Origin of the sequence: Pseudalkalibacillus sp. R45, assembly GCF_052246725.1 — a bacterium.
Lineage (GTDB): Bacteria > Bacillota > Bacilli > Bacillales > Fictibacillaceae > Pseudalkalibacillus.
The window spans coordinates 115343-173013 of record NZ_JBQQCL010000006.1 but is presented as its reverse complement, the minus strand read 5'-3'; the positions used below and the strand labels follow the sequence as shown (position 1 = coordinate 173013).

Here is a 57671-nt window from a genome sequence, read left to right as displayed (position 1 = left end):
CCGATCATGTATACCGGATTCATCCTGTTCGGACTTGGCTATGGTATTTTAGCATTCTCGAACGACTTGATGACCCTCGCACTCGCTGTAGTTGTCCTCTCGATCGGGGAACTGATGTATGTACCGACACGGCAATCGGTTCTTGCTGATATCGTCGATGATTCGAAGCGTGGCGCTTATATGGCCTTCAATGGATTTGTTTTTCAAATCGGAAAAATGGCTGGGGCACTCGGGATCATTATCGGAGAAGCAATCGGCGGCGTCGGGATGGGTGTCCTCTACATCGTCTTTGCTCTGTTCGGCATCGTTTTTGCACGAATGGCAATCCAAATGCGTACAGTCAACGGTAAAATAAGAACGCAAAAAGCAATATAGACTAGTAAGGAAGGACGACGACCGTCGTCCTTTTCCTTTTTTGATTGTTTGTGGTGCCGGGAATCCGGCCAAATCTGAGGGTATTCCGGCCACTTTATATCATAATCCGGCGGGTATGGAGCTTAATCCGGCCACTTTATAGCACAATCCGGCGGGTTTGCTCCATAATCCGGCCAAACCGCTTGCAACCACTGCGCATTCCATCTAAAGAGAACTTGGCAAAATCAAGCCTTAGCGCAGGCTGAGTCTTCGTTGCCCTTATGTTGAAAAAAGTATTTATACTTTTTTTAAATACAAAAAAGGACGACTTCTCGTGTCGTCCTTCATGATCACCCTGGTTGGATACTGAGCATTGCTGGTTCGTCCATCAATTTGACGATTTCAGTTTTGGCGGAACTCTCTGCAGAAGCGAGATATTCATCCATCCGGCTGAAAATCTGCTTCCTGCGCCATTCATTTTCAAGTATTAGTGCAATTTCGTGTTCAGATTGCTGGTCTCCAAGCGGTATGATCAGTCGTTTTTCTTCCAGTCCTTTTAGATTATATTGCTCTTGTCCTGGTAAAGCGGAGTGGACAAATATGATCAACCGTTTTTTCAGAGCCTCGCTGATCGTGATGCCTCCTGGTTTTGTAATGATGGCATCTGCACGTTCGTAAAGCCTGTTCATCTCTTCGCGGCTATCGATATATCCCACCGGCTGGATATGTGCTAGATTCCAAGACTTCAATTCTCTGAAAAGCTTATCATTTTTACCGCATAGAACGGTATATTGGTAACGTGCGTTTCCTCGAACACTTTTCAACATAGGGAGGATGTTCCCGACACCGCTGCTTCCGCCTGCAACAAGGATGTGCTTTTTATCGGACGGGTGACGCTCAGAATAAGACACGATATCATCACTTGTCGGAATGCCAGTGATTGAAATCTGATCCTCCCTTACATCGTATTGTTCCATCAGAACCCTTTTCATCGATTCATCATTTACCAGATGGAGATCGATATCTTCTTTTCCCCAAATGCCATTTACGAAAAAATCTGTATAGACGTTCACAGTTGGGATTGAAGTCCGATGCTTTCGTTTTAAACGGCTCACAATCGCGGAAGGGAAACAATGCGTACAGACGATCAAATCAGGCTTCTCTTCCTTCAGTAATTCGAGCATCTTCTCTTCAAAACCGAGCATGTTCACATAATCGATCGACAAGGAAGTCTGCTGGTCTTTCGGCTCATACATGAACCGCTTGTATACCCAATGATAGGTTTTTGGGAGCGAGCTGATCCATTTTAAATACATATTTCCAATCGTCTTTTCCAATGGCTCATTCCAATAGCTAAGGAAATCAATTTTTTTGCAAATGATCTTTTCATCCGAGTTTTGGATCGAATCAATCAAAGCATCCGCTGCACGGTGATGGCCTGATGGCATTTGGAACAACGGTAAAAACAATATTTTCTTCATGCTCTGCTCCCTCCTTTCACGCTTCTTTTTTTAATCAATACAGTGCCGATGAAGAGCAATAATGCTGCCACACCGACCCACGGAAGATAGTTTAACGGGATCTGGTCGCCGATAAAGAAACCGACGATCATATAACTGAGTGCCCAAAGTGCACTGCCGATAATCGAGAAGACCATATATACCACAAATGGATAACGACTTGTGCCTGCAATATACGGTGCAAGCTGTCTCAAACCTGGAATGAACAGTCCGAATAAAATCGTTAAAGTCCCATAACGATGGAATTTGGCACTCATCCTCTCCCACCGAGCTGGAGTTACTTTTAAAAAACGTCCATATTTCGTCAGGAAAGGAAGGCCAAGAAACCGACCGATCAAATAAGCGGTCAACATACCTGAAAGACTGCCGCCAAAAGCGCTGAGCCCAGTCCAAAACATCTCCAGATGATGTTGTGCGGTAAGCATGCCAATCAAGACAAGAAACGTCTCTTCGGGTGCAGGAATTCCGACTACACCGCAAAAAAGCGTAACAAGTATGATCCAATATCCATAGGTTTCAAGGGCAAACATGATATGTTCCTGATTCATACCGACCACTTCTGTTCTTCTGTTGATTTTTTACCCAGGTGCTCCTCTAACGACACACAGCGGAATCCACGGCGTCGTACATGTGGAAGGAATCTTTTCAGTGCTTCGATCATGTGTGCCGGTGCATCTGAATCCGCTCCAGCATCCTCACCATCATCATGAAGCAGGTAGATCTGCCCTTCTGATATCTGGGCGATCAAACGCTGTTGTAATCCACTTGAATCAGGTCCTTTTCGCCAATCTTGAAAAATCGCAGACCAGAGCACAATTATATAACCTCTAGCAAAAATATTCGTGAACAAATTGAATCGTCCATATGGAGGACGATAATAAACCGGTTTTACGCCAGTCAGATTTTCGATGATTTCCGCACTTCTGCTAATTTCTCGTTTTGTAGACCATGGTGTCAGGAACCAGCTGTTTGTATGACGATAATGATGGACTCCAATCGTATGCCCCTCCTGTTTCATCCGTTTGATAAGATCCGGATGATCAAGAGCTTTTTCAGCAACGACAAAAAAGGTCGCTTTCACATCATATTTTTTCAATAAATCCAACACTTGTGGGGTATAGACCGGATTTGGGCCATCGTCAAACGTCAGAGCAAGTGTTTTATTAATTTCCCCTTTTTTCACCATGCCTATTGAAAGCATTCGTAACAGCACAGTCGGAAAGATTCCGTATGAAAGAAAAAGTATCGCCAAAATGCCGACGATCCACAAGACTACCTGCATATATATTTCACCTTCATCATCATTAATAAACTATTGGTTATCGCTAATTTCGCTAAAAATCTTCTTTAGATAAATACCTTCAACAGCATACCATATTGAGTGGTTTTTGTTTTGAGCCAAACCGACTTCCTAATTCTACCAGACGCATTGACTTTCGAGAAGGTTAATTTTTTATAGGTTTCGAAGTGTTTCGTGTGTTTTCGACAAATACGTACTTCCAATTTCTGTCTGATGAATTTGTGAGTCAAATATGGATACCCCGTCATGCACTCTTATAAACAGGTACATATTCCAACCATTTTCATATAGTGTTACAGGGAAACAAGAAAGTATGGCGCGCCTGAAGCTGATTCGTGCCATGAAGGAATAATGTGTAAAGGAAGATTGGATGAGCAGCAACAGAGACATTCCCAGCTATGAAATTCACATAGAGGATGATGTTTACAAACGTTTTAAAAAGGACGTCTGGTCTGAGGACCCGGTAAATGCTGAATTGGTGGTCGGCGATAACAAGTATGAGATCCAATTTCTTTATCGTGGAGCCCACATCCGCAAGGTCACGAAAAAATCCTATCAATTCATTTTTCCGAAGGTGACGTCAGGGGTTAAAGAACTTCACCTGAATGCGGAATACATTGACAAATCACTGATCCGGAATAAGCTTTCTCTGGATTTCTTCAAGTCGATCGGTGTTCTATCACCTAAATCAAATCATGTTCTGTTGACGATCAATGGTGAGTTTCAAGGGGTTTATTTACAGCTTGAATCTGTGGATCGCTATTTTTTAAAAAGCAGGAATCTGCCAAAAGGACCAATTTTTTATGCAGAAAATGACAATGCAAATTTCTCATTGATGAGTCCGATCCTAGAGGATATCAAACGCCGCTTCGAATCAGGCTACAGCCGAAAGGAAGGGGACGACGCAGATACCGCTGCACTAGGGGATTTCGTCTATCAGATCAACACGATTTCTCAGAAGGATTTTGAATCAGAAATCCATCGCTACCTGGATGTCGATAAATACTTACGGTGGCTTGCTGGTGTCGTCTGCACACAGAACTTTGACGGTTTCATCCACAACTATGCACTGTATCGTCGCAGTGACACCGGTTTATTCGAAATGATCCCATGGGACTATGACGCGACATTCGGGCGGGATATCCATGGTGACGAGATGGAGTACGACTACATTCCGATCGAGGGCTACAACACATTGACAGCACGGCTTCTCGATGTGCCAGCATTCCGGAACCAATACTACCTCATTATGAAAAAGATCCTTGAAAACCAGTTCACGACCAACTATCTAGGTAAGAACATCAGCCGAATGTACCGTCAGCTAGAGCCACACGTAAAAAAAGATCCTCATCTGAAGAGGACCTTGAAGTATTTCCACAGTGAACCTGAATTCATCTTGAGCTATATTAAAGAACGCAACCGTTATCTGAAGGACCACCTATCGGATTTGTTATGACCCCGGGGCTATTTTCTAACTTTAGTACCCTTTCCTAACTTTAGCGTTTCATTTCCAAACTTATGTCAAGCTGCCCCCACAGGCAGCTTTTTTTCATGCTATATGTAACTTTTCTACTTTAAATTGAATATTTACGTAGAAAAGTTTCTGGGCTTCCTCCTATGGAAATTGGACAGTTTTGATATGCTGTATGTTGACGTAGATCGTTTGATTCCGAGCGATGACGACTTCAAGCTGCCCATTTTCGATATTGACGAGCTTTCCAATTTTATTTGGGTGCATCCCAAGGTCAAACACAGTGACCTTGCCGATATGGCGCTTGCATTGCTCTTCAAACGTGCGTGATGATGGAACGTTGGCAGGTGTCAGAGGAAGCTCGGTGCTGTCTAATGAATAAGGTCTGTGTTGATGATTATACGGAATCAGCCACTTTAAATGCTGTAATGGAATATAGAGTGTCTTATGAACAGGTGAGAAAAACGTGAAGTAATCATTCATGACGTTCATGACATACCCATGGACCGATTGATTGCTCGTTACGAAAATCTCTGTGAAAATCCCTTTTGCATTGTTCAGGATTTTGCGAAGCGATATCGTGTCTTCCTCTTCATTCCACATCGGGACTTCTTTCGGTTCCGCTATTTCCTCTTCATCCTCACAGTTGAAGTGAAGATGGTGTACATGAACCAAAGGCACATAAAGGTAGTCTTTTCCGTCAAAAATGACGACGATGTTCGATCCGGTGTCAATCAGAATTCCTTTCAGTTTAATTTTTCCGCTTAAGGTCAGCTCGACAGTTTCGCCAACGTAATGTTGATATTTATTCATGATGTTCCTCCTCCTTTTAGTTAAATTTGATACCTCTGCCCATTTCTCAATTCAGAAAGCAGAGATATCATGATATTAAAATCGACTTAGCCGAATATCCAGTTCGTCCAGTAATACAAGCTTAATAAGCTGATGAAGAACCCTAAAGGAATGACAATGAATGCGATCTTCGTATATTGCTTCCAGCTGATGTGGATCTTATGTTCTCGTATAATGAACATCCAGAGCAAAGTAGCCAGTGTTCCTACTGGGGTTAGAAGCGCTCCGATATCACTGCCGAGGATATTGGCCAGATACGCAACTTGAAGCGTATGAATGTCCAGGTTCATCTCCGTCAACGTCAATGTACCGATCATCACTGCAGGAAGATTGTTGAAAGTGTTGGAAAGTACGGTCAACAGACCCCCCATTGCAAAAATGGCTGACAACCGATCCTGTTGCACGACTTCATAAAGGTGATGAACCAGGATATCGTTGAGTCCGATGTTTTTCAAACCGTAGACCAGGATATACATACTGAATGCAAATAACAGAATATGCCACGGCGTCTTTTTGACAACATCCCCTACGCCGATCTTTGATTTATACCAGCGGACCGCGATTAATGCGATCGCCCCTACAATGGCAATCAACTCCAACGAAATACCAAAGGGAGTCAGCAGGAAAAAGGCTGCGCGTGTAGCGATAATGATTACCATACAAATTTTGAACAATCCCCAATCAACTGGTGGTGAAGCGGACTGCAGAGATAGTGGATGCGGCAAAGAACGATTCGTGTCTTCATAGTTTTTGAAGTTCAATTTCAGATTGGGAAGTGTTTTCGGAATATCTTTTCTGAAATACAGATACAAGAGAAGGGCAATGGTCATAATTCCGATCATGGAAGGGACGAACATCAGTGTTACGTAGCTGTTTATATCAAGACCGACGATTTTCAATGCAATCAGGTTTGCGATGTTACTGACAGCAATAGGTGCACTTGCGGCTGTTGCGATCAAAGCCCCTGGCAAGAGGTATGCGATTTTCTGGTGATTTTTCAAATTAAGCATGTTCACAGTCTTGATGATGATCGGGGTTGTGATGAGGATACTGCCATCATTGTTGAAAAAGAGCGTCATCGCAAAACAGAGTACAGTTGTATAGATGAAAAGCTTGAGTCCAGATTGTTTTGCCCGGTTTACAAGATTGTACGCAACCCAATTGAAGAAGCCCAAACTCTCTAAAATGATGGACATGACGATTGAGGAAAGGATGGTGATCGCTGCTCCACTGACGATGTTGAAGATCGATAGCAGATCCGCTAATGGTACGACACCTATGAGTAAAAAAAGGATAGCCCCGATCGTTGTCGGAATGGTTTCATTGATTCTGCCAGGTTTCCACAGCATTACGAATATCGTTACAGCAAAAATGAATAAGGGTAGAAGGATGAATGGGTTACTCAAATTTCCTCGCCTCGTTATCGCCATTTTTCAAAGGTTTGGCATCAACCTCTATGATCTTTTTTCCATGATGTAAGGAGGCAACTTCAACTTGTCGGTGTGCATCATCTGCTGCAAATTCTTGTGGCAGGCTTTCTTCAGCCGGTTTCATCAACATATAAAGGATCCAACCGTTGAAAAGAATAAACAATGTAACTAGCATCCTTATCTCCTCCTTTCACTTTTTGGGGTTGAATGCTTTTCCTTATTTATGTGCAGGGAAACGAGCTAGCCAAGTTAGACCTTGGCTGAGCTTTTGTTACCCCCGGGGATTTAGAAAGCATGTACACTTTCTTAATCGTATAAATCGAAACAGTTTAGGTGGACTACAGTTTGATCCAGCCTTGCTTCTCCAAGCTTGTTAGACAAGACTTTCTAGAATGCTTCGACTTCCTGTCATGTGACCTTTTGCCTGATGAAGAAGATTTTCCAGATGATCCATATGGATCGTTCCACATATATTTGTCGTTTCCGTGTTTATGTGCTTTCTTGAACGCATCAGAAACGCGCTCGCATTTACCGGATGACTTTTTCCCAGAAGATTTCTTGCCAGAGGACTTTCCTGAGGATTTTTTACCTGAAGATTTTCCAGAAGACTTCTTACCAGAAGATTTTTTTCCTGAAGATTTCTTGCCGGATGACTTCTTGCCATCAGATTTTTTTCCAGAAGACTTCTTGCCGGAAGATTTCTTACCTGAAGATTTTTTTCCAGAAGACTTCTTATCTACCTTACTTATACTCTTGATGTGGTGGATTGTGACGAACAAGATCTTGTCACATACCGTAAGCTCGATGTGGTCTTTGTGGACTTCACTTAAAACACCTTCGATACTTTCAGGTCCTCCACGGTTGATTTTCACTTTGTGATGCTTCAATTCTTTTAAAAGCTCTACAAACGTGCAGTCATCGATGAAATGCGCACAACGTGATAGTTTGCCAAGTTTTGTAGTAGTGATCGAGACACTCTTGACATGACTCAATTGGTAATAAATAACGACATCCTTATGCAGAAGAGCTAAATACTCATCTGTTACACCTAATAGATGGCCTTCTTTGGATTCTGGTCCTCCAATGTTGACCTTTACCCAAAGTCCAATCAAAGAATTGACTTTTTTACGCGAAATTGTCATACTTCTTTTCCTCCTAATATTTTGGTTTTGACCTCGCTTGTCCTTGCATTATATGTAGTGGGGCAATATACGGTATGGTTGTCCGTCTAATTATCGAAAAATGGTTGTTTGCTAGAGAGGTTTTTGACTCATAAAAGGGGGAAAATGAACTGCGAAACCCTGATGAGCACAATGATTGAGGATACTAGTCTATCAATTCCGGTGATTTTGCTAGGCAGTTATTTAATATGAGTATCAACCTATAAATTGGAAAAAGTAGAATGAATGTGGTATGTGGCGGGATGGTCATGAGCGGGGGACATCATTGAATGCTTATTTTATTACCTTTTTGGGGGAATTACGTGTGTAGGGATAGGCACACTTTACTAAGTTGCACGATTTCACTTCGATGTTGATCGCTTCCGATTCGATGTTGCTCAACCAATTCCAATATGGAAAGAATTGCGTGCAATTCTTCCTTTTTAATGCAAAAAGGCCTACTGACGAATGCTGTCAGTAGACCAAACGCAAATTTGATGCTTATGCGTGCACTTTTTCTTCTTTTTTCAATAATTGATCTGGGTTCAATGGCTTTAATTCATCGAGTACGAACAATCCATCCTTTTGAATCAGTTGATCGTCGAAATAAAGCTCCCCACCGCCGAATTCCTTCCTTAGGATCAACACCATATCCCAGTGGACCATTGAGCGGTTACCGTTATCGGCTGAGTCATACGCAAGACCCGGTGTAAAGTGGATGCTGCCATTGATTTTTTCATCAAAAAGGATATTTCCTACAGGCGTATTGATCAATGGATTCATCCCGATCGCAAACTCCCCGATATAACGAGCCCCTTCATCCGAGTCCAGAATTTCGTTCAGCTTTTCTGTATTATCTGCCACCGCATCAACGATTTTGCCATCTTTCAAGGTCAAGGATACATTGTTATAGGTTACACCTCGATAAGGACACGGCGTATTGTAAGTGATAGTTCCATTCACACTGTCCTTGACCGGAGCGGTGAAAATTTCACCATCTGGAATATTCCGCTTACCATGGCTTGCAACCACCGGAATATCTTTGATTGAAAAAGTGAGATCCGTATTCGGTGCGACGATCCGGACTTTTTCTGTACGCTCCATCAGATTTTGGAGGGCTTTTTGTCTTTCAGCAAGCAATTCATAATCGATCCCACATACTTCAAATACATAATCTTCATAGCGCTCAGTACCCATTTTCGCTTTTTGTGCACCTGCAGAAGTCGGGTAATCGAGCAGCACCCAGTTCCGTTGATTCGTCAATACATCATGGACTGGTTTCATCACTTTGCCATGTAACTGCATTACCTCAGACGGCACTTCAGACATTTCAGCATCATTATTTATTGCCCGGATATGTATGAGCGCATCGACATCCTCGATTTTCTTTTCAAACCATCCTTTTAAGATCTCGATCGAGGCTTCGTTTGTGGACTTTGCGATCTCCACAGTCAATCCATCATCTTGCAGTTCCAGAAAAGGTTTTCCTCCAACCTTGTATACCTCACGGATGATTTCTTTCATCAGAGGCTTTGCCACGACACTACCGGTGATCAGCACCGACTGATCTTTTTGCAATTCAAGCGAGTGGTTCACCAACGTACTCGCTAATCGTACGAGTCTTTCATCTTTCATCTCATCAACTCCCTATTTTATTTTCCACATACTACATTCGTTGATTGGAAGTTAATTCCTTCTTTCATATCATCATTCCTTATCTTTTCGAAAAAGTCGTAAAAAATAAGCATGTGATAAACGCTGTTCCTGCAACAATAAGTCCAATCATCCATCCCATGGCTCTCATGAAGGAATCCTCACCTGGATAAGCGGGTTCAACATGCAGAAAGCCCCACAAGAAATAGAATGCCAATGCGCCATAAAAGCTGCTTCCTACCAAACTCATAATCAACCGATCGCCTCTCTTGCCTTCCAATGCTTGGCTGATTGCCATCCATGTCAAAATGCTGATGATGACAGCAGCAAGCATGATGATCAGATGTAAATAGGGTATCATCAAATTGAGAAGCAGAAACAGGATCAATCCAGTCAATCCGAAATAAACTGCATTGATAAAGAACAAAAAGAGCCCGCTCAGCCACGGGTTCTTGAACCATTGTTTTTTACTGACCGATTCAATAATTTTAAATTTATATGGTACAGCTTGATATAGTTTCGAGCGATTCATAATAACCAATGAAATAATGATCAAGCCGGTTAATAATAAAAATGTCATCTCGTCCCCCCACTAACTTTTGCAATCGATCATTTCACCTCGACAACTGTTTCGAACATACCCGCACTTACTTCTTTCGGCGTTTTTAAATGATAGAAATAAAGATTTTCATAATCGGCGTGGAATTTAATACTTTTGAAATACTCGCCAAGCGCCAGGGTCGTGACCGGTTCGCCATCGATCGTTGCCGTTTTTCCTTCAGGGATCTCAACCGTCCCAAAGGTCAGTTTGTTATTATAAAAATGGTCACTGCCCTTTTTGATGTGCTCATAAAGATTCATACCTGAATCGATGGAGGCGATATAACCTCCCCATAGGCTGCGTACATTCATCACCAGCATCTGATTTGGGTCATTGTAAATCGCTAGATAATAATCCGAGTCAGGCACCTCGACAAGTTCATAAGGATCCTTCGATCGATCATACCCAGTCTCTGCGATCTCTTTGGATACCGCTTTTTCGACGGACGGTTCAGTCATATGTAAAAAGGAATATACCCCTGTTCCTAAAATAATCATTACGATAACCAATAATTTAAGTTTCATCGTCTCCCCCTAATCCATTTCCTCACTCGCATTCAGTTGTGCGTCAAACTCTCTATGTCCGAGTGATCGTCACACTTCCTTCTTCGTTTCTTTCATGGTCCCAGGTGACATGTATTTCAAAAGTGCCCTTTTCAAAGAACAGTGGAAATCTCCGCTTGAAAGACTTCTGCATCGGAAGCTGTTCCGCCTCATCAATCGAAACCCAGTACAGATTCCCTTCAGGGGGATTCTCCAAGAGCTCCCCTTCAAACTCATCGGTCCAGTAGTTGAAAATCATATAGCGGGCTTTAGTAACCTGGTTCACATATTCACTGAGCCCTTTGAACATCAGATTCTTAACCACGAGACCCGTCTCCTCTTTCACTTCACGCATGGCGCCTTCAACGATGGATTCCGGAAAATCCACGCTTCCTCCTGGTGGGATAAAGCCTTTGAAATCATCCTTTTGCCGGTCGATCAAAAGAATCTTATCGCCATCCTGAATCATGCAGACGGTCCATATTTTATAGTTGACAGCCAACTTCCCTCACCTTCCATTCATATCAATTTCGCCATGTAATATTCATCCACATAGTTCCCGTTGATCCGCATCGCATCGCGTTTAACCCCTTCCACCTCAAACCCCATCTTTTTATACAGGGCGATACCTGCTTCATTTTGTGTCATGACAGTCAGTTCAAGGCGATGGATCTCCACTTCCTTCGCCCATCGGTCAAGCTCTGTGAACAATTTCGTTCCATATCCTTGCCCTGCTGCTTCCTGTAAGACCCCGACCACAAGATATGCTCTATGCTGAATACGCCTGGTTTATTCCCAAAGGCAGCAAGAAATCCGAAGAGCCTTCCTTCTTTTTCAAGAACCCAAACAGCAGATCGCGGGTCCTCATATAACGCCTGACACTCTCTTTCCGATAATCCAAATCCATGTCCCGCTCACCGGGCTCGAACATCATGAACTCAGTTTCGGTATCCAATTGTTGCTACAATTTTAAAAAAGCTTCCGCATCTGATTCTTCAATCAATCGTATATTCATCGTCCTACTCCTCTACTAGTTCTTTAAAGAAAACTTGGCAAAGCCAAGCCTTTTGGGCAGGCTGAGCTTTAGTTGTGCTTATATTGAAGAAAGTATTTTATACTCTCTTTAAATGTGAAAAAGACCCGTCCACAAAAACGGCACACCAAAAGTATCGGCGGGCTGCTGGATGTCCTTCATTTTCCGAAGTTCGATCAGTTCGAAGTCACCGAAAATCTCTTTCAGCCTTTCATCGGTATAGCCGAGTCCGCCTTTCATACTGCGTTGCCGATAGACTTCCCAGTCAGATATCTCTGCACCCATATCTCCTGCTGCAAAACAAGTGATGGCAAACTTGCCGCCAGGCTTCAACGCTTTTTGGATAAGCGACAGAAAGGTGATCCGTCGGTGCGGTGGGACATGATGAAAACAGCCGGAATCGTAAATGATGTCGTATGTACCTTCTTCAATTTCAAGGTCATAAAGACTGCCTTTGATAAAACGGATGTCAACCTGTTTTTCAGCCGCTCGTTCACTTGCCCACTGTAGTGCTGTTTCAGAAAGATCGATCGCATCCACCTTGCATCCATTTTCGGCGAAAAAAATTGCGTTACGACCTGGTCCGCAACCCAGTTCCAAAACGCGACCAGCTTTGACCAGCCCTTTTTCAAAATACGTCACAAGGTTTTCATCAGGAACGTTCACGAAAAACGGAATTCCCTTCTCTCTATCTTCATAAAAGGAATCCCAAAAAGCCGCTTCATCCCGCAGCATTGAATCGAGCATTTTCATAATGTCTTCATTTGATTGAATTGTTTCTTTCAGCATTTGCACTCTCCATTCTATTTTTCTTTTAACCAGTATTCCGAGCCATCGGAACGGATTCCCTTGATCGGGTAGTTATAACCATTGGGTTCTAGATAGAACCAGTACCTTGTCGAACCTTCTACAGAACGAAGCGTCACCGGATCATCACCGACAAATATCTTTTCCACTGAAGGCTCCGTGACGAGGCCGAAATACATCCATTGACCATTAGCAGAATCAATCTCCCATTTGTCATCTATAATGGAAGTGCTCGCTAACCCCCATTCTTCATTCGCATGCTGGAAAAAGCCAAGATACAGATGCTCGTTCAGTTCTTCGTCCTCTGCAAGATAAACAACCACACCGTAATCCTGATTCTTTTCTTTATGGATCACCCTAAGCCCTTCTCTGGATTTCAGGACATGCTCCACAACTTCCTCAAAATCACTTTTATCGACAAAACCTCCGCTTTGAACATACCAGTTTCCAATCGATAAAAAGGCAAGAGCAATGATTCCAATCAAAAAATCACGCATCAAAACATCCCCATTGTTATGTACTAAACCACCTGTACCATTTCTGTAAAAACATGACAAAATCCTGTCGAAAATTGATCGTTTTTTAGCTAAATTCGTCACTTATTCATCACTTCATATTTTCCCAAAGATGGTTTGTCATGATCTTTATCAGATTCGTGTTCTGAGGGCGTGATGAAGATAAAAACCTGGTTAACACGCACTCAGATTCGTGTTCTGAGTGCGTGATGAAGATAAAAGCCAGGTTAACACGCCCTCAGATTCGTGTTCTGAGTGCGTGATGAAGGTAAAAACCATGTTAACACGCCCTCAGATTCGTGTTCTGAGTGCGTGATGAAGATAAAAGCCAGGTTAACACGCCCTCAGATTCGTGTTCTGAGTGCGTGATAAAGGTAAAAACCATGTTAACACGCACTCAGACTATTGTTCTGAGGGTGTGATGAAGGTAAAAACCTGGTTAACACGCCCCCCAGATATGAGTACAACTCAACAATAGAGTGCATTCGCAACTAAAAACGAAGCATTCTTAATTTATAAATAATGAAATCAATGTCGGCTTTTTTCATACAATATTCTTGGGGTGATAAAAATGGGAAGAGTAAAATACACGAATACAGACGTCGACTTAATGGCAAGGATGATGAGAGCGGAAGCCGTAGGTGACGGAAAACTAGGCATGTTATTCGTCGGAAATGTAATTGTTAATCGAGCTAGAGCGGATTGCTTAGACTTTAGAGATGTAAGATCGATTCCTCAAGTCATTTATCAAGTTCAAGGCGGAAATTACTCTTTTGAAGCTGTTCAAAAGGGGAATCTCTTTTATAGCAGAGCGAGAACTTCTGAGAAAAAATTAGCCAAAAAGAATTTGGAGTTTTGGAGAGAACACCCAGCTAAATTTGCACTTTGGTATTTCAATCCCTATGCTCCATGTCCCCCAACCTGGTACGGTCAACCTTTTTCAGGTCAATTTAAGAATCATTGTTATTATGAACCAGCAGCCGGAAGTTGTGACAGTGTTTATATGGGTTAAGCTTATTAAATTGATAGATATCGCTTTATAAAAAGGGGACGTTCAAGCTTAAACTGTTCCCTTTTTATAGTCTCTTGGAAAACAAGTTTGCGAAACATTAGTGGAACTTTCCCCCTTAACTAATTTTAGTGTCGCCACTATAAGAAAGCTGACAATCACTAATAAGAGCCATGAACTCACCTTTCCTAGATGTACAAGACTCCATGCCTCTGTTTGATTTGGGTATTCCCAAGCGCCAAAGAATGTTGCGATATTTTCAGCTATCCATATAAAAAATCCGATAAGCACAAAAGACAGTGCGAGGGGCATCCGGTAACGCCTTCCATTAACCGCATATGTGACATAGGATTGCCAAAAGACAATAATTATGAGTCCAGATAACCACCAGCGAACATCTATCCAATAATGGTGAGTGAAAAAGTTCAAATAGATCGCAGCTGCAAGAGAGACAACGATCCAAAATGGCGGCCACTTAACCAATTGAACCTTCAACCTCCTCCACGCCTGGCAAAGATAACTCGCTACACTTGCGTACATGAATCCACTATACAAAGGCACCCCGAAAAATTTAGAATATCCTTCCTCCGGATAAGACCAGGAACCCATATGCACTTTGAAAAGTTCAAGAGCGAGCCCAATAAGGTGAAATAATGTGATCACCTTTAGTTCATCCCACGTTTCAAGTCCAGATCGCACCATCAAGCATTGCATCAGAAGGCAGATGATGAGCAGCCAGTCATACCTTGGCAGGAAGGGGAGCGGCGCGATTTGTGTAATTGCCAATGAAGCAAAAATGACAACAGGAAACAAGCAGGATAGGGCTTGCTCCCAACCAAAACCAACCAGTTGTTTAAGCGCTCTCATGATTGTGCCTCCATCAATCTTCTTTTTCACTTTTATATTCTAAAAGATCACCTGGCTGACACTCTAATGCTTCACAAATTGCCTCTAAGGTTGAAAACCGAACTGCTTTTGCCTTACCGTTTTTCAATATAGAAAGGTTCGCCATCGTTATTCCAACCCTCTCCGAAAGTTCTGTCACGCTCATTTTCCTTTTCGCCAGCATCACATCAATATTGATAATAATCGCCATGTTATTCACCTCAGACCGTTAAATCATTTTCTGATTTTATATCGATGGCTTCTTGTAAAAGCCTTTGGAGAACAGCAGCAAAGACAGCAACCACCATTGGCGCAAACGTGAGAACCATTCCGATTACGATGACTCCTGGGGCGTCGTCTTTCTCCCCTATGAGAAAGAAAAATGGCATGCTGACCAGATACAAGACACTGATTGTGATTGCACAGAATTTGATATTCCGTAAAGCTCTTACAGACAATTCCGAAAACGCTTTGTTCTTGTCAATATAGCTTAGTAATCGGAACGCCTGATACAATGCGATGAAAAACGGAATCGCCGATGCATACATACCGATCAGGACTGGATATACCAAATATGCATACTCCCAATTACTTTCTGATATATCATTCGCGACCCAAGGCAACAAATAGAAGCACAATCCGAGAATCGGAATTGCAAGCAGAAAAACAACCACCTTTAAGAAAGTTGTTGAACCTCGTTTCATAAAACCCACCTCATTTTATTTTTGTCATTTGATTATAAAACAATATTTATCGTTTTACAATAAATTATTATTCTTTATCAAAATATTATTATTGTTATCCCTTGTAATTTTAGACAAAAATAAAAAGCATTCCTCATAAAGAAATGCCTCTACAACTTTAAATTATTAATTTATTACATGTTCAATGAACTGGCCCGGTACAATTTCGAAAAGGAATTGTACCTATTTACATAAATGTTATTTTTAGGGGCCGATTCATCATCAACATTATGTTTGTTTTTTGATATGCAGCAAAAGAAATAACACGGCGTTTAACTGGTACCGGTAATCATATCTCCCTTTTTCGCTTTGCTTAAAACATCAAGACACTGCAGTAGGGCAGAATATTGCTCCTCCTTTTGGTTGGGCCGGCCAATTGGATTTCCCAATTTGCGTGAAAAATGTACGGATCTGGGGACTCCTAACGCCATTGTGGTTTCCGGCAATAAAGTGACCATTACCGTTGAAATCCCTGCCTTTTCTAACTCGCGTGCAACCAGTCCCACGGACCGGTGACAGTGATTTCAGGCTGGGGTAAGAATAGCGAGGTCAACCTGATCTTCCACCAAACTTCGCACTGCTTCAGGCGCGGTCTGTTCTACCAGCGGAGTCGGATCATGTATCCCCCCCTGAAAACTGATATGACGAGGCGCCACGCTGCCTATCTTTCCCTCTTGCTCCAAGCGGTGAAGAGTCTCCAAGGGAAACATAACTTCCAAATCCACTTTGACATCGCTATGATCATAAAATAAATGACTGATCACCGTTTCATCAGGGGATGCGTCGGAAGGGATGACACGATAGGAGCAATCCCCTTTAGGGTCACTCAAATCAAAGGGGGACTGGCTTTTTAAGATAATCCCCCCAGAAGTGACAAGTGCAACCCGACTTTCCTCAATAGGCTTTTTCAACGGAGTCCAGGGTATTTCCCCATGCCATTCCTTGCCCAATTTCACGCTGATACGATCGACTAGACCCGGATATTTTTCCGCGAGCCTATTGATTGATTTCGCTTGGGCAAGATTAAAGATGAGTCTTTTGCCAAGGCCAACTTTTGAAGAAGAATGTATTTTACCCATTCGTTCTGCCTCCTTTTTTCTTTTCACCCTTATAGACGAAAAAAGTGAGAGGATTGTGACAAAATAATTACCGAATCAATTGGAAAATCGACTGGCAAGTTATTTAGAACCAAATTGTCGTCATGTTTATGACTTTTCTTTGCCGCAGTTTCACAAAAAGCAAATTGGTTGTTTTTACCCCCCTTCGAAAAGGTGCATTTCAGAGTAAAACTCATACCCATCATCTAATGCATAAGAACGGTTCCTTATTCCGCAAAAGCCCCCTTTTCTGAAACAAATCCTCTATGATTTTTACGGTTCTTTTGTATTTGGTATACGGAGTAAATGTAAAAGATCTTTAAAGATATTTGGTGCTGAAAACAAGACATCATCACCATATAATTCTATCGGTATTCCATCGGGGACAGCATTTACATGACCTGTTAATGCCCCAGCCTCACGGGCAATAAGTCCTGAAGCAGCCACATCCCATGGAGCGAGGCTCTCAGTATGACCATGCAGTTTTCCAGATGCCACATAGCAAATATCTATCGTAGGAGCTGCAAATCGTCTAATATCTCGACAATGTGTACTTAGTATATTTACTCGCGATAGGGCAGACTTCAAATCTTTTTTGTTATGTGGGAATCCAGTGCCAATTATAGCATCAGCTATTGACTCAGAGCTGTTGTATACTTTCAGCAATTCACCGTTACAGTAAGCACCTTGGTTTCGTATTCCCACGTATGTACAGTTCAGATCCGGTGCATATACCGCTCCTGCCCAAACAATGCCATCAAATGCAATTGCTATGGAGATACCGAAATGAGGAATATTATTAGCATAGTTCACTGTTCCGTCTAAGGGATCAATGATCCAAAGAGGACCATCAAATGTAATATCCCCCCAACCATTTACTCGACTCTCTTCAGAGAGTATACGATGTTCAGGATAACACTGAGTAATCGATTCTCGTATTATTTTATCTGACTCTAAATCTGCTGATGTTACAAGTCACCAGCATTTTTAAACATTTTATCCACAATACCTTCTTCACGAATCTCTACAACACGTTTACCAGCATTTCTTACAACCTTTTCAGCAAAATTCGCCCATTCATTAGCTTTTTGATTCATCAATTATGCACATTCCTCTCATTAGTTTTGAATGTGTAATAATTTCCATCATTCAATTGAACATTACATTGTTAAAAAGGTGAGTAAATAACACTGTGAAAGCTCAACAACAAAATGCATTTCTCCTTCTTGAAGAATAGCCCCCTTTTCTGGAGTACCTCATATTACTTAATATCAAATTGAAAAGATTCGAACCTTTCTTCTCCAGTATCCATATTTTTTATCGTAATTCGATTATTTCTGACTTCATCTTCTCCAATTATGATAACATTTGGAATATTTTCTTTGTTTGCTTTTTCCAGTGCCTTACCTAATTTCTTATTCATCAGTTCATACTCAACTTTATAGCCTTGATTTCTTAAATCGCTTGCAACCAGCAAGGATTCTTTTTGTGTGTTTAACGGGATAACATAATAGTCCACATTCGAACGTTCTGTAATTGTTAATGAATTGCTTAGAGCCGTAAAAATGACATCTAATCCAAATGATATCCCTACTGTTGAAAACTTATCATTGGTTCCAATAAAACCACCGATTACATTATCATATCTTCCACCACTTCCAATAAAATAACTTCATCACATTTGTTTATTAAATCAATTTTTACATATTAAAACTTAACGACTGGTTCATATTTAGAGTATCCAGGCAATAAAACTCATTCCTTTCAATTGTTAAAGAAGTGCCTCCTTTAACGGAACAAAGGTGTAATCCAATAATGCCCCTCGAAATAGGCTTTCCCAAGGGGCGATAGAAGCTCTTCCAACCTTCGTACCGTTTTCGAAACGGTTGAATGGTCAACACCCCATGTCCGGCCGAGGCGGTTTTGTGACTGGCCATCCTGATCCCACTATTACATATCTAGAATTTCTTGGCCTTGCGCACAATCCTCTCTTACGAAGCATTTGTCCAGCCAATGCGTGGTGGGAACGTGCCAAAGAAAAAAATGGCAACACTAACCGGATACTGATCTGCCGCACTCAATTCCTTATTTTCTTTGTAATCTGATGCATTTCTTGTCTGTTCATAAGATACCCTTACCTTTTCTGTTGCTTAATAAAATCACACAACTATCGATTCATTATACATTAGCACCTTTTTCTTCTTAAACAAATGGATCCCATCCTGAATTTTTAACCCAGGTTGATAAATCAAGCAAATCGGGATGAACTTTACGTAGTGAAGGAATGTCAGCTTGATACCCATCAGTTTCTAACCATTCAAACATTTTATTTTTCTGAAATTGATCCCTGGCAGACTCCAAGACTTCACATGGCGTATCAAATACTTGACTAAACACTTTTGCCACTTCTGAAAGCGTCACTTCGTCCCCGGCAATTTCAATCGCCATTCCCTTGTATTTTTCCGGGTTGTTAAAGGCAATTGCAGCAAACGCCCCAATATCTTGCACCGCGATGATTTGTAATTTCGTATTCACATCCATAAATCCCTGTATCATCAATTTTTGTTCATGAACTTGACTAAATCCTATAAAGTTTTCCATGAAACCAGTTGGACGGAGAATCGTAAAAGGTAAACCAATAGCACGTACATATTTCTCAACTTGCCACTTTGTGTCAAAATGGGGAACCCCACTATCTCTTTCAGCGCCACCGGCCGAGCCATATATAAAATGTGAGACGCCGACCTGTTTGGCAACATCCGCTACTGTTTTCCCATGTTGGATCTCTTTTTCGGGATCCTTTGAATACAAAGGTTGTACACTATAAACACCGTAAACTCCCCGCATAGCTTCCAAGAGAGATTGCTGATCATCCATGTTCGCTTGAACGACTGTGGCGCCCTTTTTTTGCAGTTCTTGTGCAGCCGGTTGATTCGGGCGCCGCGAAACCGCGCGCACGGACCATCCATCAGCTAACAACTTCCTGGCAACTGCGCCTCCCTGTTTTCCCGTGGCACCCAACACTAAAATGGTTTTGTCTGAATTTGTCATATAGAAATCCTCCTTTTATTTTTTAATCCCAGCCTTATTGTTCCTTGAACTCTGAATAGACCATTTATGAAAATGATCTGTGGTCGAATTTTACCTCCCCCTAAAACTTAGGAGTTCAATGGCAAGTTTTGTTATTAATTTATTAATCCCTACTAAGAGATCTTCAATTTCAGAATAAGGAATGATTATCTGTACCCTTCCGATAGCTTTCTATATAATGAGGCTCTTGACACATTTGTAATTTCATAAATTTGATTTACAGTCATACCCCTCCTTCTTTATATAGCTTTACTGCATAATTCATTCCTGCGTGATTTTTTTGATATTTCTTTAATCTGCCCCTCTAGCAGGTTCTTTTACTTTCGATTGTTCTAACTTCTTAGCAGTAGGTTTCAGAACGGACAAGCTCATTACGAGCAGGCTGATGAGACCGGTATAGCCTAATATGCCAATGCCGTCGTTCAAAGGGTTTTTATCGAAGAACAGGATATCTTTGAACGCCTCTACGCTGAAACGGAATGGAATCCAATCATACAGCCAGCTCTTGGTGATGTCTGGCAACATTTCAGGCGGCAGGGTCAAGACCGGCATCGAGAAGAAGAACAAGAGTATGAAAATCGGTGCTGCTGCATATCCAATCCAGTTCAAGAACGCTCCATGAATGAAATAGAACATGAGACCGACGAAAAGCATTAGAATTAACATCCGGCCTTTGTAAGGGATCGCGACCTCCAGCACGTTGTTCGCCAACCAGAATACGAGACCCGTATTTCCGCTTACGAAAATGAATCCGCCAAGCAGTTGACTGACAAGAGACGTCAATCGTAAGCCGATCTTTTTAACCACTGTAAAAAGGATCATGGAACTGATGAATGTCGTCAGCCATATAATCTGGGTGAATACGGCTGGCGCGTTACCGTTTGCGGTATAACTTGGGACAGGATTCAGTTTCTCCGTTTTTACAGAGATGGGTTGTGCGAGCTGCTGGGCTTGCTCTACACTTAACGGCATCTGACGCTCCGACACTTGTGTATATAAATTGGTTTGGACTTGTTGGTTCAACTTTGCGATGATTCCATTAGCCACTTGCTCTCCGATTGTGGCAGCTGATTTGTTCAACCCCTCATTGATCAGAATCTCGACTTCAGCATTTTGCGGACTTGGACTTAATAGAGTAGGAATCTTTTGAGATAGATCGTTCGGAATGACAATAGAAGCATAGAAGTTCTTTTCATTCATCTCATTGATTGCTTTTTCCCGACTTTCCAGAATGGTCCATTCCACACTCTCATTGTCATTCTGCTTGATTTGCTCTTCTAACATTTCACCGAAGTTCAACTGCTCTCCTGTTGGGAGTGTCACACCTTCATCTTCCACGACGAGTGCTAACGGCATGTCTTTTGGTGTTGGATTGACGGTGGAACCCATGAATGAAAATGTAAAAATGGTGACAGCAATCAGGATTCCAGCGAACCCGCCCCAGAATAGCTTCTGCTTAAAGAAATTCATCCTATACACCCCCCTTAATAGACAAGTTTTTGATTAATTAACACTATGTTGTTTACAATGCCATTATAGAAGAATACAAGAAACATACAATAACCAATGTTTAACGATGTGTATGATAAACGACACCTGATTTAAATTTGTTGCGTATTTGATAAAAGAGGGATGATAAAATGGCTAAGAAAACAGACCTACGAGTAAAAAGGACGAGGAAACTCATTAACGAAGCATTCTTGAAGTTTATCCAAGAGAAGGGCTTTGACGCAATGACCATTCAAGACATCGCAGATGAAGCGTTAATCAACCGCGCAACTTTCTATCTTCACTATGATGACAAGTATGACCTTCTGGAAAAAATGAGTTCTGATGTCATCCAGGAATTGATCAGCGTCATCAATCCGCCTTTCGACCATGCAGATCAAGAAGTGAACATTGAGAGGTTAAAAGGCAGTGTCACCAATGTTTACCAATGTATACAAAAACATCAGATGTTCTATCAAGTCATGTTCGGTAAAAATGGAATCAATGGTTTCAGGAACAATTTAGAAGAAGTGATTCGTGATAAGTTCGACAGGCACATAAAAGAAATCGTGAAGGATCCGACCCAATTCCAAATCCCCAAAGATCTCCTTCTCCATTTCATCAGCGCTGCGTTCGTAGGTGTCATCCAATGGTGGTTAAACCAAGACGAGAAGCCTACACCTGAAGAGATGGCCAACCAGCTCTCCAAACTCATCACCCAAGGACCAATACAAACTGCCGGCTTCAAAATCGAATGATAGTATTTTTAAGAAAGACTCAGGTATCGTTTCAGAAGCATTGATAATCGTACAATCCTAAAAGGTGCCTAACACTTTCGCTGTTATGGTAAAATGAGGTAAAAGATGGGAAATGGGGTAAAATGATGGAGGTCTTCAAGGTGAAAGTGCTCGAAAATCGTGGTAGCTCTTATCAGATTCGAGCAGGGGAAGCAAATAGAAACAAAGAGGCTGCTTTGGATGATGGAAAGTATACAGAAACCAATCGGTGTTACCCGTTCACAATCTTGGTAGGTTATTCAAAATAATGGCCCCTTTTGTGGATTAAATATAGCAACCTCTTATTCCAGAAGCCTGCCCAATTACGGAATAAGCCAAAATACCACCCGTTAGTTGTCCATCCTTCACCTGACCTATTACCTATTCGACCTCGACCACAATATGATCGATGTAGTGATCTCCTAGAAATACGAGCAGTGCCCATTTTCCTGTCTCCGTCACTTCCATATTGGAGGGTAAATGTGCATCTGCACTATTGTTCGGTCCTGCCAATTCTGAAGTCGACCACATAAAGTAAGTATCTTCCCCATTACTTAAAACAGGTATAAAGGTATAAGGATCGTTTTCATTGATCGCTACAACAGACAATTTCCCTTCAAGTTGGCCACCCCAGAAATGCCACATGTATTTGTTCCCCTGGTTAGCAACAAATCCAGCATCAATGAAACCTACCTTATTTTCAATTCCCCTCATCCTATAAGTGCCGGCTTGAAACTCAGGAGAGACTTCCCAATTGATTTCTTCAATCATCTCTTCAGATACCTCTACCTCCAGCTCATCAATGATTTCGTGCTCATTCATGAATGCAGTACTAGGTTGAAGTGGGCTTCCGCTATAAAACGATAGGATACCTGTGACACCAAAAAATATGAAAATACCGAAAAATAACCAGACTAATTTCCTGCCCATAAACCCGCTCCTTATTTTAAAGTCTTGTACATCAGTTTATGTGGTCCGATCGGGGTATGTCGAATACGTAACCGATTGCTTTCAAGCCCATCTTTTCATAGTATTCACTCACCGTCGTACGAGCGTTGCACCACCAGACAACCGCACCGCGTCCGCGCAATTCTTTTTCAGCAGCCTCAATCAATGAACGCCCTGCACCTTGACCTCGGAACTTTTCCACTGTTGCCATCCCTCTCAACCTATATTGATTTTCTCCAGTGATCAGAGGATTGTTTTCGTGATAAAAGGACGCGACGCTAATCAACTCATCATTTGAAAAAGCCCCTAAATGAAAAGACTCTTCAGAAGCATCGCTAGCATAATTACATTCTTCTATCGTCTGTTGCGGCCGTAAAATCTTTTGTCTTAATTCATATGTAACTTCTGGCTTGATCAATCGTATTTTTAACATGACAGCATCACCTCAACCAAATATTAACATATTTATTCATATAAAAACCGTACAAGTTTCACCCTGCACGGCTATCTCCATCTATTCTTTTACAATGTCCTTGGTGGAACAGCTTTTCCTTTTATAATAGCGATACACGATAAACCCGCTGACAGCAAAACCGAGCGCAATGAACACATACATTTGAAATTCATCCAGAAAGCCTGTCACAGATTTCAGGTTGCCTGTACTTCCGAGCCACAGCATGGTTACGGTCCAGGGAAGGATACCAATGAGCGTGAGGATCGCAAACTTCCATCTATTCACCTTACTGACACCTGCCACATAGGAAATGTAATTCCCGAGACCGATCGGCCGTGTAAAAGCGATACTCCAAATCCCGCACTTTTGGAACCAGCGCTGCGCCCTCTCGATTTTACGAGCATTCGTCTTCTCTTTCAATTTATCCTCGAGCTTATATCCGATTCCATAAGGGATGAAACTGAACACAGTATAGACACCACTAGCAAGCATAGAATAAGAGAAAACCTCCGCAAGGGAAAGGTTGAGGAAGTATCCAAAGGTAAGAGTAACAAGCCCTCCTGGAAATGGAATGGATGATGCTTCTAACGCAAGGCTTGCAAGCAAACCCCAAACACCGAAATCTTTAATGAGTTGCACGACAAAATCAAACATAGAGTCTCCTTGTAAATCGGATATTTTAATCACGTAGTATACTAGTTCTTCCACATTTTTTGCCAATGAAACATTCTTTACTCATTTTGAAAAGGGAATTTCTTCTAGCTGTTGAAAATTATACTTAGATAAACATCAAAAAAGATGTATTTGGGGGTTTTTATGAAAAAGATATTTTGGGTGGTCGGTGTGTTGGCCCTGCTGTTAGGGGGAGGATTGTTTATTGCAGAAGATGGAACGGATCTCCTTTCTGTGTTCAGCTCCAAGCACGACCTTGACGATGTGAATACAACTTACGAGGTGGATGTTGAAGTCTTTCCTGATGAGAAAACGGCTAAAGCGACTATGAAAGTTTATACGAAGAACGATACCGGCAAGACTCTGGATAAAATCTATTTCCAGGTGCTCGGCAACAAGTTTCATGACCTCGACAAATTGACAAGTGACGCCTGGCGGGACTACTTAGGCCCAGCCCCTGAACCTGGCGGAATCGGTTTTACAAAAGTCACACTAGATGGTGCAGTCACTGATTATTCACTTGATGGTACAATGCTTGAAATCCCTCTTGAAAACTGGAAAGAGAACGAGACAATCGAACTTTCGATGGAATTCGATATCACCGTTCCGTTCAATGAAGGGATATTTTCCTACACCGAAAATAACATTTATTTTGCGAATTGGCTGCCTATCCGGGCGGTATATGAGGATGATGGATGGTATATGAACGAGTTTCACCCGATCGGCGACTCAGGTTACTATGAACCCGCGGATTATACTGTCAACGTCACCCTTCCGAAAGCGTACCAAATTGCAAGTACAGGTGTGGAGACATCTGAACCGACCGAATATGAAACGAAGAAAACCTATGAATTCGAAGCTAAAAAAGTCCGGGAATTTGCGATGTGTGTGATGGATCAGACGTATCAGGTAAAAAATGAGGAAGTCGATGGCATTACCATCCGAAGCTGGTATACACCTGATTCGGAGGAAGGCTTTGAAACCTATCACCGTGCTGCAGTGGAAGCTTTTCAGCATTTTGAAAAATCATTCGGTGACTATCCTTATGAAGAATTTGATGTGGTACCCGGACCTCGTACATTTTTGGGCATGGAATATCCAGGAATGACAGTCGTCAACAGTGATTATTATCAAACGGGAGAGGCGTTCTTCATCCCGACCATTGTGCATGAAATCGCTCACCAATGGTGGTATGCGGTTGTAGGGAATAACCCGATTGAAGCCCCCTGGCTTGATGAAAGTCTGACGAACTACTCAACGCTACAATTTTTAAAAGAGTATGAACCAGGTCTTGCGACTGAGCATGCGAAGCGATATGCAGACAAAACAGAACAATTGCCTGCACTCTCGAGGAAAGGCAACACCATTTCAAGTCCGACAACGGAATTTCAGGATAACGAGCTATACGCAGCACTTGTTTATGGAGTCGGTCCACAGATGTATTACAGCCTTGAAAAAGAGATTGGAATAGATAAAATAAACGAAGCACTCGCCCATTACTATAAACATAATCTATTCGAATTTGCTACAAAGGAAGACCTTCTTGCTTCCTTTAAAAAAGTAGTCGGACCTGAAACGGAAGATTACTTCAACCAATGGTTGGAGGGGAATCCGGTGGAGTGGGAAGAGTTTCAGTGAGGATTGTATGCACAGAAAGACGCGCCCTCAGCTTAATTAGAGGAAATCATTCTGGAGTATGATCACATCAGGAAATAGCATGTAAAACTCAGGGTTCATGGCTCTGAGTTTTCTTTTGTTTTAGTCTTTGTAGGGTTTCATTGTTGATTTCCACAATAATCTACTGGAAAAGCAATGGCCTTGATCCTCTACTGTCTGCTCAATCGTTCAATTTCTGATTCGACTCGATATACTCTTTTGTTTAATACTTCTGTTTTATTTTCTACATGATCTACAATCTTTTCTGTATAGGAACCCAAACTTTCAATAAGGTTCTTTTGTAATCTTGCTTGACCCACTTCTAATCTATGTTGCCCTTCTTTTAATTCATTCATATCTGTTTTCATTTCAACCATATCTGTTTTCATTTCAACCATATCTGTTTTCATTTCAGCCATATCTGTTTTCATCTCTTTTAGTTCATTCACATCTGTTTTCATCTCTTTTAGCTCATCCAATATTTGTTTTAAAACCTGTTCCATCATCTCACCTCCTTATCGAATATACCTTATTATAGCACCCATATTAGATAGGTTTCAGTATAAAGTTTATCTAAGCTGCATTTACTCCAGCAAAAAAAGGCGGCACGAATGCCACCCTTCTTCCACTACCTCTTATTTCACTTCTTGCGGTACTGCCAATTCGAGTCCTTTAGCGATTCTTTCACCGTATTCAGGATCGGCTTTATAGAAGTGCTGGATCTGACGGAGCTTGATGTCATCCGATTCAACACCTGACATCGCACCGACGATATTTTTCACAAGTCGTTCGCGCTCGCCTTCATCCATCAATCGGTAAAGATCACCGGCTTGAGTATAGTGATCATTATGATCGTAAGGAACACTTTCAGCTACACCTGAAACAGGAAATGCCGCTTGTTTATTTTCAGGAGATTCTCCTGGTCCGCCCTGGCTGTTCGGCTCGTAATAAACGGAACCTCCGCCATTGTCATCGAATCTCATTTGACCATCACGTTGATAGTTGTTCACTTCGTTCTTCGGCCGGTTGATCGGTAGTGCATTGTGGTTCGCACCTACACGGTAACGGTGTGCATCAGAATATGCAAACAGACGGCCTTGAAGCATTTTATCTGGAGAAACATCGATTCCTGGCACGAGTGTACCTGGTGAGAACGTTGCTTGTTCAACTTCTGCAAAATAGTTCTCCGGATTCTTATCCAACACCATTTTACCGACTTCGATCAACGGATAATCTTTTTGTGACCAGACCTTCGTGACATCGAATGGATCCAAGCGATACGTGTTTGCATCTTCCAACGGCATGATTTGCACGTAAAGCTTCCATTCAGGATAATCGCCATTCTCGATCGAATTGAAAAGATCCTCTGTATGGTAATCCGGGTTTTCCCCAGCAATCTTCGTCCCAACTTCTTCTGTCAGGTTCTTGATGCCTTGCTGTGTCTTGAAGTGATATTTCACCCAAACACCGTCTCCATCAGCATTGACCCATTTGAATGTATGGCTTCCGAAACCGTGCATGTGACGGTAGGTCGCGGGAATACCACGGTCCGACATCAAAATCGTCACCTGATGCAACGATTCAGGAGATAATGACCAGAAATCCCAAACCGCATTCGGGTTTTTCAAGTGCGTCTTCGGATGACGCTTTTGTGTATGGATAAAGTCCGGGAACTTGATTGCATCACGAATGAAAAAGACTGGCGTGTTGTTTCCAACCAGGTCGTAGTTCCCTTCTTCCGTATAAAATTTCACCGCAAAACCACGAGGATCACGAACGGAATCTGCAGAACCATTTTCCCCGGCAACAGTAGAGAAACGGACGAAAAGTGGTGTCTTCTTTCCTACTTCAGACAAGAAATCTGCTTTCGTGTGCTTACTTACATCATTGGTCACTTCGAAATAGCCATGAGCACCTGCGCCTTTTGCGTGGACAACACGTTCCGGAACACGTTCACGGTTGAAGTGTGCTAATTTTTCAAGGAGGTGTACATCCTGGATCAGCGTTGGACCACGCGAACCAGCAGTGATCGAGTTCTGGTTGTCCCCAACTGGCGCACCCCAGCTTGTCGTCAAATGATTCTTAATCTTACTCATTCTTTCATCACCTCATCTATAAATTGTGTACAAGACAAATGATACCACTTATCAAGAAAAAATCAATATCTTTTTATAATTATTATAATGTAATACCTGATACAAAGAAACTTTTGTGCTTGGGTCTTGTTGTTCCCTGTTGATAGAAATGAAAAAATGTACATATAACGGAAATCTGGAATATAAAGAAATGAGGCTGATAGTGATCAAGATGTATATGCAGTTATATCCAGAAGATTCCCGATCAGCTTTGCTTGTTTCTATTAACCGATTGATAAAGAGTACAACTCCTGTTAAAAAACGAAACACTGAACCGATCGTATTCATAGGTCCCTGTTGCTAGTTTCAAGATTGCACCTTCGTTTTCACTTTATCTTGGAGGATGAATCCAATGAAATCTGGAACACGTTTTTGGAAGGCGTTGTAGTTATGCCCCGCTCCACCTATTATTTTGAATGTTGTATTGGCCACCTTCTCTTCAAGCATCACATAAACGCGTCGATTCGACTCCAGGAACCCAGTATTGATATACTCATCATTCGTTTCCGTCGTGCCGCAGTCAAGATAAATCCCTTCGAGTTTGGAGAAATCCGCTTCTTTTATCAAAGATTCGATTTCTTCCTGGTTGCGCCAAAACCCTGAGGACAAACCTGCAATTTTTGTAAAAATGCTTGGGTAAGTGCAAACGGCATATGTAGAAATCAGCCCGCCCAAAGAAATTCCAGCCATCATAGTGCGATCCATGCTCGTTTTATACTTTTGATCGATGAGCGGTTTCAGTTCATTCACAATGAACGTGATGTATTCTTTCCCTTTACCGCCAAAATCACGATCATCACCAAAGTATGTTTTACAAAGCTCTCCGTTTGTCCAAGGACAATACTGATTGACCCTCTCTTCAAATGTTGACGGCTGATCAATTCCGATCACAATCAAATCAAAATTGTTCTCGTCTAAATAGTTTTCTAGTTCTAATGATTTACCACCAACCGCATCTTCATCCCGGAATACATTCTTCCCATCATGCATGTACAGGACTGGATAATGTTGGTCCGAACCGTCATAGGATTTCGGCAGGTAAACCCGTACCGTTCTTTCTTGATTGAATGGGGTCAGATTGATCAAAAAAGTTTCAAGCATCTAGAACTCACCTTCTATGTTTGTCATCACCAAAGAGGTTCTTCGGTGTTCGTCACTTCCAAATAAAACGGAGAAATGAAAATCATTGCAGCAAAAACACAAACATTCGATACATATAGTGCCATTGAAGGTACATCAATGAATAAAAAGTCTATCGCTGCCATTACACATAATAAAATGAATGGTACAAGGATTACATAACCAACCATATTTTTTCGTGTTTTTGCTGATATGTATTGGTCTTCTCCGCAATATGGACAACTCATCTTATTCGTGAACCGGAACTGTTTTGTAAAGGCTTGTCTCCATGTCCATTCATGATGGCAATTTTGACATGTCGGCATAAAACCACTCCTCTATGTATTAATTCTACGGCTATCTTCACACCTCCTTCCAATAACTGTTAAGAAGCGGTATTAAGTTCGTAAAACCAGGAACTGAAAAACCCATCCGAAATAAAAAAGAGTGCAACCCCCAGGCTTGAGGCTGCACCCTTCCTCCAAACTATTCGATTCTCATGTGTCTGCTCTTCCCTTTCCAAACCTGGAATACCCCGTATAAGAACAAACCTACAGCAACAACACCTAGCATGATTTGTCCGTATGGCTGCGAGGCGATTTTTCCTAACGCTCCGTCCAGTCCGATCATTTCATCTGGATTTGCTGTCCATGCCGTCACCACTAAAAAGAATCCGATGATGACGAAAGTAAACCCACGGGCCATCAACCCAAGTTTTCCAATCTTTTTTCCAACTCTCAATTCCTTTGAACTCATCTCATTTGTTTTGAACTTATGCGTGAACTTTTCTTTATGTCCTCTATGCATCTGTCTCAATCCAAAACCGACAATGATTACACCGATTATACCCACCAGCCATATTCCAAAGGGCTGGCTCATCAATTTTGCCGTATAGGTTTGCTGTGAACTTCCTGTATCGCCAGCATGCATCGCATACTTGAAGGCTTTGAGAGATAAACTGGCGTAGATCACTCCACTGATGAAATAACCGAGGCGGACTCCGATTCCTTTTGGACTTGTGCCTTTATTTTCTGGATCCATGAATGTTTGAATAATGCGCCAACAGACATAACCGATCAAACCTACCCCCACGATCCAGAGTAATACTTCTCCAAATGGTTTAATGGCAACAGATGCGAAGGTGCCGCTTGTATCAGATGTGCTGCCGCCGATTCCTGCGGCAGCCATCATTGAAAGGAGCCCGATAAGTATGTATACGGTCCCTTTTGCGAAATACCCAAATCGTGCAAATCCTTTGATCCAAGGTTTCACATCGTTACTTGCTTCTCTCCCTTTTTCGCTTGTTTTGATTTTTGCACGAATTGTGTCCATCATTCTAAAAAGCTCCCATCTTCTTCCATTGCCTTTAAATACCCCCGAACCACCAAAAGAAAACTTTAACCTAAAAATATTGAAAAAGGAGAATAGAATCGGAATAGGGAAATATTACAAATATAGAAAAGAGGGGATGGGAATGAAACGGATCAGCTTTTATTTCATTATGATGCTTTTTGTTCTTTTGAGCAGCGTTCCTACTTATGCAACCAGCTGGGTGGAATTATCACCTGAACAAGTTGAAAAAGATGCGGATATCATAGTCCTTGGTACATATGACTTTTCAGGTTTACCGATAAAGGGAAAAATGATTTTCGGTGGCTATGATTTCAATGTTCAAAAAGTATTCAAAGGTGATGCGGAGGAGATCATCACAGCTGGAATCGATGCTTTTGACAAAGGCTGGGTGGAAGAGTTCCAACAAGAAGGCGGGGGATTTTTGCTGTTTTTAGAGAAAAACGAAGGATTCCGCTTCCCGACACCAGTCGGCGGTCCAAATGGGATGATCCAAGTGAAGAATGGAAATGTCGTTAACGAAAAGGTCTATAAAAAGAATTTTTATGAACAACTCATGATGACTGGCTCCACAGCCCCCTCTCAAAATACAGATGGACCAGCTAAGTCATTTTTTCAAAGTGCTTGGCCGATCATCTCAGTAGTAGGTCTTGGCTTGTTGGTATTCCTTATTGTAAAAAATAGGCGAGGGAAAGCTTAATTCCTCACGAGAGCCAATTGCACTTTCCCGTAACGGACATCTTGAGCAATTTTGGAGGCATCTTGAGCAATTTCGAGGGCATCTTGTGCAATTTTGTAAAATAGACCCGACCCCTAACTTACTGACAGTTGGCTTTTGTGTTGATAAAAAGGAAGAATTGCTCGCAATTCTTTCCATATTTGAATGTGTTTAGATGTGTAATTCAAAGGACATCTTGAGCAATTGTAAGGTCAATAGGAGTTGCCTGATTTTCTATTTATTTACAAAAATAGCGGACGCCAGCACCGAAAATTAGCTGCTTTGTTCACAAAAAACGGCTCTGGTGTCCGTTAATTTTTCAGCCCAGCCCATCGTTATCAAAAAAACAGCCTAGTCATCACTAGACTGCTGAAAAAGCATCGGGATATTGCACTGTACCTTCGATTCCGTCCAATGTACCAGATACTGCTTCATAGACCATGAACGCTTCATCCGGTACTTCGAACGGAGGATGAATCCCTTTCGTACTGGCACGGACAAAACCGAATCTTGGATAAAATTTCGAATGGCCGAGAACGACCACGGAACCGAAACCTGCCTCGACGCACCGTTTAAGCCCCTCTCGTACCAATGCAGAACCGACACCGTTGTTTTGCCAGTCCGGTTTTACAGCCATAGGTGCAAGAGCTAGCGTTGGTTCCCTTCCGCCACCTGTTTTTATATAGATTCTGCTGAATAATATATGCCCGATCACATCACCACCATCTGTATCGGCAACCAGAGACAACACTGGAATAAACGCATCCGACCGCCGAATCCCCTCGATCAATCTGGCTTCATTTTCTTGCCCGAACGCAAGGTCATTCACTTCTTTTATCTTAGGAATATCAGTTTTCATGTTCAGCTCTGATCTTGTACAACCTCGTCTCCCCATTTCATAGCTTCCCTTATTGTTGAAGTGCTTTTATGTCTTGAATCACTGTTTTATCATCTTCGTCTGATCGATTCGTCCCACTATAACGGGTTACAACAGTGCCGTTTTGATCTACGAGGTAAAAAGAGGTCCCGTGGGACACCTGGTCGGAAGCAGATGTTTTCTGGACAGCCGCTTTAAAGCTTTCTTCGGTAAATGCTTCGATTTCTCCTTGTTCATAACCGGTTAAAAAATGCCAGTTGGAAAAATCAGCATGATGCTTTATTCCGAATTCTTTCAATTTTTTCGGTGTATCTACCTCAGGATCCACACTGAATGACACGATCTGTACGTCCTCCAGTCCTGCTTTTTCAATATTCTTCTGAAGATTGGCCATGCTGTTCGTCATCGGCGGGCACACCGTGTTGCAGCTTGTGAAGATGAAATCAACAACCCACACCTTTCCCTTCAAATCTTCCAAACTGACTGTCTCACCGTCCTGGTTTGTATAATTGAATGATTGGACTTCGAAGTTGAAATCATCTGGTTTTTCCAATTTCTCTTCTCCACAAGCTGCTAAAACCATCATCATACAGATGAAACCAAATATTTTTTTCATAAGAACACCTCTATTCGTTGCTGACAATTACTTTTTTCATTGGCATGGTATGCATGTCTCGTGCCGTTACATGGGTCTGGACAACATATTCGCCTTCTTGTTCAAAAGAGTGCTTAACTGAATAAACGCCGTTTCCTTCATTTTCAGCTTCAAGAATGATGCTGTTTTCCTTGGCACCTTCCATCCATATCTCAAACTCGACTTCTTCTGCATCTTCGACTTTTTCATCCCCTTGAATCACGACAGCCTCGAAGCGACCAGTTTCACTTTTAGTAAGTGTAGCAGGAACATCGAGATGGACTTCCAACATTTCAGGTGTAGCTTCTTTCTTTTCCTTATGCTCCGAATGTTGTTCACGATCACCGCAAGCTGTCAGCGCAACAACCACAATCAAAAACGGAATCCACCAGTTCATTTTTTTCATATGTCTATCCTTCCCTATTGATCATTTATAGTGTTAACGTCCTTGCTTCCATTCTAAACCCACTGACCTTAAGAAATGTGTGAAGATTTAGAGAAGATTTTTTACCAAAACCTTCATGGAGGAATCCTTTTTCACTAGTAACCTTTCATGATAGTATTTTAATTAGCAGAGTAAGGAGGTCCCCTTATGAAAACAGTTGGCAGGAACGATCTTTGCCCTTGTGGAAGCGGAAAAAAATACAAGAAATGTTGTCTCGAAAAAGAGGATAATGTCATCGATTTCCTTCACGAAAAGAACCAGCGTGAATTCATTGGACTTTATGATAGGTTGATGGAGTATACCGTTCTTGAAAACGAGTCATTGAAAACTATTTTGTTGGAAAGGATCGATATTCCTTCTTTCCAAAAAGACCATATCCAATATATCCTTGAAGCAGCTTATAGCTGGAGCGCATTTCATATACCTGTCTCTGGTGAAGAGACGCCAGCAGAGCTTTTTCTTAAAAATACTAGACTATCAAATGAGGAACGTGAGGTGGTTGAAGAATGGCTCCAATGTAAACCATCTCTCTATCGGGTAGAAAATCATACGAACAATCAATGTACGTTAGTCGATCCAATCCAACCTGAAGAAAAGCACGTCGCAGAATTAGAAAATATTCCAGATGGTCCGCCTTTGGATGATTATTATTTGATTGGTACATTACTCCCTTTCAAAGAAAAGCTTTTTATCAATGGACCGCCGATTTTGGTACCGTTTCATGTCATAGGAGAGCTTACAGAAAAAATATGCTCGATTGATCCACAATTGCCTCCGCAAATAAACCTTGTAGATTATTATCCTGAGATTATCCAGGAAGGGTTCAAACTGATGTATGGGCTGGAGCAATCGGATGAGTTCGATGAATATGATGCTGATCTCACTCCGTTGGAAGCAGAGGTTTGGGAATGTTTTGAACGGAACACACCAGGGATGTTTACAGAAGAAGGAATGAGTATCTTATACAAGCTTTGGGTTGATTATTGCACCTACATGTTTCCGCATATCACGAAGCCTGAGTCCTATGCGGCAGGATTGGAATATGTCGCACATACGTACTTTGAAGAACGTCGGGTCACCCAAAAGGAGCTCTCCAAGAAATATGGCGTTGCTGCCCCAACGATTTCAACACGAAGCCGTTCATTCATTGAGTTCATGGAAGAAATCAAACCTGAAATCGATAACAACCCTTCATTATTAGAAGACTTGGACGGGGAGTTCGATTTGGAAGAACAGGCAGGGTTCTTTTTTGATATCATGATCAAAGAACAAGAAAAGCTCGGTCTTGATTTCATCAATGAAAACAAAGGGCACTTGTGGATGGTTATGGAAGCACGACCGTATATGACTGCGAAGTTCAATTATGCTCAATGTGAATTGAATTTGAAAGAACGGGACTTTGCACTTGATTTACTGAGAGAACTCCTTGAGGAAAATCCGATGGATAATCAAGGTGTCCGCTACGTCCTCCTCCCTAATTTGATCGAAGATGGGCTGTATGAAGAGGCGCGGCAACTGATCAAAGAATATGAGGAAGTTACAGCAAACTTCGCATTCAACAAAGCACTTTTGGAATACAAAGAAACGAGGAACTTTGATAAGACATTGGAATTATTGAAAGAAGCCCATTCAACCAATCCGCATGTAAAGGAATTCATGCTTAAGCGCAAAAATCTCCCTCCAGAACCCCCTGCTTATATTGGGATCGGCGACGAAAACGAAGCAATCGACTATGTCATGAACCACTTAGAAATCTGGATGGATGAGGAACCACTGGTCGCGCTGCTCGCTCAAGTTGAATAATGTGCAAAGCTAATAAAACCAATAGTAACTGTATTATGATCAGCTCTATTGGTTTTTATTTCATCATGTGTTGAATAACTTCCTGCCATTTAGTGTGTCTTGCAATCTCGTAAAGGTGTGGGGTTCGCCGCAAAGGCGCTCAACTCGTTCTTGCCAGGTATACAACTGGTTTGGTTCAATGTATTTTTCAAGAAGTTCTTGAAACACATCAGCCTTTCCATAAAGACTCTTAATCTTGAATTTATTTCGAATCATATCGCGGATTGACAAGGCAAAGTTATAATCCTGGAAAAAAGCAGGATTCTCGACATAGAACATTTCACTTGCCGGATGGAACGTTTCCCCCTCATACCCGAATACATACTTATAACATTCCGCTGCAATCTCTTCGAACCTTCGCTCAGGTTTTTTATACATTTCATATTCGACCAGGCTGTAATAATAATTCATTTTCACCATATTCAAATTCAACAAATGATCCGCTTCCTCAATCTGAGCATACTCTTCTTCACGAAGATCGAAGTTTTTCTTCAGAAATGCTTGATCCGTGATGATCGTTTGGAATAATTCGGCTACACCTTCTGCTGCAATACTCGAATAAAAACGATAAAGCTCTGGATATTGGAAAGAGCTGTAATGGCCATCAATTGCATGACCCATCTCATGAATTCCCGATAGAAATACAGAATACGAATCCCTTTTGTTGAAGACCAGTTTGATTTCCTTCGGATTGATATTGATGCAGAAACCGCCGTAGGGAATCTCCAAGCCCTCAATTGATACAGGAATTTGATGCAAAAGTAAACCTACACTGTTTGCTGCATCACTTAATATCTCTTTCATTCGATTTGAATCAAAGGGAATTGTCTGAAGCTGGTGAAAGTTGAAGGTTGAATAATATTGGTCATACTGATGGATCGTTTTCCAACCGAATTTTTCTTTTATTCTCTTATCCCAGTAACGAGAGGAGTCTGCTGATTTTTCTAATAGAATGTCCATTTCCGTTATGTAAGCTTCAATGTCTAGTTCTTTAAGACTGCACCTGAAGGAATAATAGTTTGAATATCCATGACGCTTCGCAAGTTTATTCCGTTTCTGGATCAACGTTCTGAATAAACCCTCATTCTCTCTACCTATTCTTTTGGATTCTAGTAAAAGTTTCTTTCGAAGTCCGCGGTTCGGATTTTCCATAATTGTTGAATGAACCGTACCGAGATTATATTCATTTCCGCTTACACTAAACGTACTCTCCATAAGGTTCGATTGCAGTCTATTTTGTATGTCAACAAGTTCGGGATGACTGTCCAACGCTTCTTGTGTCATCTTGGTCAGAAAAACATGAAGGCGTCTTTGCCACACTGGATCATCTTTTAAAACTTCTTTCCAGTAGGATAAGTTAGCTTTCAAGAACTCGTTCGTCATCAATTCATGCTTGATCCTTTGGATGTCATCGATCCTTGGATCTTGCTCACCCTTAGCGTACATCTTGTAATAGATCCGCTCCTCTTCCTGGTAAAGCTGATCCAGTTTCTCGACCTCCTCGGTATATGCTTTCTTCCATTCATCTACAGGTTTACTATCAATTAAGCGTTCAAAATCAAGTTTCATGAAAATCATGATAGAAAGATAACAGTGTTTGATGCATTTCTCTCAACGTGATTAATATTAAAAATAACATCATGAAGCTTGCAATTTCTCCGGTAAAAAACGAGATAACAGCGATCACAACAACCCAGAAATAGAACATTGTCTTATCCATATGACCTTCCTCTCTATGAGATGATTCCTCCTGAACCAGTTCCTTTTTATGGAATTATATAGAATTTCCATATCCCCATTACAGAATCCTTCAACAAAGTAGAATCAGCAAGACAGGATATGCAGAAAAATAAGGGTAAAACAGTAAAAACGACCCCTTTTTAAAGAAAGAATGGGATCGTTTTTTCAATTATTGTTTGTTTAGGATGCAGTAATCAAGCGTTGTGGATCTAAGAATGCCATAACACTTCGTTGATTCACGTATTGAACAGCTTTCCTTCAATCGCATCTACATAGCGTCGTGCCGATCGCTGCACCGCTTCGTTCGCTTCAGTGCTCACGATTTTAAGGAAGGCACTGTAGATCCGGTCAAAAGCCAAACTATGCACTTTTTCTGCAATCTCTTTCACTTTCCTTGCTGGCAGCGGGATCTGGTTTGGATAACTGTACATGAAGCTGACCCAGTTCTGATCCGCAACCACCTGAATGATGTCCCCGGTCAATAAGATTCCTTTCCCACTGTTTCCATCGGGCCAATGCAGAACCGCACCTCCTTTAAAATGACCGCCGAGACGTTGGAGAGTTATCCCAGCTTCAAGCGGCAGCTCTTCGCCTCCCCAAAATTCAATCCGCTCACTCGGTTCCATCACCCATTGCCGATCGTCTTCATGGATATAAATTGGAGCGTCAAAGGTTTCAGCCCAATCTCCCTGCGTTGAATAATAATGGGGGTGTGACAAAGCAATCGCGTCAATTCCTCCAAGGTTTTCAATCGTATCGATCGTCTCTTGGTCCAAATACGTGATGCAGTCCCACAAAATGTTGTAGCCATTTTGACGAACTAGGTAAGCCGTCTGTCCGATTCCGAAACTCGGTGTGGTGGTGATGCTGTACAGGTTTTCCTCTTCCTGCTTGATTTCATTCCGATAAGCACCGCTCTCGACCATCGATTGGAGCGTCGTCCATTCCTGCCCAGTCGGATTAACGTACTGCCGCTCCTCCTGGCATATCGAACAATTTTCAGGTGCATGGTCACTTTCCGGATATTGCACTCCGCATGTCGTACAAATGTATTTCATCATGTTCTCTCCTTTTATCACACTTCTTACCTTTATCTTAATCAAGCAAACAAAACCAAGAAACGAACAAAAGATTGAAACTGACGTACAACTTTGGATGTATTCCTATCAGAAAAATGTTGATATAGTTTTAAAAACCATCCAATTCGGGAAAACCTACAATAAGTATCCAAAAATACCCTTTTCCCATCTGTCTTGATAGGCATTTGCGTGAAAAGGTTTTTCGTATATATATATCTTTCAATCGAGGTGATCCTGATGTTGAATGAACTTAAAGAGGCGAAAGTCATTCCCGTTTTGCGGAACATGCCGGATGATGATCTGACAGACATCGTGCAAGCCCTTGTAGATGGTGGTGCCAAAGCAGTTGAAATCACGTTGGACGAGCCGAACGGCGTAGCAAAAATCAAAAAACTCAAGAAGGAATTCCCTGATCTGTTGGTTGGTGCAGGTACCGTATTTTCCATTGACGATGCGGAAGATGCCATCAAGGTGAAAGCTGATTTTCTAATCTCGCCGATCATGGTAAAAGAAGTCCTTCATTTTGCGAATAACCGCCACACGTTGTTCATCCCTGGGGTTTTCACACCTACTGAAATGGTCCATGCAACCATCCAAGGAGCATCAATGGTCAACATCTTTCCAGCCTCCGCTCTTGGACCAGAATTCATTGCATCCGTATTGGAACCGTTTGAAGATATCCCGCTCATGTGTTCAAGTGATGAAAACGTTGCAGATTATATGAAAGCCGGAGCAGAAGTGATCCGAATCGACCGCAACCTGATTACTGATCAAAACCTCGAAAACAAAGAATGGAACCTGATCAAAGAACGTTTTCACGAATATGTGAGACAGGTCCACTAAGGAAAGCTCCGTGTTATAGCTGCACAAATGTCCGTGAATAGTGTTTAAAACAAAATCGAATGAGCCACTGGGCAGAAGGACTGTGGAAGTGTCCCCCCGCCATAGTCCTTTTCCACGTGCAAACAAACGCCTGCTTTCCCTACAAGATTCCAAGTATAAAAATCAAAAACAGTGTTCAAAAACCGCATCTGGTAAGATACGGTTTTTTATGAGCTTCTTATATCAAATCTTCGAAGGCTGTACTGTTTCTTCTAATTTACTGGCTGCAATCAATCCTGCAAGGAAAGGAATCAATGCAACTAGCCCCATCGCCCAGTTGACATTTAAGAAATCAGTTAAAACCCCAGCCATTATGGCGCCAAAAGCATACCCAGCATCCCGTAAAGATCGATAAATGCCAAGAGAGGAAGCTCGCCAATCAGGATGGGCAACATCACTTATCGAAGCAATGAGTGTCGGATACACCATAGCTGTTCCAACACCTAACAGAACTGCTCCAATCAACCATAATGTATAGCCTTCAACGAGCAGGATCCACCAGATAGACAGAGCCTGGAGCCACATGCCCAATGTAATCATCCATTTCCGGCCAAAACGGTCACTCATTGGACCTGTAAACAGTTGGAAGAACCCCCATGCTGCAGGATAAATCGCAACAATGATACCAATCTGGCTAACGGAAAGTCCGACGGAAGAGAAAAATAGAGGAAATAAGCCCCACGCCATACCATCTTTTAAATTCGTTGAAAGACCGGCGAAGCTACTACTGAATAAATTCTTATCTTTCCATAACGTCTTTTTAAATACGGCTTTGGTTGAAAGATGATGATCCTTTTTCCCTTTGTAGGATTTGGATTGCAATTTCAAATGTGCATCCGTATCTTTTACAATAAGCGATAGGAGAATCCCAACAAGTGCAATGGCTATACCTAAATAAAACGGTTCTGGCCGTAATGAAAATGTTGTGGCAAGATAGCCAGAAACCATTGCGGTCAACGCGACGCCAGAATAACCGGCAAATTCATTCAGTCCAACTGCCAATCCTCTCTCTTTATCTTTCACTAAATCTACCTTCATATTGACTGTCATCGACCAAGCCATTCCCTGATTAACTCCTAACAAAATGTTAGCTACGATAATGACCCACCATGCCTGAGCGAAAATGACCAAAACAGGAACAAAAAGCCCGATGATCCAGCCATATAATAACACTTTCTTTCTTCCGATCTTATCTGAAATCGTACCGGCAAAAAAGTTCATAATCGCTTTTGAAAAACCGAAGCTCACTATAAATGAAAGGGCTGCACTCGTTGAGACAAGTCCAAAAGTTTCTTCCCCAATAATCGGAAGAATTGTCCGTTCAAGACCGACCATCGATCCGACGAACAAATTTAATACAACGAGTAAGGAGAACTGCAGTATATTCTCTTTTAAACCAATAGCTAACGCTTTGTTGTTGTCCATACCTGTTCCTCCAAATAACAAGAGAACCTGAAAACAATCAGGTTCACCTTATCGTTATTATTAAGATCGTTCAGGGTCAAGTCCCATATTTCTTGCTCTTATCCGTTCAAAGTCTTCTGGTTGTTCAGGTAAATCATTCAGCATAAATTGTTCAAACTTACGCTTATCTTTTACTTGAAGAGCCTTATTGAACTTCCTTTCAAAACCTAAGGTGGAAAGAACCTTCCCACTTAATTGGCGTCCTCAAGGCGAGCCTGAATAAGCTCCTGGAAGAATTTCAATATAGTCATCAAGATGGAGCAGCCTATTGAAGAGACTGTCATGCAAATCCTTTACACTCTCTTCCGCTACAGAAACGAGATCCGGACGGCCTACATCTCCGATCATCAGTGTATGACCGGTCAGAACAAACCATGGTTCTGGCCCTCTTGATCTATCAGTTACTAATAAACAAATATGTTCAGGAGTGTGTCCGGGTGTATGCATCACTTCAATAATGACATTGCCCAGGGAAATCACATCCCCATCTCCAACTTTTGTAAAGTTGTATTGAGCCGGGGTTTCTTCATACATGACGAGTTCCGCACCCGTTGCTTCTGCCAATTTTCTCGCACCTGAAATGTGATCAGCATGCACATGGGTATCGATTACATGCGTAATACCCAAACCTTCTTCTTTAGCCGTTTCAATATAAAAATCAATCTGATCGAGTGGATCCACCACTACACCTAATGATTGCCCGCCTCAACCAAACAAATAAGAAATAGCAACAGGTTCTTTGTGTAAGAATTGCCGAAGAATCATTTTCACCGCCTCCTTAATATCATCATAAGACAGAATGATGTATAATAAAAATGCATATTCATCATTGATTCTATACGATTTTATTATGGATCGGAGGCGAGTCACTTTGGATTTTCATCAGCTCAAAACGTTTTATACTGTTGCAAAACACAAGAACTTTACCCGTGCTTCAAAAGAGTTAGCAATTAGCCAACCTGCTGTTTCACGTCAAATTGAAAGCTTAGAGAAATATTTTGACCTCACACTTTTCCATAGGGTAGGTCGTCATATTGAATTGACAGATGCAGGGAAAACGTTGTATACAATGGGGGAACAAATTCTAGCGCTGGTGCAAAAAACAAGCGCTGTTTTGGATGGGATGAAAAATTTAGAATCTGGTTCTTTACAGGTGGGGGCAAGCACAACAATCGGGAACTATTTCATGGTCCCCGTTGTCATGAAGTTCATGGAAAGGTACCCGGGTATTCAATTAAATCTAGACATCAAATCAACAACAGAAATTCAACAACAAATCGAAAGGAACCTACTGGATATTGCAATTGTTCCAGAAATCCCTTCTTCGCAATCCTTAGTGAAAGAATCTTTTTTAAACGACGATATTGTATTGATCGCTCCAAAAAGTCATTCCTTGACGATGAAAAAGGATGTCACTTTGAAAGATGTATCAAATGAAAAACTGATCGTTCGCGGTGTAGGATCAAATACAAGAAAAACCATAGAAGAACATTTTAAGAAACATAACGTGGAACTCAATCCAGCTGTTGAATTGGGATCTACAGAAGCGATAAAGCAAGCTGTCATAGCAGGTGGAGGAATCAGTTTCCTGCCAAAAATAACAATCGAATCAGAATTGAAACTGAATGCAGTTGAAATTGTGGAAGGCAGAAACTTAATACTTTCACGAAAGTTCTTTATCGTACACCATAAGGACTCTTATCCTTCTCCTGCAGTAAAGGCATTTATCGATTTTCTTATAAAGAAAAATGATTTGGTTTAATTACGACGGTGCTTTTTAAAGTTCTGTTAAAGGCCTTTATGGGTTCTAAATCGAATTTGCGACACTCCACCTTATTATGGTGTATAATAGAGTGAATTCCATTTATTAGGAGGGGGTTGCATGTGGTTAAGTTCATGAGGTTTCTTTCCATTTTCATGCTTATAGGTTTTTCGATATCGTACTTTATTGAAAGATTTCCAGATTCATTTGCAGTTGCGTCCCCGATAATTGTTTATGCTGGAATCGTCTTTTTGATCCTTGCTGTCGGGTACCTGATCCTCCATTACTGCAAAAGAATCGTGAGACTTTGGAACAGTATGGATTAATTCCCAGATGCCATGTATATAGGAACATGTTTATCATTTCTGAAAGCCTTTATATTTTCATAGTCCTTATCTAAATCCACTTTAAATAACAACTGGTGATCTAGTGATTGATCGGAATAATCCTCGATACTTTTTTCTTCATAATAAATGTTCAGGGTATCTCCATCACCTTCCGCATGTCTCAAAATAGGAAGCTTTTTCACCCTGGACCACATTGCTGCCATTCAAAAACATATAGACAGCTTTCTTTTTATCAAAGTATACGTAAAGGCCATTTTGATCCTCTACGTGATCAATAAAACCCTGGACGCCTTTATGTACATTAACATCCTTCATTTCAGAATATGATAGTTCCTTATTGCATCCCGCCAACAAAAGCACAAGCGCAATTATTGAGATTGCCCTCTTCAAAATACCACCCCGGACCCTTTTACCATATTTTAGCACAATAAAATAAAAACCCATACTTGAATTTGGTACAGGTTCCGGTGGCCTCAACACTTCTTCAAGGACCAAGCTTAAAGTTCAAGAGTCCATATGGACCTCTACTAGCTGGCGCCAAAATTCAGGATCCAAATCCAGAATAAGATCATAAATTCCTTCCATCACTTCAATCAGTTGTGACACTTCCTCTTTCGTCAAGACATCTCGGTCGAGGTACAGTTTCAAACCTTCATAGGTGATACCGTAGCTTTCTTTATCGAAAAGGACAAGATCGATTTGTAGTCAAATTGCATGACAGAAGGTCATCCCAGCTAAAATAGACCATTCTTTGTATTGCTATGTGTTTTTTCTTCGTTTCTTCCATCTAAATCCCAAGTTTGTCTAGCAATTGAAACCTCCTCTAAAATTATTAATTATCTCTACAACCTGAGGCCAAAACGTTACAACTTTTGAATTTTCTCTACAACTTCTTGGAATTTATCTCTACAACTCAAGAATTATCTCTAAAACTTTTAAAATGACAAACTACTTGCTTGGTCCATGATTTCTTTGATGATCTCTTCTGCCGTCTGACCGTCTTTGATGAGTCGGTTCCCTTGTCCTGACCAGAGGGACATGTACTCAGGTTTGCCGTGTTGCTTGGCTGCCGCCCGGATTTCTTTCGTGAGAAGGTTCTGGATTGGATAGTTGAGGGGTTGGATTTTGTTGCTTTGTAAAAAGTCCATAAACTGGTTGCGGATGGCGCGAGCCGGTCTGCCGGAAAAAGCAGCCGTCAGTTCTGTACTTTCTTCGTCGGATTCGAGCAATGCTTTTTTATAAGCAGGATCGGTTCCGCTCTCGACCGCATTCAAGAATCGGGTTCCAAGCTGAATCCCTTCAGCTCCTAAAGCTCGTGCTGCCACAAGCCCTCTGCCATCCATGATACCTCCTGCTGCGATGACCGGGATCGAGACATGATCGACGACCTGGGGGATGAGCGCAAACGTTCCGATCGCAGCACCTTCCCCATTTTTCACATCAAACGTACCGCGGTGGCCGCCAGCTTCCCCACCTTGAGCCACAACCACATCAACCCCCGCCTTCTCTGACTGCATCGCTTCGTTCACAGTCGTCACCATCGTCACCATCTTCAACTCATGTTCATGCGCAAGCTGGATCTGTTCTTCCGTCGGTACTTCAAACGTAGTCGAAATGACGGGCACCTTCTCTTCTATTAAAATAGCAAACTGTTTTTCATAATAATCGGTGACCGCGTGCTTCTGTGTAGATGGGATGATGTCCAGGTCTTCATAGATGGGTAGAAGCTGCTGTTGGACAGAAGCTGTGCGATCGTCTTCTTGCTGCATTTCTACCTTGAAGAGGTTCACGGCAAAAGGACGATCCGTACGTGCTCGGATTTCCTTGATCGCATTCCGGGTTGCTTCCGGTGTCAAATAACCTGCGCCGAGCGTTCCTAGACCGCCAGCCTCCGAAACCGCAGCTACAAGCTCAGGCGTTGTGATGCCACCAGCCATACCAGCCTGGACTATCGGAAATTCGATTTCGAAAAGTGAACAAATTTCAGTTTTCAAATTCATTTGAATCCCTCCACTCAAATTTTTATGTTCAAATCAAGCCGGTTTCATGCAATAGGACCATATACGTAAGCAAAAGACCAAGAGATAATGCCCCATATCCAAGATTCCATTTTAACGAAATATTGACGACCTTCTCTTTCATTTCATGAGCTAAAAGATGGCTGACACCCGTCATAGGTGAGATTGATGTGGCGATTCCCCATGCACCAAGCAACAGTACGGCAAAATACATTGTTGAGAGATGGATCGCTGATGGCTCGAGACTCGTAACGTAGACAGTGATGAGCATGATTGGATGGAACCCGATCAGACTTGCGAAAATGACCGTCAGTATGATGAACAGCGAAATACTTACATAGCCGCCGTACATATGATTCAGCACACCAGCAATCCAATCACCGAAACCAGTTTGAGCAACAGCCCCGCTGAAAAAGCCTGCCACTAGGAATAAAAGGACTTCTTTTTTCAAAAGCGGTACAGTGACGGTAGCATAGCGAATTGCTTCCAGGACGAACCGTCTGAATCGTTTTTTTACTGTAAGCCAAAACATCGGAAAGAGAAACGATAGAAAAATGACGAGCGTGACCATCGACAGGCTGGTTACTTTCTCCAGTACAAGCAACGACACAATGATCAATACCAGGAAGCTAGCTAGTTCGATGAGTTTGCGTTTTTGAAGAGGTGCGGTTCCTTTTACCTCCTCTGCATTTTCGTTTCCTGTTGCAACTTCCTCTTTATCGGCAGTCTTGACATTCAATCGCCACTCGAGAAGGCTGCTTGCCAGGAAGGATAGAATGACGAATCCTAATAAAAATGGCACGCTGTTCGCCCACTCGATATGGAGATAGGTCGTTACGAGTGCCATCGCTGCAAAAAACGGCGACCAGATCAAAGCTGTCGCAAACCCCCGCATCAACGGTGTGGAAAGTCTGCGTGGAGATTTAACATAAGGGTTCGCTCCTCCTAATTGATAAAAGATCGATACCGATCCAACATTGAGAATGATCGCCATGAAATGGGTAAAAGACTGGGTCAAGAAAAAGAAAACATTAGGATTCTGCATATACCGTATGTAAACCTGTTTGAGAGCTTCCAGGTATTCCTTCGACTTGACCGGAACGCCTAGAAACGGAACGCTGATAAACAAAGCCACTAACGTATGGTTGATCGACACACTTTCAATCCATACATCAAATGTCGCTCCTTCATTCAATAAGAAAATCACACTCAAAACAATCAGGGCGAGGGTCAAATATTTGAAAACCCCTTTCGCTGATGGAAGCAAAAGGGTGATGACACATAAGAGATATATTCCTGTAAAAAGTTCGAGCCAGTCGTTGGCCATGAATTGGCTGGCAATGAACAGACCGATGATCGGCAAGATGAGCACGCCCACCAGAAATGTGCTCTCTCGAGATGCTGTCTCAGTATTACTTCCGTCAGACATGATTATTCCCCTCGATTCAACACTTGTTGTTGTACAAATGATATCATCTGAGGGAGGATATTTCATTCATCCTGATTTCTACTAACTTCATTCCAGCCAATCAGCCTTTCCACCCCTCCATAAAACAACAAAAAAGACCCACTAGGCTAAACTGCAGCAGGTCAGAGTCTTTACCAATTCTTTTTCATTCGAGACAGCTCGGAACATTCTCTTGAGACAAGATCCAAATCGCTTTATCTAAATCAGATACCTCTAGGTAGAGATTATCATTTTCACCGATGTAAATCGCATCAACATCTACTCGACAATATAAAGCCCCATAAATCGTATTGACTTGCCCGGGGATGCCAGAGGCTATATTGAGCACTTGAAGGATTCGTTTGATTTGGAATCGGACGCCAAAATGCCGGAGTGTGCTTTTGGTAACCAATAGATCACGAGTGCTTTCTCCATCTGAACGTCCGACCACTAACTTCACTAAATTACATTGATGTTCCGCAAATTGTTCATATCCGTTGATGTTAATGCCTTCTGTTGCTAGTTGATTTAAAATCTCACTTAACGTCCGTTGATCTGTCAGGAATGTAAATTGTGTTCTCACATTATAAGAAAATGCAGAATCACGTATTGTCAGCACGCCCTTTCTCAAATGAACAGTTCATACTATAGTAAATGCTGAATCAATAGGCATCGACAATGGACATACACCTATATTTTATAAATGTTTATCTACCATACGAAAATTTTACAGCTGTGTACCTGGATTTCACGCAATGAATCTTCCCAATGTACAGAAAAGAACTTTCCAAAAAGAAAAGTATCTGACGCCTCCAAAACAACATTTTTTATCAAGACCACGATTTTTCTCAAAATGTTGTTACGTTCGGAGAGACTCAGACACTTTAGGACAGCCCTTTCTAGCACCGTGGCAGAGGGGGTTTTGAAAGGATCCGGATTGCCTTATCAACATCAGAAACATCCACATACAACGTATTGTCCTCTCCAAGATATATTGCCTTCACTGTCACTTTGCACCATAACGCTCCATAAATGGCATTGTATTGACCAGCAACTCCGGGAATGATACTCAGCACCTGGATGACCTCATCAGTTTCAAAGTTTACCCCAAGTGACCGCAAGATACTTTTAACAATGCGAATATCCCAGCTGCTCTGTTCTTGAGTAATTCCGACAACCAACTTGACAAGGTTACAATGATTCTCCGCAAATTGAGCTTGTCCATTGATGTTGATCCCTTCTGAAGCAATTTCATTAAGAATTTGGCTTAACAGACAATCATCAGCCAAAAAAGTGAATTGTGTTTTTACAATATAAACAAAACCAGTTTGATTCATATTCACCACCAATTTTCTAGTAAATAGATTCTATTATAGTAGATGCTGAAATAGTAGATTTGGTGCAGGTATGGTTGTATTTCATCAAATTTCGGGTGCTATGAAAAAGTTGACTCTCTTCCATCATGCACATGAAAAAGAGGCTTATCCTATTTGGGATTTGCCTCCCGCAAATATGGAATATGTGAATTTGTATAATCGAACATTCCTGAAAACACCTCCTGAATCCATTAATTACGAGGTCCCCACAGCATTACGGAAACGCCGACGATACAAATGAATGCTCCTATCCAATCATAATAATCCGGGGTTTTTTTATCGATTCCCCATCCCCATAATACGGACAATACAATAAAAACGCCTCCATAAGCAGCATAAACCCTACCGAATGAGGGGAACGTTTGAAATGTGGCAATGACACCGTATAAAGCTAGGACAATTCCTCCTATTAAACCCCAATACCATGAATAACTTTCTCTTAAGGAGAGCCAAATAAGATATCCACCGCCAATCTCAGCAATTCCTGCTAATAAAAAAAGTAAAATGGCTACAGTCAACCTATACAACTCCTTTCTAATCGATTAATTCCATCTGGACTAATTTTGGCATAACATTCAGACCAGTTCAGCCAATCACATTTTAATCCTTTATCTAAAAAGTTGAGTATTGCTTCGATTTGATACTTTTATTCTTTTAATTCAACACGTTTTGTATTCGCCACCTGTTTCCACCTATCAAATGGCGCAGCTTGTTGATCAAAACCTTCCAAAAGAACAAGAATCTCTCGGTTACTAAAACCTGCTTCACGAATAACATCTTTGTCCGTTCACCCTCATTGGCTTAGGTAAAAACCAATGGATTCATAATACCGAATCGCCTCTTGAGTTAAAGCTTAATTTAAGTATTATACTTTTACAAATAACAGTAGGAATGTCGAGAAACAAATATTAGCAGGTTTAGGTGTATTAGATTCTGTGAAAAGGTTCTAGTAGCTTGCTCTAAATTGACTTTGAACAACTTTCATCTCGGTTTTTTCGCTGGAATGGTCGTATGAACCCCTCATACGGACATTTCTTCTGTTTTTTTACCTTGGAGTTGTCCTATGAACCAATTTGGTGTTATTCTTCGCGTTTTTTTTGCAAACAAAAAGAGCACTGAATCTATTCATCCAGCACTCTGTGGTTTAATTATAGGGATCCGATGTAGTCTAGGTGATCGATTTCTTTGGAGTCGGCGGATCCGTCTAAAATCTTCTGGACGTCAGCAAGGGTATCCTTCAAACTGACGTACTCGCCTTTCTTCCCGGTGAATGGTTCTGCTACATAAAACGGCTGTGTCAAATACGCCTCGAGGCGCTCTCCTCTTCTATATGTCAGCTTTTCAGCCTCAGGTACACTTTCGATGCCTCTTACATTGACGACAGCCCGAAGTTCACGATAGCGACGCAGTAATTTTTGTGCACGCTGCTGGATGTTCAAGTGGTTCTGATCCAGATGTGCCCCTTCAAGAACTGAAGATGTCGAGTAGATCGGGTTGATTGCCGGAAATTTATGACGAGTAGCGAGATCGATATCGAATTGCCACAGCGTTTCAAGCGGACCGTATGGCAGATCCTCATCCACCGCTTCGCCTTTCAAATCTAAAAGGAACGTGGTTACCTTCTGGACCCCAACATCCTGCAAACGCTCCTGCAGGTCATGGATTTCTCCCGTCAACACATGCGAACGGTCTGCCGTGAACATGATTTCCTTCTGGTTTCCGAAGCCAGCCATTTTTTCATACGCTTCATCCACAGTTTCTGCGACGACATCGAAATATTCAAGAATGTCATTCAGTTCTTTGTGGTCACCCTCTGGTTTTAAAAGAACGGTTGCATAGTCATTCTCCTTCAATCGATGCGTGAGTTCTGCTAGAATGACGAGCTGCCCCATCCCATGACGCGCGACGAGACCGATCGTCCCTCCTTTAGCAAGCGGTGCGAACAAATCCAATGTTTTGATACCTGTTTCGATCATATCGATCTTCTCCCCTCTGATAATCAATTCATCAAGGCTACATTCAGCCAGTGTTGCAAGAGCGACCAATGTGCGAACCTCTGAACGCCCTACCGGGATCTTCCCTGTACAAAGATTGGAAACTGTGGCAGGACGTAACCCGACGGATTTGGCTGCACTGGTCAAATTCGGAACTCTTTTGCGAAGTAACGCGACATTCAAGCGAATATTTTCTTGTGTTTCCAAATTTTACACCTCCTGTTACTTTTTATAGTATTCTATTTTACGCTCAAAAGCAACAATGAATTACGTTAAAACGTAATTATTTTTCTCCACACAAAAAAGACCCCGGAAAAGGGTCTTTTCTTCTATCCACTTATGTTACAGTTCTAATCTTCCCGTCCTGGAGGTGTATAGTATGGTGGAACTTTGACCCAGCCTCTTTTACGCATTAACATTTTCAGCTTGGATCCATAGAGCATTTTCTCACTTTGCAGCTCAATCCAAATCTTTTCTAAGTCCACACGAATGCACTGGGTCATATTTGTCGCACACATCACCACATTGGTTGCGACTTTAACACCTAATAAATTGGCAATTTCATTATCTGAAGATTTTGCCCCAAGGGGAATGGCATTAGGGTCTGATTCAGGTTTATGTGCATCGCCTCTCGATAAAGGAACCCCTTCCTCAAGCATGAATTTTTCGAGTCTTTTCATTTGAGATTCTCCGAGATCTTTCCCTTCTTTTACTATAAGACTCAATTCATCATCCGTCGTCGTGTTCAAACAAATTTCCAATGCAGGAATTTCTTCTGCTAACGCAGTGTAATATAACCAACATCCCATTGCTTCTCCTATATGTAGCGGCGTTTTGGGTTCATCATCCTTTGTTTGTTTCATGTAATCCACTATCGCTTCAAATATATTTGCCATACAGATACCTCCTTACCGTTAATATCTCTATTTTGAAAGGAGGTATGCATAAATTTATCCTCGTTTTTGGAATACGGAAATGACATCCTGTATGAACCTGGGGTAATCCATCTCCATAGCAATATTCATGAAATCATTTTTTCCAGGATCGATATTCGGGCGATCCCTTAAATCTGCCACGGTAATTCCTTTACCTAGGGCTGAATCGTTTATAACCTGTACATTTCGCTGGATATACCTGTACATCTGAGGGTTGACGATGGCCTGTATGGCGACCAGATCATGAAGCGGGGCTCCTCTCAACCTCGGCCGCTGCCTTTTATAAAATGTGTAGTAATAATTGAATGTGCTCTTCATGAAATCTCCGACTGGGTCATCTGGGTGAGCGAAGGAGTTGATGATGTCAGGTGTGAAAATTGCTTGATGGGTCACATTCAACGGAAAAAGCTTGATCGACAAGGGACTAGCATTGTTGAAGACAATACTGACAGACGAAGGATCAGCGAAAAAATTCGCTTCTGCATAAGGGGTCACATTACCTGGTACCAAGAATGCCCCGCCCATGATATAAAAATTCTGGACCAAGCTCAAAATTTCCGGATGAAGCAGGAATGCAACAGCTAAAGACGTCATTCTGCCGATATTCACAATCGTCACTGGCTCTTTCGATTTTGTCAACAAAATAAAGATATTGTTGAAGTTATACAATACCTCAGGCTGTTCTTCAGGCAAGACGGTACCGAAACCTTCGACCCCATGGACATATGGATAGAAAACCGGTTCATCCCCTAAAATCGGTCTGCTTGAGCCACTGATGATCGGGATATCCTCTTTCTCAAGTAACTTAAGTACGAATTGGGTATTACGTATCGTCCTGTCCCGAGCAACATTCCCATATCCCGCCACCACTCCAATCACGTTGATGTCCGGATGGCGTAACGCATATATCAAGGCGAATGTATCATCAATCCCTGAATCGGTGAAAAAGAGCACATTCATGGTGTCACTCCTTCATGCCAGGTTATTATTAAGGAGTTTATAAAAGAAGCATCCAGATTATGTCTTTTTCATAGTAAAAAGAGCGATCCATCAAATCGATGGATCACCCTATCACTGCCATTTAGTTTTCTTCCATCAACGCGAGCATGATCGCTTTTTGCGCATGTAGTCGGTTTTCCGCTTCATCAAATACAACGGAGTGCGGACCATCAAGGATTTCAGCTGTCACTTCTTCACCGCGATGTGCGGGCAAGCAGTGCATGAACATGAAATCGTCCTTCGCTTTTTCACAGAGCTTGCTGTTCACCTGATACGGTTTGAAAGCTTCGACGCGCGCTTCGAATTCATCCTCTTCCCCCATGCTTGCCCAAACATCTGTTACGACGACATCCGCGTCCTGGATTGCTTCATCCGCAGAGTTCGTAATGATAACGGAACTGCCATTCTGTTTTGCCACGAGCTTTGCATGATCGCGAATCATCTGATTGGGTTCGTATCCGAATGGACTTGCGACCGCGATGTCCATCCCTACTTTCGCTGCCCCTTCCAAAAGGGAATGCGTCATATTATTATTGCCATCACCGACATAGCACAGCTTCAACCCTTTCAGCCTTCCCTTATGCTCTAAAATCGTCATCAGATCCGCCATCACCTGTGTCGGATGATGCAAGTCCGTCAGCCCATTGATCACTGGGATATCGGCGTGCGCTGCAAATTCTTCAATTGTATTATGTGCAAAAGTCCGGATCATGACAGCATCGACATATCGGGATAAAACCTTCGCCGTATCGGCTACGCTCTCTCCACGTCCGAGCTGAGTGTCTTTTGTGTTCAAGTAAATGGGGTTCCCTCCAAGCTGGACGATTCCAACCTCAAACGAAACCCGCGTACGTGTCGACGCCTTATCGAAAATCATCCCCAGAACTTTTCCGTTCAAATGCTTATGTGTAACACCGAGCTTCTGTTCCTTCTTCAGCTTTATAGCCTGTTTCAGTAAGTACATGATTTCTGTGGAATGAAAATCGGATATCGTTAGAAAATCCTGACCTGTGAAATTTGAAGCAGTCAATCCTTTAGTGTGTAGTAGTTCAACGGCTTTAGCCAATTTGCATCTCTCCTCGACTCTTTTTCTCTTTCGAATTATTATACATACTTAATAATATTTATTCAATAGATATTATAAAAATACTTCAATTACCTTATTTTAGTGTATTAATTATGTATAATGATGTATATTTTTATGTTACAAAAAACAAAACTGACCGAAAACATCAACGTTCATCAATGTTTAGGTCAGCCTGTTTGGTTTCCATGATTTTTCTGATATCGTAACGGACATAAGAGACGTTATTTGTGAACAAAATACGGTGTTTCAGGATTTACCGGACACCAGAGACGTTATCTTCTAATAAAAGGGCTAAATTACTATGATTTTAACGAATTAAGGGCCCTGGTGTCCGCTATTTATTATCAATAGACGATTTTTTGTGAAAAAAGCTCTGTGGTATCCGTTAATGTTTTCACGAACTGTTCAAACAAATCCACCGCGATTTACTCATGGTATCAGATTGGTGCTTTGGCACGAGCGATCTTTTCCAAATTTGAGCCTACACCAACAGCTCCACTCAATAGAAAAAGCAGAACCCCATCGGTCTGCTTTCATCTCATCTTATTTAACCAAGGTTTTACTCATATCGGCGATTTTCAGTACGGAGTTCCAGTTGCGTGTTGTCGCATGTACTCCCAACTTTTTCTCGATAAGGGCATTGGAGAAGAGCGTTTTGTGGTATCCCTTTCGACAAAGGATGTAGACCGTATCCCGGACGATGCGGATCTCATCCACATCACTTTTACACGTCATGAGCTCTTCCACCACTTCGGGCGCAGGCTCTTTTACCAAAAAGGTTACGTATAGCTTTTCATTTTCGTTCAACGTCTCAACATCATATGGATTTTGTTCAATCGCCATCGCCCAATCTTCCTGTGCTTTGATTAGAACTGGCACCTCGAATCCTAATTCTTCTTTTAACCTCCGTTCAATCTGCACAGTATGCCCTTCTGACTCATCTGCTTCAAAAATGACATTCCCGCTTTGGATATAGGTTTTCACATTCCGGAAGCCGAGTGACGCAAAGATTTCCTTCAACTGATCCATCTTTACTTTTTTCTTTCCGCCAACATTTATTCCGCGCAACAGGGCAATATAAACTAGCATTCTCTTCCTCCTTTCAACGCACCAACCGCTCATAAAAGGTGATCAGATTGTTGTCTGGATCCACTACGGCAAATTCCCGGACTCCCCAAGGGCGATCTCCGAGCGGTGCATTCGGATGTAAAATCTCATGTTCTGCCAGGCGTTCGTGAAGTTCATCAACACCATCCATACCGATTCGGCAGCTCGCTGTCCCAGCAATGAACGACTCAGCGCCAGAAATGACCGGAGCCGGCCTGTCTACCATCCGCCACCGTTCATCATTCGCGAGCCAGAGGTGGATCTCGACCTCATCCCAGGTTAGCACTGCAAAACCATCCTCTTCATGAACAAGCGCAAACCCTAATGTGTCTCGATAAAACGCAATACTGCTCTTAAGATCCTTTACAGGCAAAGCAGGAATGGCTTCGAGCATCTTCATTTCGTAAACTCCTCCTAGTTCTTTATAATTAAACAATTCTGGTTGAAATGGATATGTCCTTTTAAAAAATGAAGAAATGTTCATCGGAGTCTTGAAGGTAAGAGGAAAGCTCGACCATACACAGACAAGCTGAAATCTATCAAATATTTCTATTAATCTAGCAAACGCACAAACACATTCTATCAATCTGCGTAAGATAGAGTATGAAAAGGGATCCTCCCCCTTTTCAAACGACTTTTTTGCGTCGAATAAAAGCAAAGCCTCCTCTCCTTTACCAGGGTTGATGCTGACCGCCATTGCATCAACCATAAAAAAACTCGGCAAAGCCAAGCCTTAGGCGTAGGCTGAACCATTAGTTGCACTTATACTGAAGAAAGTATTTTTATACTTTCTTCAAGTGTAAAATAGAAGCACCCCGAACGCCATGAGCACTCGGGGTGTTTTTATTTTTATTCACGATGAGTTACGGACATTAAACCTAGATATTCCTGCTAGACTGGTCATATGGAGCTTTAATACGGACAAACGAACCCTTCTTTACCCCTGGATTTGTCGTATGAGGATTCCATATAAAGAAAACTTGGCAAAGCTCAGCCTTTGGCGCAGGCTGAGCCTTAGTTGCGCTTATACTGAAGAAAGTATTTTTATACTTTCTTTAAGTATGATTAAACTCATTGAACAATGCGTTTCTCCTTATTGATTATTCAAGCTTCAGCAAAGACTTCTTTCATCACCTCGACGAAGGCATCGATTTCTTCCTTCGATGTGGTGAGTGGTGGCAGGATCCTCACTACATTCGGTCCCGCTACTAAAATCAGCACGCCTTTCGCTCGCGCTTTTTCCACAACAGAGATCGCCTTGCCGTTGATCTCGATCCCGAGCAGCAATCCTTTTCCACGCACTTCTTTTATATCCGCAAACGCACCCTTCATCTGCTCTAGCTGATTTTTCAAATAGTGACCAAGGATGAACGTTTCATTGATGACATCGCTCGAAACGAGATGGTTGACTGTCGCAAAGGCAGCCGATGATGCCAACGGATTCCCTCCGAATGTGCTGCCGTGCGTACCCGGTCCGAAGGCTTCCCCGACTTTTCCTTTCGCAATCACCGCACCGATCGGAAAACCAGAACCGAGTCCTTTTGCAACCGTAATCACATCTGGATCGATGCCGTACTGCTCATAAGCAAACAGCGTCCCGGTCCTACCCATTCCCGTCTGAATCTCATCAACCATCAACAGGATGCCGTTCGCCTTACAGATATCCTCAAGCTGCTGCATCCAGTCCGCGTCCGCCGGAATCACGCCGCCTTCACCCTGGACAAGCTCGACCAGCACCGCACACGTTTGATCGGATGGAAGCTGTGGCAGTGCATCGACATCGTTAAAAGGAAGATGCCGGAACCCCTGAAGCAACGGGCCGAAACCATCCTGGATCTTCGCCTGGCCGGTGGCAGAAAGCGTGGCCATCGTCCGCCCGTGGAACGATTGGTTAAAGGTCACAATCTCGCACGCTTCCTCTTCACCCTTCATCTCACGCGCATACTTCCTTGCCAGTTTGATCGCCGCCTCATTCGCCTCAGCACCGCTGTTACAGAAGAAAACCTGATCACCGCAGCTATGTTTCACCAACAGCTCAGCAACCGCCTCCTGCTCCGGAATATGATACAGGTTCGAACAGTGCCAGAGCTTCTCCAATTGAGCATCCACCCTTTCCTTGACAACATCGGGAACGTGACCCAAGTTGCATGTCGCAATGCCTGACGTGAAATCGAGATACTTGTTCCCTTCCTGGTCCCAAACGTGGCTTCCCTTCCCTTTTTCAAGCGTAATCGGAAACCGGTTGTATGTTTTCATGAGTGGCGAAATTTCTGTGAGTAGTTCAGTGGACATGTGCGACCTCCTCAGCTAGTGTGATTTTCGTTCCGATCTCTTTCCCAGTACAAAAATCGATCAGTGCATCTACGGCCATCCCGTTGATGATCGACACCTCAGGTACTCCGTGCTCAAGCGCATCGACCGCCGACTTCACTTTCGGGATCATTCCACCAGTGATCACCTCGGACTCCATCAGTTGTAAAATATCATCCTTCGTCACGGAATGGAGCACCTGCTTTTCGTCCGCTTCCTCTACATATATTCCTGGTATATCGCTGATCAGACAAAGCTTCGCACCAAGCGCTTTCGCCACTTCCGCAGCAGCGATGTCGCCATTGATGTTGTACCGCTGTCCCCTTTCATCAATCCCGAGCGGTGAGATGACAGGGATATACCCGTGGTCACCGAGCTGCGAAATCAGCTTCGTTTCAACATGAAAGATTTTACCGACGTATCCCAGGTCCACAACGCTTTCCAGCTTTTTCGCTTTCAAAAGGCCACCATCGATCCCGCTCAAACCATAAGCGGCACCACCGGCTTCAACCAGGTGCCGGACAATCTGTTTATTCACCGAACCGCTCAGCACCATTTCGACGACATCGAGCACTTCTTCGGTCGTCACACGCAGTCCGTTGACAAAGGTCGTTTCCGTGCCCATCTTTTTCAAAAGCGATGAAATGAGCGGGCCGCCGCCATGGACGATGACCGGCTTCACATCAAGCTCCTTCTGCAGATGGACGATATTTTTATAAAACGATTCGGGTAACGCTTCCAAAACACTTCCGCCACACTTGATGACAAGATAGTTCATCAGCTTCCTCCTTATGTTCGATACGATGCATTGATTTTCACGTAATCATAGGACAGATCACAGCCCCAGGCCGTCGCTTCATGCTCACCTTGATTCAACTCCACATAAATATGCACATTTTCCTGTTTCAAATAGTTCGATGCTTCCTCTTCGCTGAAAGGACATGGCAGACCGTTGATGACGACTGGAATCTCCCCCAGGGAAACACTGACTTTTTCCGGTTCGACCTTTTCACCGCTATAACCGATCGCACAGACGATTCTTCCCCAGTTCGGGTCCGTCCCGTAAATCGCTGTCTTCACGAGGTTGGAGGAAATGACCGCCTTCCCTACAGCACGGGCGGCAGTTCCGCTTGTCGCTCCTTTTACGTGGACCTCGATCAGTTTCGTTGCCCCTTCACCATCACGGGCAATCTTTTTCGCAAGGGACGCACAGACTGTTTTTAACCCTTGTAAAAACACATCCCAATCAGGGTGGTTCTCGTTGAGCGGTTCATTGTCTGCCTTTCCGTTTGCCAGCGTAAGCACCATGTCGTTCGTGCTCGTATCACCATCGACCGTAATCATATTGAACGTCTCGTCCGTCACCTTTCGCAAAGCTGCCTGCAGGTTGTCATGCGCGATATTGGCATCGGTCGTGATAAAACCAAGCATCGTTGCCATGTTCGGGTGGATCATCCCAGACCCTTTCGCAGCACCACCGATACTGATCAGCTTCCCATCGATCTCAAACTGTACCGCATGGTGTTTGACCGTCGTATCGGTCGTGAGGATCGCCTCCTCGAAGTTCACAGCCCCTTCATGTTTTTCCGCCAGAATATTTTTCACACCGGACTTGATCTTCTCCATCGGTAAATGGACACCAATCAAGCCAGTTGAGGTAACCGCGACATGATGGTTTGCGACACCGAGTTCCTCCGCAAACACCTGCTGCATCTCATACGCATCCGCTAAGCCTTGCGTTCCAGTACACGCATTCGCGACCGCCGAGTTCACAAGCACCGCCTGGATTTTCTTCTCAACCGCGATGCTTTCCTGCGTCACTTTTAACGGAGGAGCTTGAAATTGGTTCGTCGTATAAACACCCGCGGTCACAGCTGGAACGTCTGATAAAACGTACCCGAGATCAAGACGTGTCTTCCGAAGTCCGCAATGGATCCCGCCAGCTTTG

General features: G+C 42.4%; 65 protein-coding genes and 2 pseudogenes (2 of these 67 running past the window's edge). 11 read left to right on the top strand and 56 right to left on the bottom strand.

Features of this window, described 5'->3' with window-relative positions; all coding sequences use genetic code 11:
* Positions 1–375 carry the end of an MDR family MFS transporter gene (locus ACTWQL_RS12875; RefSeq protein ID WP_443142843.1) on the top strand. The gene continues 885 nt to the left of window position 1, outside the view, so 375 of the gene's 1260 nt are visible here — the last part of the coding sequence; the start codon falls outside the window, past its left edge; the stop codon is at positions 373–375.
* Between the two features lie 329 nt (positions 376–704).
* Here ACTWQL_RS12875 and ACTWQL_RS12870 read toward each other — a convergent pair whose 3' ends face one another.
* The 3 genes from ACTWQL_RS12870 to ACTWQL_RS12860 are packed head-to-tail and all read right to left on the bottom strand — an operon-like array spanning position 705 to position 3156.
* Positions 705–1835, bottom strand: coding sequence for an MGDG synthase family glycosyltransferase (locus tag ACTWQL_RS12870; protein WP_443142842.1), 1131 nt, complete (start codon positions 1833–1835; stop codon positions 705–707).
* On the bottom strand, positions 1832–2422 hold the full coding sequence (locus ACTWQL_RS12865; protein WP_443142841.1) for a DedA family protein: 591 nt from the start codon (positions 2420–2422) through the stop codon (positions 1832–1834). The genes ACTWQL_RS12870 and ACTWQL_RS12865 overlap by 4 nt, the downstream gene beginning before the upstream one ends.
* Positions 2419–3156 carry a polysaccharide deacetylase family protein gene (locus ACTWQL_RS12860; protein ID WP_443142840.1) on the bottom strand — a complete coding sequence of 246 codons (738 nt, stop codon included), beginning with the start codon at positions 3154–3156 and terminating at the stop codon, positions 2419–2421. The genes ACTWQL_RS12865 and ACTWQL_RS12860 overlap by 4 nt, the downstream gene beginning before the upstream one ends.
* A 388-nt stretch (positions 3157–3544) precedes the next feature.
* On the opposite strand from ACTWQL_RS12860, the gene ACTWQL_RS12855 reads away from it, so the two are divergent.
* Positions 3545–4630, top strand: coding sequence for a CotH kinase family protein (locus ACTWQL_RS12855; protein ID WP_443142839.1), 1086 nt, complete (start codon positions 3545–3547; stop codon positions 4628–4630).
* Between the two features lie 159 nt (positions 4631–4789).
* Here ACTWQL_RS12855 and ACTWQL_RS12850 read toward each other — a convergent pair whose 3' ends face one another.
* From ACTWQL_RS12850 to ACTWQL_RS12800, 11 genes are all read right to left on the bottom strand, one after another.
* Positions 4790–5458, bottom strand: a complete 669-nt coding sequence (locus tag ACTWQL_RS12850; protein ID WP_443142838.1) for a DUF2642 domain-containing protein — start codon at positions 5456–5458, stop codon at positions 4790–4792.
* A gap of 86 nt (positions 5459–5544) precedes the next feature.
* Positions 5545–6903: an arsenic transporter gene (locus ACTWQL_RS12845; RefSeq protein WP_443142837.1), complete on the bottom strand. Its 1359-nt coding sequence runs from the start codon at positions 6901–6903 to the stop codon at positions 5545–5547.
* A complete protein-coding gene (locus ACTWQL_RS12840; protein ID WP_443142836.1) occupies positions 6896–7102 on the bottom strand; it encodes a hypothetical protein in 207 nt (68 codons plus the stop codon). The genes ACTWQL_RS12845 and ACTWQL_RS12840 overlap by 8 nt, the downstream gene beginning before the upstream one ends.
* 163 nt (positions 7103–7265) lie before the next feature.
* Entirely contained in the window at positions 7266–8069 is an 804-nt protein-coding gene (locus tag ACTWQL_RS12835) for a hypothetical protein (RefSeq protein WP_443142835.1), read from the bottom strand.
* Between the two features lie 519 nt (positions 8070–8588).
* Positions 8589–9722 (bottom strand): aminopeptidase, encoded by a 1134-nt coding sequence (locus ACTWQL_RS12830; protein ID WP_443142834.1) that lies wholly within the window; start codon positions 9720–9722, stop codon positions 8589–8591.
* Between the two features lie 79 nt (positions 9723–9801).
* Positions 9802–10320 carry a hypothetical protein gene (locus tag ACTWQL_RS12825; protein WP_443142833.1) on the bottom strand — a complete coding sequence of 173 codons (519 nt, stop codon included), beginning with the start codon at positions 10318–10320 and terminating at the stop codon, positions 9802–9804.
* Positions 10321–10349: 29 nt separating this feature from the next.
* On the bottom strand, positions 10350–10865 hold the full coding sequence (locus ACTWQL_RS12820; RefSeq protein ID WP_443142832.1) for a hypothetical protein: 516 nt from the start codon (positions 10863–10865) through the stop codon (positions 10350–10352).
* 52 nt (positions 10866–10917) lie between these two features.
* Entirely contained in the window at positions 10918–11352 is a 435-nt protein-coding gene (locus ACTWQL_RS12815; protein WP_443142894.1) for an 8-oxo-dGTP diphosphatase, read from the bottom strand.
* A gap of 50 nt (positions 11353–11402) precedes the next feature.
* Entirely contained in the window at positions 11403–11642 is a 240-nt protein-coding gene (locus ACTWQL_RS12810) for a GNAT family N-acetyltransferase (RefSeq protein WP_443142831.1), read from the bottom strand.
* Between the two features lie 364 nt (positions 11643–12006).
* Complete coding sequence (locus ACTWQL_RS12805) at positions 12007–12702, bottom strand: class I SAM-dependent methyltransferase (protein ID WP_443142893.1); 696 nt, start codon at positions 12700–12702, stop codon at positions 12007–12009.
* 17 nt (positions 12703–12719) lie between these two features.
* A complete protein-coding gene (locus tag ACTWQL_RS12800) occupies positions 12720–13220 on the bottom strand; it encodes a hypothetical protein (RefSeq protein WP_443142830.1) in 501 nt (166 codons plus the stop codon).
* A 589-nt stretch (positions 13221–13809) separates the two neighbouring features.
* On the opposite strand from ACTWQL_RS12800, the gene ACTWQL_RS12795 reads away from it, so the two are divergent.
* Positions 13810–14250 (top strand): cell wall hydrolase, encoded by a 441-nt coding sequence (locus ACTWQL_RS12795; protein ID WP_443142829.1) that lies wholly within the window; start codon positions 13810–13812, stop codon positions 14248–14250.
* 48 nt (positions 14251–14298) lie between these two features.
* Here ACTWQL_RS12795 and ACTWQL_RS12790 read toward each other — a convergent pair whose 3' ends face one another.
* The 10 genes and pseudogenes from ACTWQL_RS12790 to ACTWQL_RS12745 all read right to left on the bottom strand — a co-directional run bounded on the left by ACTWQL_RS12790 (position 14299) and on the right by ACTWQL_RS12745 (position 21532).
* Positions 14299–15114: a DUF817 domain-containing protein gene (locus ACTWQL_RS12790; RefSeq protein ID WP_443142828.1), complete on the bottom strand. Its 816-nt coding sequence runs from the start codon at positions 15112–15114 to the stop codon at positions 14299–14301.
* Positions 15115–15127: 13 nt separating this feature from the next.
* Positions 15128–15343 (bottom strand): helix-turn-helix domain-containing protein, encoded by a 216-nt coding sequence (locus ACTWQL_RS12785; RefSeq protein WP_443142827.1) that lies wholly within the window; start codon positions 15341–15343, stop codon positions 15128–15130.
* 10 nt (positions 15344–15353) lie between these two features.
* Positions 15354–15836, bottom strand: a complete 483-nt coding sequence (locus tag ACTWQL_RS12780; protein WP_443142826.1) for a DUF2975 domain-containing protein — start codon at positions 15834–15836, stop codon at positions 15354–15356.
* 563 nt (positions 15837–16399) lie between these two features.
* Positions 16400–16954, bottom strand: coding sequence for a glycine/sarcosine/betaine reductase selenoprotein B family protein (locus tag ACTWQL_RS12775; RefSeq protein ID WP_443142825.1), 555 nt, complete (start codon positions 16952–16954; stop codon positions 16400–16402).
* 291 nt (positions 16955–17245) lie between these two features.
* A complete protein-coding gene (locus tag ACTWQL_RS12770; RefSeq protein ID WP_443142892.1) occupies positions 17246–17899 on the bottom strand; it encodes an inositol monophosphatase family protein in 654 nt (217 codons plus the stop codon).
* Positions 17900–17940: 41 nt separating this feature from the next.
* Positions 17941–18072, bottom strand: coding sequence for a hypothetical protein (locus tag ACTWQL_RS12765; RefSeq protein WP_443142824.1), 132 nt, complete (start codon positions 18070–18072; stop codon positions 17941–17943).
* Positions 18073–18233: 161 nt separating this feature from the next.
* Complete coding sequence (locus tag ACTWQL_RS12760; RefSeq protein WP_443142823.1) at positions 18234–18491, bottom strand: His/Gly/Thr/Pro-type tRNA ligase C-terminal domain-containing protein; 258 nt, start codon at positions 18489–18491, stop codon at positions 18234–18236.
* Between the two features lie 683 nt (positions 18492–19174).
* Positions 19175–20023, bottom strand: a complete 849-nt coding sequence (locus ACTWQL_RS12755; protein WP_443142822.1) for an NmrA/HSCARG family protein — start codon at positions 20021–20023, stop codon at positions 19175–19177.
* A 185-nt stretch (positions 20024–20208) separates the two neighbouring features.
* Positions 20209–20366, bottom strand: a pseudogene (locus ACTWQL_RS12750) (helix-turn-helix domain-containing protein); the annotation flags it as partial.
* A complete protein-coding gene (locus ACTWQL_RS12745; RefSeq protein WP_443142821.1) occupies positions 20354–21532 on the bottom strand; it encodes an ABC transporter permease in 1179 nt (392 codons plus the stop codon). The gene ACTWQL_RS12745 and the pseudogene ACTWQL_RS12750, both read right to left, overlap by 13 nt.
* 170 nt (positions 21533–21702) lie before the next feature.
* Here ACTWQL_RS12745 and ACTWQL_RS12740 point away from each other — a divergent pair, with 170 nt between their 5' ends.
* Complete coding sequence (locus tag ACTWQL_RS12740; RefSeq protein ID WP_443142820.1) at positions 21703–22308, top strand: TetR/AcrR family transcriptional regulator; 606 nt, start codon at positions 21703–21705, stop codon at positions 22306–22308.
* 140 nt (positions 22309–22448) lie between these two features.
* Entirely contained in the window at positions 22449–22595 is a 147-nt protein-coding gene (locus ACTWQL_RS12735) for a hypothetical protein (protein WP_443142819.1), read from the top strand.
* A 112-nt stretch (positions 22596–22707) separates the two neighbouring features.
* Here ACTWQL_RS12735 and ACTWQL_RS12730 read toward each other — a convergent pair whose 3' ends face one another.
* The 3 genes and pseudogenes from ACTWQL_RS12730 to ACTWQL_RS12720 all read right to left on the bottom strand — a co-directional run bounded on the left by ACTWQL_RS12730 (position 22708) and on the right by ACTWQL_RS12720 (position 24382).
* Complete coding sequence (locus tag ACTWQL_RS12730; protein ID WP_443142818.1) at positions 22708–23256, bottom strand: DUF4871 domain-containing protein; 549 nt, start codon at positions 23254–23256, stop codon at positions 22708–22710.
* 11 nt (positions 23257–23267) lie between these two features.
* Positions 23268–23707: pseudogene (locus ACTWQL_RS12725) on the bottom strand (GNAT family N-acetyltransferase).
* 81 nt (positions 23708–23788) lie between these two features.
* Positions 23789–24382, bottom strand: a complete 594-nt coding sequence (locus tag ACTWQL_RS12720) for a DedA family protein (protein ID WP_443142817.1) — start codon at positions 24380–24382, stop codon at positions 23789–23791.
* Between the two features lie 162 nt (positions 24383–24544).
* Here ACTWQL_RS12720 and ACTWQL_RS12715 point away from each other — a divergent pair, with 162 nt between their 5' ends.
* Positions 24545–26038, top strand: coding sequence for a M1 family metallopeptidase (locus ACTWQL_RS12715; protein WP_443142816.1), 1494 nt, complete (start codon positions 24545–24547; stop codon positions 26036–26038).
* Positions 26039–26226: 188 nt separating this feature from the next.
* Here the strand turns inward: ACTWQL_RS12715 and ACTWQL_RS12710 are convergent, their stop codons facing one another.
* From ACTWQL_RS12710 to ACTWQL_RS12690, 5 genes are all read right to left on the bottom strand, one after another.
* Positions 26227–26559, bottom strand: a complete 333-nt coding sequence (locus ACTWQL_RS12710) for a hypothetical protein (RefSeq protein WP_443142815.1) — start codon at positions 26557–26559, stop codon at positions 26227–26229.
* Positions 26560–26691: 132 nt separating this feature from the next.
* Positions 26692–28152, bottom strand: a complete 1461-nt coding sequence (gene katA, locus ACTWQL_RS12705) for a catalase KatA (protein WP_443142814.1) — start codon at positions 28150–28152, stop codon at positions 26692–26694.
* 345 nt (positions 28153–28497) lie between these two features.
* Complete coding sequence (locus ACTWQL_RS12700) at positions 28498–29292, bottom strand: alpha/beta hydrolase (RefSeq protein WP_443142813.1); 795 nt, start codon at positions 29290–29292, stop codon at positions 28498–28500.
* 26 nt (positions 29293–29318) lie between these two features.
* Positions 29319–29636: a TIGR04104 family putative zinc finger protein gene (locus ACTWQL_RS12695; RefSeq protein WP_443142812.1), complete on the bottom strand. Its 318-nt coding sequence runs from the start codon at positions 29634–29636 to the stop codon at positions 29319–29321.
* Between the two features lie 160 nt (positions 29637–29796).
* A complete protein-coding gene (locus ACTWQL_RS12690; protein WP_443142811.1) occupies positions 29797–30645 on the bottom strand; it encodes a DUF1206 domain-containing protein in 849 nt (282 codons plus the stop codon).
* Between the two features lie 139 nt (positions 30646–30784).
* Between ACTWQL_RS12690 and ACTWQL_RS12685 the strand changes: the two genes are divergently transcribed.
* Positions 30785–31360 (top strand): hypothetical protein, encoded by a 576-nt coding sequence (locus ACTWQL_RS12685; protein WP_443142810.1) that lies wholly within the window; start codon positions 30785–30787, stop codon positions 31358–31360.
* 379 nt (positions 31361–31739) lie between these two features.
* Here ACTWQL_RS12685 and ACTWQL_RS12680 read toward each other — a convergent pair whose 3' ends face one another.
* From ACTWQL_RS12680 to ACTWQL_RS12670, 3 genes are read right to left on the bottom strand one after another with little or no spacing between them, the layout of a single operon-like run.
* Complete coding sequence (locus tag ACTWQL_RS12680; RefSeq protein ID WP_443142809.1) at positions 31740–32273, bottom strand: GNAT family N-acetyltransferase; 534 nt, start codon at positions 32271–32273, stop codon at positions 31740–31742.
* 13 nt (positions 32274–32286) lie between these two features.
* Entirely contained in the window at positions 32287–32871 is a 585-nt protein-coding gene (locus ACTWQL_RS12675; RefSeq protein ID WP_443142808.1) for an SCO family protein, read from the bottom strand.
* Between the two features lie 10 nt (positions 32872–32881).
* Positions 32882–33295 carry a FixH family protein gene (locus tag ACTWQL_RS12670; RefSeq protein ID WP_443142807.1) on the bottom strand — a complete coding sequence of 138 codons (414 nt, stop codon included), beginning with the start codon at positions 33293–33295 and terminating at the stop codon, positions 32882–32884.
* Positions 33296–33481: 186 nt separating this feature from the next.
* Here ACTWQL_RS12670 and ACTWQL_RS12665 point away from each other — a divergent pair, with 186 nt between their 5' ends.
* Positions 33482–35137: a YecA family protein gene (locus ACTWQL_RS12665; RefSeq protein ID WP_443142806.1), complete on the top strand. Its 1656-nt coding sequence runs from the start codon at positions 33482–33484 to the stop codon at positions 35135–35137.
* A 63-nt stretch (positions 35138–35200) separates the two neighbouring features.
* Here the strand turns inward: ACTWQL_RS12665 and ACTWQL_RS12660 are convergent, their stop codons facing one another.
* The 3 genes from ACTWQL_RS12660 to ACTWQL_RS12650 form a co-directional block, all read right to left on the bottom strand.
* Positions 35201–36754, bottom strand: coding sequence for a hypothetical protein (locus ACTWQL_RS12660; RefSeq protein WP_443142805.1), 1554 nt, complete (start codon positions 36752–36754; stop codon positions 35201–35203).
* On the bottom strand, positions 36735–36896 hold the full coding sequence (locus ACTWQL_RS12655; RefSeq protein ID WP_443142804.1) for a hypothetical protein: 162 nt from the start codon (positions 36894–36896) through the stop codon (positions 36735–36737). Before ACTWQL_RS12655 ends, ACTWQL_RS12660 begins: the two co-directional genes overlap by 20 nt.
* A gap of 256 nt (positions 36897–37152) precedes the next feature.
* On the bottom strand, positions 37153–37977 hold the full coding sequence (locus ACTWQL_RS12650; protein ID WP_443142803.1) for an MBL fold metallo-hydrolase: 825 nt from the start codon (positions 37975–37977) through the stop codon (positions 37153–37155).
* 255 nt (positions 37978–38232) lie between these two features.
* On the opposite strand from ACTWQL_RS12650, the gene ACTWQL_RS12645 reads away from it, so the two are divergent.
* The gene (locus tag ACTWQL_RS12645; protein WP_443142802.1) at positions 38233–38838 is read left to right on the top strand and encodes a bifunctional 4-hydroxy-2-oxoglutarate aldolase/2-dehydro-3-deoxy-phosphogluconate aldolase; all 606 of its coding nucleotides are present in this window, start codon (positions 38233–38235) and stop codon (positions 38836–38838) included.
* A gap of 222 nt (positions 38839–39060) precedes the next feature.
* Here ACTWQL_RS12645 and ACTWQL_RS12640 read toward each other — a convergent pair whose 3' ends face one another.
* Both ACTWQL_RS12640 and ACTWQL_RS12635 read right to left on the bottom strand, forming a co-directional pair.
* Positions 39061–40302, bottom strand: a complete 1242-nt coding sequence (locus ACTWQL_RS12640; RefSeq protein WP_443142801.1) for an MFS transporter — start codon at positions 40300–40302, stop codon at positions 39061–39063.
* Positions 40303–40545: 243 nt separating this feature from the next.
* On the bottom strand, positions 40546–41022 hold the full coding sequence (locus tag ACTWQL_RS12635) for an MBL fold metallo-hydrolase (protein WP_443142800.1): 477 nt from the start codon (positions 41020–41022) through the stop codon (positions 40546–40548).
* 190 nt (positions 41023–41212) lie between these two features.
* Between ACTWQL_RS12635 and ACTWQL_RS12630 the strand changes: the two genes are divergently transcribed.
* A complete protein-coding gene (locus ACTWQL_RS12630) occupies positions 41213–42103 on the top strand; it encodes a LysR family transcriptional regulator (RefSeq protein WP_443142799.1) in 891 nt (296 codons plus the stop codon).
* A 122-nt stretch (positions 42104–42225) separates the two neighbouring features.
* A complete protein-coding gene (locus ACTWQL_RS12625; RefSeq protein ID WP_443142798.1) occupies positions 42226–42429 on the top strand; it encodes a hypothetical protein in 204 nt (67 codons plus the stop codon).
* A gap of 165 nt (positions 42430–42594) precedes the next feature.
* Here ACTWQL_RS12625 and ACTWQL_RS12620 read toward each other — a convergent pair whose 3' ends face one another.
* The 16 genes from ACTWQL_RS12620 to argJ form a co-directional block, all read right to left on the bottom strand.
* Positions 42595–42840, bottom strand: a complete 246-nt coding sequence (locus tag ACTWQL_RS12620; protein ID WP_443142797.1) for a hypothetical protein — start codon at positions 42838–42840, stop codon at positions 42595–42597.
* 114 nt (positions 42841–42954) lie between these two features.
* Complete coding sequence (locus tag ACTWQL_RS12615; protein ID WP_443142796.1) at positions 42955–43098, bottom strand: hypothetical protein; 144 nt, start codon at positions 43096–43098, stop codon at positions 42955–42957.
* A 287-nt stretch (positions 43099–43385) separates the two neighbouring features.
* On the bottom strand, positions 43386–44450 hold the full coding sequence (locus tag ACTWQL_RS12610; RefSeq protein ID WP_443142795.1) for an NAD(P)H-dependent flavin oxidoreductase: 1065 nt from the start codon (positions 44448–44450) through the stop codon (positions 43386–43388).
* Between the two features lie 28 nt (positions 44451–44478).
* Positions 44479–45897, bottom strand: a complete 1419-nt coding sequence (locus tag ACTWQL_RS12605; RefSeq protein ID WP_443142794.1) for a hypothetical protein — start codon at positions 45895–45897, stop codon at positions 44479–44481.
* A 184-nt stretch (positions 45898–46081) separates the two neighbouring features.
* The gene (locus ACTWQL_RS12600) at positions 46082–46498 is read right to left on the bottom strand and encodes a hypothetical protein (RefSeq protein WP_443142793.1); all 417 of its coding nucleotides are present in this window, start codon (positions 46496–46498) and stop codon (positions 46082–46084) included.
* A gap of 316 nt (positions 46499–46814) precedes the next feature.
* Positions 46815–47252, bottom strand: coding sequence for a hypothetical protein (locus ACTWQL_RS12595; protein WP_443142792.1), 438 nt, complete (start codon positions 47250–47252; stop codon positions 46815–46817).
* A 230-nt stretch (positions 47253–47482) separates the two neighbouring features.
* Positions 47483–47809, bottom strand: coding sequence for a YnfA family protein (locus tag ACTWQL_RS12590; protein ID WP_443142791.1), 327 nt, complete (start codon positions 47807–47809; stop codon positions 47483–47485).
* A 630-nt stretch (positions 47810–48439) separates the two neighbouring features.
* On the bottom strand, positions 48440–49492 hold the full coding sequence (locus tag ACTWQL_RS12585) for an ATP synthase beta subunit C-terminal domain-containing protein (protein ID WP_443142790.1): 1053 nt from the start codon (positions 49490–49492) through the stop codon (positions 48440–48442).
* 143 nt (positions 49493–49635) lie between these two features.
* Positions 49636–50181: a DUF3231 family protein gene (locus ACTWQL_RS12580; RefSeq protein ID WP_443142789.1), complete on the bottom strand. Its 546-nt coding sequence runs from the start codon at positions 50179–50181 to the stop codon at positions 49636–49638.
* Positions 50182–50235: 54 nt separating this feature from the next.
* On the bottom strand, positions 50236–51180 hold the full coding sequence (locus ACTWQL_RS12575) for a nucleoside hydrolase (RefSeq protein ID WP_443142788.1): 945 nt from the start codon (positions 51178–51180) through the stop codon (positions 50236–50238).
* Between the two features lie 121 nt (positions 51181–51301).
* A complete protein-coding gene (argF, locus tag ACTWQL_RS12570; RefSeq protein WP_443142787.1) occupies positions 51302–52285 on the bottom strand; it encodes an ornithine carbamoyltransferase in 984 nt (327 codons plus the stop codon).
* A 564-nt stretch (positions 52286–52849) separates the two neighbouring features.
* Positions 52850–53395: a DUF1697 domain-containing protein gene (locus ACTWQL_RS12565; RefSeq protein WP_443142786.1), complete on the bottom strand. Its 546-nt coding sequence runs from the start codon at positions 53393–53395 to the stop codon at positions 52850–52852.
* 13 nt (positions 53396–53408) lie between these two features.
* A complete protein-coding gene (locus ACTWQL_RS12560; protein WP_443142785.1) occupies positions 53409–53813 on the bottom strand; it encodes a bleomycin resistance protein in 405 nt (134 codons plus the stop codon).
* Between the two features lie 704 nt (positions 53814–54517).
* The gene (locus tag ACTWQL_RS12555) at positions 54518–55705 is read right to left on the bottom strand and encodes an acetylornithine transaminase (protein WP_443142784.1); all 1188 of its coding nucleotides are present in this window, start codon (positions 55703–55705) and stop codon (positions 54518–54520) included.
* On the bottom strand, positions 55695–56501 hold the full coding sequence (argB, locus tag ACTWQL_RS12550; RefSeq protein WP_443142783.1) for an acetylglutamate kinase: 807 nt from the start codon (positions 56499–56501) through the stop codon (positions 55695–55697). Before argB ends, ACTWQL_RS12555 begins: the two co-directional genes overlap by 11 nt.
* An 11-nt stretch (positions 56502–56512) precedes the next feature.
* Positions 56513–57671: the 3' portion of a bifunctional ornithine acetyltransferase/N-acetylglutamate synthase gene (argJ, locus tag ACTWQL_RS12545; RefSeq protein ID WP_443142782.1), read on the bottom strand. 68 nt of this gene lie beyond the right edge of the window; the window shows 1159 of its 1227 coding nt (coding positions 69–1227); the start codon falls outside the window, past its right edge; the stop codon is at positions 56513–56515.

Coding starts and splice junctions, on each gene's coding strand:
- ACTWQL_RS12870 (WP_443142842.1), bottom strand. CDS start 1,835: ATGAAGAAAATATTGTTTTTACCGTTGTTCCAAATGCCATCAGGCCAT.
- ACTWQL_RS12865 (WP_443142841.1), bottom strand. CDS start 2,422: ATGAATCAGGAACATATCATGTTTGCCCTTGAAACCTATGGATATTGG.
- ACTWQL_RS12860 (WP_443142840.1), bottom strand. CDS start 3,156: ATGCAGGTAGTCTTGTGGATCGTCGGCATTTTGGCGATACTTTTTCTT.
- ACTWQL_RS12855 (WP_443142839.1), top strand. CDS start 3,545: ATGAGCAGCAACAGAGACATTCCCAGCTATGAAATTCACATAGAGGAT.
- ACTWQL_RS12850 (WP_443142838.1), bottom strand. CDS start 5,458: ATGAATAAATATCAACATTACGTTGGCGAAACTGTCGAGCTGACCTTA.
- ACTWQL_RS12840 (WP_443142836.1), bottom strand. CDS start 7,102: ATGCTAGTTACATTGTTTATTCTTTTCAACGGTTGGATCCTTTATATG.
- ACTWQL_RS12835 (WP_443142835.1), bottom strand. CDS start 8,069: ATGACAATTTCGCGTAAAAAAGTCAATTCTTTGATTGGACTTTGGGTA.
- ACTWQL_RS12830 (WP_443142834.1), bottom strand. CDS start 9,722: ATGAAAGATGAAAGACTCGTACGATTAGCGAGTACGTTGGTGAACCAC.
- ACTWQL_RS12825 (WP_443142833.1), bottom strand. CDS start 10,320: ATGACATTTTTATTATTAACCGGCTTGATCATTATTTCATTGGTTATT.
- ACTWQL_RS12820 (WP_443142832.1), bottom strand. CDS start 10,865: ATGAAACTTAAATTATTGGTTATCGTAATGATTATTTTAGGAACAGGG.
- ACTWQL_RS12815 (WP_443142894.1), bottom strand. CDS start 11,352: ATGATTCAGGATGGCGATAAGATTCTTTTGATCGACCGGCAAAAGGAT.
- ACTWQL_RS12800 (WP_443142830.1), bottom strand. CDS start 13,220: ATGCGTGATTTTTTGATTGGAATCATTGCTCTTGCCTTTTTATCGATT.
- ACTWQL_RS12795 (WP_443142829.1), top strand. CDS start 13,810: ATGGGAAGAGTAAAATACACGAATACAGACGTCGACTTAATGGCAAGG.
- ACTWQL_RS12790 (WP_443142828.1), bottom strand. CDS start 15,114: ATGAGAGCGCTTAAACAACTGGTTGGTTTTGGTTGGGAGCAAGCCCTA.
- ACTWQL_RS12785 (WP_443142827.1), bottom strand. CDS start 15,343: ATGGCGATTATTATCAATATTGATGTGATGCTGGCGAAAAGGAAAATG.
- ACTWQL_RS12780 (WP_443142826.1), bottom strand. CDS start 15,836: ATGAAACGAGGTTCAACAACTTTCTTAAAGGTGGTTGTTTTTCTGCTT.
- ACTWQL_RS12775 (WP_443142825.1), bottom strand. CDS start 16,954: ATGGGTAAAATACATTCTTCTTCAAAAGTTGGCCTTGGCAAAAGACTC.
- ACTWQL_RS12755 (WP_443142822.1), bottom strand. CDS start 20,023: ATGACAAATTCAGACAAAACCATTTTAGTGTTGGGTGCCACGGGAAAA.
- ACTWQL_RS12745 (WP_443142821.1), bottom strand. CDS start 21,532: ATGAATTTCTTTAAGCAGAAGCTATTCTGGGGCGGGTTCGCTGGAATC.
- ACTWQL_RS12740 (WP_443142820.1), top strand. CDS start 21,703: ATGGCTAAGAAAACAGACCTACGAGTAAAAAGGACGAGGAAACTCATT.
- ACTWQL_RS12730 (WP_443142818.1), bottom strand. CDS start 23,256: ATGGGCAGGAAATTAGTCTGGTTATTTTTCGGTATTTTCATATTTTTT.
- ACTWQL_RS12720 (WP_443142817.1), bottom strand. CDS start 24,382: ATGTTTGATTTTGTCGTGCAACTCATTAAAGATTTCGGTGTTTGGGGT.
- ACTWQL_RS12715 (WP_443142816.1), top strand. CDS start 24,545: ATGAAAAAGATATTTTGGGTGGTCGGTGTGTTGGCCCTGCTGTTAGGG.
- ACTWQL_RS12710 (WP_443142815.1), bottom strand. CDS start 26,559: ATGGAACAGGTTTTAAAACAAATATTGGATGAGCTAAAAGAGATGAAA.
- katA (WP_443142814.1), bottom strand. CDS start 28,152: ATGAGTAAGATTAAGAATCATTTGACGACAAGCTGGGGTGCGCCAGTT.
- ACTWQL_RS12700 (WP_443142813.1), bottom strand. CDS start 29,292: ATGCTTGAAACTTTTTTGATCAATCTGACCCCATTCAATCAAGAAAGA.
- ACTWQL_RS12695 (WP_443142812.1), bottom strand. CDS start 29,636: ATGCCGACATGTCAAAATTGCCATCATGAATGGACATGGAGACAAGCC.
- ACTWQL_RS12690 (WP_443142811.1), bottom strand. CDS start 30,645: ATGATGGACACAATTCGTGCAAAAATCAAAACAAGCGAAAAAGGGAGA.
- ACTWQL_RS12685 (WP_443142810.1), top strand. CDS start 30,785: ATGAAACGGATCAGCTTTTATTTCATTATGATGCTTTTTGTTCTTTTG.
- ACTWQL_RS12680 (WP_443142809.1), bottom strand. CDS start 32,273: ATGGGGAGACGAGGTTGTACAAGATCAGAGCTGAACATGAAAACTGAT.
- ACTWQL_RS12675 (WP_443142808.1), bottom strand. CDS start 32,871: ATGAAAAAAATATTTGGTTTCATCTGTATGATGATGGTTTTAGCAGCT.
- ACTWQL_RS12670 (WP_443142807.1), bottom strand. CDS start 33,295: ATGAAAAAAATGAACTGGTGGATTCCGTTTTTGATTGTGGTTGTTGCG.
- ACTWQL_RS12665 (WP_443142806.1), top strand. CDS start 33,482: ATGAAAACAGTTGGCAGGAACGATCTTTGCCCTTGTGGAAGCGGAAAA.
- ACTWQL_RS12660 (WP_443142805.1), bottom strand. CDS start 36,754: ATGATTTTCATGAAACTTGATTTTGAACGCTTAATTGATAGTAAACCT.
- ACTWQL_RS12655 (WP_443142804.1), bottom strand. CDS start 36,896: ATGGATAAGACAATGTTCTATTTCTGGGTTGTTGTGATCGCTGTTATC.
- ACTWQL_RS12650 (WP_443142803.1), bottom strand. CDS start 37,977: ATGATGAAATACATTTGTACGACATGCGGAGTGCAATATCCGGAAAGT.
- ACTWQL_RS12645 (WP_443142802.1), top strand. CDS start 38,233: ATGTTGAATGAACTTAAAGAGGCGAAAGTCATTCCCGTTTTGCGGAAC.
- ACTWQL_RS12640 (WP_443142801.1), bottom strand. CDS start 40,302: ATGGACAACAACAAAGCGTTAGCTATTGGTTTAAAAGAGAATATACTG.
- ACTWQL_RS12610 (WP_443142795.1), bottom strand. CDS start 44,450: ATGAATTTGAAAACTGAAATTTGTTCACTTTTCGAAATCGAATTTCCG.
- ACTWQL_RS12605 (WP_443142794.1), bottom strand. CDS start 45,897: ATGTCTGACGGAAGTAATACTGAGACAGCATCTCGAGAGAGCACATTT.
- ACTWQL_RS12595 (WP_443142792.1), bottom strand. CDS start 47,252: ATGAATCAAACTGGTTTTGTTTATATTGTAAAAACACAATTCACTTTT.
- ACTWQL_RS12580 (WP_443142789.1), bottom strand. CDS start 50,181: ATGGCAAATATATTTGAAGCGATAGTGGATTACATGAAACAAACAAAG.
- ACTWQL_RS12575 (WP_443142788.1), bottom strand. CDS start 51,180: ATGAATGTGCTCTTTTTCACCGATTCAGGGATTGATGATACATTCGCC.
- ACTWQL_RS12565 (WP_443142786.1), bottom strand. CDS start 53,395: ATGCTAGTTTATATTGCCCTGTTGCGCGGAATAAATGTTGGCGGAAAG.
- ACTWQL_RS12560 (WP_443142785.1), bottom strand. CDS start 53,813: ATGAAGATGCTCGAAGCCATTCCTGCTTTGCCTGTAAAGGATCTTAAG.
- ACTWQL_RS12555 (WP_443142784.1), bottom strand. CDS start 55,705: ATGTCCACTGAACTACTCACAGAAATTTCGCCACTCATGAAAACATAC.
- argB (WP_443142783.1), bottom strand. CDS start 56,501: ATGAACTATCTTGTCATCAAGTGTGGCGGAAGTGTTTTGGAAGCGTTA.